This window comes from Amycolatopsis japonica (assembly GCF_000732925.1).
GTDB classification, from domain to species: Bacteria; Actinomycetota; Actinomycetes; order Mycobacteriales; family Pseudonocardiaceae; genus Amycolatopsis; species Amycolatopsis japonica.
This window is the reverse complement of the sequence record NZ_CP008953.1, coordinates 8425264-8480754: the sequence shown is the minus strand read 5'-3', so window position 1 is coordinate 8480754 and position 55491 is coordinate 8425264. Positions and strand designations below refer to the sequence as shown.

Here is a 55491-nt window from a genome sequence, read left to right as displayed (position 1 = left end):
AGATGTGGACGATCGCGCGCGGCGCGCCTTCGAGCGCCTTGAAGGTGCGCTCGATCAGCTCCGGGCGGCACTGGGTCAGCACCTGGATGCTGACGTCGTCCGGGATGGCGCCCTCGTCGATGATCTCGCGGACGAAGTCGAAGTCCGTCTGCGACGCCGCCGGGAAGCCGACCTCGATCTCCTTGTAGCCCATGCGGACCAGCAGGTCGAAGAACTTGCGCTTGCGCGCGGGCGACATCGGGTCGATCAGGGCCTGGTTGCCGTCACGCAGGTCGACGGCGCACCACAGCGGCGCGCGCTCGATGCGCTTGTCCGGCCAGGTGCGGTCGGGCAGCGAGATGTCCTCGACCAGGTCGTACCAGGGGCGATAGCGGTGTACGGGCATCGAAGTGCCGCGCTGGGTGTTCCACGAAGCCTGCTCGGAAGGCGCAGGACGGGTGGGCTTGCGAATGCTCATGAGGGGACGGTTCTCCTGAAGAATCGGGTGCGACGACCGGCACCACGAAGCCCCGCGACGGGGAGCCGGTCCGATCAGGCCCCGTCGCGGCAGCGAAGCAGGAGAGCTCGAGCCACGACGCCACCTTAACCGCGCGATCTCCCGAAGGGAAACCCGGGCCGCGATCGAACCGTGACCACAGTGGCGCCCATTCGGGTTACTCGCGGGTAGCAATCGGACCAGGCGGCGTGCCACACTGCCCGGCATGGGCGAGCACGCTGAAGAGAAGGAAACCGCTGATCAGGCGACCAGGCGCAAGGTCGACTGGCGAGCGGGCGGCAGCCGCGCGGCCGGGATTCTGGCGAGCGTGGTCCGCTGGGTCGGCTTGATCTTCGCGGCCATCCTGGTGCTGCACGTCGTCTTCGTGATCGGCGAGGCGAACCCGGACAACGGCATCGTGTCCTTCGTCCGCGGCTGGGCCGACGGGTTGCTGCTGGGCTTCAAGGATCTCTTCATGCCCGAAGACGCCAAGCTGCGCGTACTGGTCAACTACGGCATCGCCGCGATCTTCTGGATGGTCGTCACCGGGATCCTCGCGAAGATCATCCGGCGTGTGGGCGGTTCCGCTTAGTCTCGGAGCATTACGCTCGGAAGATGTTCGCGCGGGCGGTGCCCTACGAGATCGTCGCGATCGGGGCTTCGGCGGGCGGAGTCAAGGCACTCCTCACGGTGCTCAAGGCCTTGCCCGTGGACTTCCCGGTGCCCGTGGTCATCGTCCAGCACCTCGATCCCCACCACGACACGGTGCTCGCCGAGCTTCTCGACCGGCGGTCGCTGTTGCGGGTCAAGCTGGCCGAGGACGGCGACGTGGCCGAGCCCGGTACCGCCTACATCGCCCCGCCGGACCGCCATCTCCTGGTCGGGTCCGGCGGGGCACTCCGGCTGTCGACGCGGGACAAGGTGAGATTCGTCCGCCCGTCGGCCGATCTGCTCTTCGAATCCGTCGCGGTGGCCTGCGGTGCCGCGGCACTGGTCTGCGTGCTCACCGGGACCGGTTCCGACGGCTCGGCGGGCGCGAGGGCGGTCTCGTCGCGTGGCGGTACCGTGGTCGCCGAAGATCCGAGTACCGCGGAATTCAAAGGCATGCCACAGGCCGTGCTGAACGCCGTGGCGGTCGATCTGACGCTGCCGCTGGAGGGGATCGCGGCCGCGCTGGTGGCCCTGATCGAAGGAACGAGATCGCTGTGATCGTGCATGCCGGTGGGTCCGACGACGAGCAAGAGCTGGAATCGCTGCTGACGTTCATCAACGATTCCCGCGGATTCGATTTCACCGGGTACAAGCGGACGTCGCTCGGCCGCCGGATCCGTAAGCGGATGCAGACGGTGAACTTCGAGAAGTACGCGGATTACCGGGATTTCCTGGAAAGCAACGCCGACGAGTTCCAGGAACTCTTCAACACGATTCTGATCAACGTCACCGGTTTCTTCCGCGACCCGGCGGCGTGGGAGTACCTGCGGACGGCCGTCGTCCCCGGCTTGATCGCCAAGGCCGACCCGGACCAGGACATCCGGATCTGGAGCGCCGGGTGTTCGAGCGGCGAGGAGGCCTACACCCTCGCGATCATCTTCGCCGAACACCTCGGGATCGAGGCCTGCACCAAACGGGTCAAGATCTACGGCACCGACGTCGACGAGGAAGCCCTGCGCGAGGCCAGGGCCGGCGTGTACTCCCTCAAAGCGCTGGAAAAACTTCCCGACGAGGTGAAGTCGAAGTACTTCGAACCGAACGGCGCCTTGTTCGCCTTCCGCCGCGACCTCCGTCGCCGGGTGATCTTCGGCAGGCACGACATCACCCGTGACGCCCCGATCTCGCGGGTCGATCTGCTCGTCTGCCGCAACACCCTGATGTATTTCAACGTCGAAGCGCAGACGAAAATCATCGAGCGGTTCCATTTCGCGCTCAACGAAGGCGGTCACCTTTTCCTCGGCAAGGCCGAGATGCTGCTCGCCGACGGTTCCCGGTTCGAGGTCACCGACATGCGCAACCGGGTGTTCCGGATCCAGAACGGGGTGGGGTCGGCGAAGTCGGCGCGATTCGACCTCTTGCCCGCTTCCGAGGCGGGAAGATTCAATCGGCGTCAGGTGGTCGAACTGGCCTTGGCGTCCTCACCCGATTCGGTGCTGGTCATCGACCGTGACGGCACGGTCGCGTTGATCAACGGCGCGGCGAGGCTGCAGTTCGGGCTTTCCCCGGACAAGGTGGGCACGTTGTTCGGGGAGCTGGAGATCTCCTCTCGGCCGATCGACCTCGGGTCCATGGTCGACAGAGCCCACAGCGAGCGACGGAGTGTCCGGGTCAACGCCGTGCGATGGGACAAGAACGACGGTGAGGCACGGTATTTCGACGTCATCGTGAAGCCACTGCTCACCAGTGACGGCGAGGACCTCGGCGTCGCGATCACCCTCATCGACACCACCGAGGCCACCCGGCTCCAGCAGGAGGTCAAACGGGTGCAAGAGGACCTCGCCACGGCCTACGCGGAACTCCAATCGACCAACGCGGAATTGGAGACCGTGAACGAGGAACTCCAGTCGAGCATCGAGGAACTCGAGACGACGAACGAGGAACTCCAGTCCACCAACGAGGAACTCGAGACCACCAACGAGGAACTCCAGTCGGGCAACGAGGAACTCGAGACGATGAACGAGGAGCTGCGGATCCGCACCGCCGAGCTGGACGAGGCACGCACCTTCCTCGAAGGGGTGCTGTCCAGTGTCGCCGCCGGAGTGGTCGTGCTCGACAGCGATCTTCTGGTGCGCAGCTGGAACCGCGGCGCCGAGGACCTGTGGGGGATGCGCGCCGACGAGGTCTACCGGGCGGATTTCTTCACGCTCGACTTCGGCCTGCCGACGGACGGGCTCCGCGACATGGTCGAGATCTGCAACGAGACCGGCCACCGCGCGCTCCCGGTCGAGACCGACGCGGTCGACCGGAAGGGCAGGCCCTTCGCCGCCTCCGTCAGTTGTTCGCCGCTGGGCGGGCCCGGAAGTGGCGTCGTGCTGCTGATGGAGAAGCGGCGGGAGTGAGGTCGTCGCCATGGGGGACCAGGTCGGCGACCGTCAGGCGGCGGCTCATCAGCCGTTCGGACAGGTCGCCGATCCGCATGTTGTGACTGCGGGCGTACCGCCGCAGCACCCGGAACGCGCCCTCCGCGCTGACTTCCAGCCGGGCGGACAGCAATCCCTTGGCCTGTTCGATGATCACCCGGCTCGACAGCGCGCCCTGCAGTTGCCGTGAGGTCGTGGTCAGCCCGTCGATCGTCCGGTGGTTGAGCATGGCGATCGTCGCGACGTCGGCGAGCGCGCTCGCGATGCTCAGCTCGGTCGGCGGCAGCGGCGTCGTCTCCGTGGTCAGGATCGTCACCGAGCCGAGCGCGTCTTCGCGGCGGCTGAAGGGGAACGCGTGCACCGACCGATAGCCGAGGGAAAGCGCGGCGGGGGCGAATCTGCTCCAGCGTGACGTCGCGTCGTCGAGGAGCACGTTGACGACCGGCTTCCCGCTCGCCTCGCTCTCGACGCCCGGCCCTTCTTCGGCGAACAGATCGCCGAGCGGTGGTGCCTCGAGTCTTTCGTCGGTGTCCACCACGACGTGGCGGTCGCCGGAGGCGGTCAGATGCACCGACGACGAAGCGATCAGCTGGGTGTATCGATCCGCCACGCAGAGCCAGTAATTCGCCGGATCCAACGCGGGGACGAGAGTGTCCGCCAGCTCCACCAACGTGTCGGCGACCCATTTTTCGCGATTCCGCATCAAAAATCGGCCTTCCTTGGGGGCAGCCAACGCTAGTCCTCTCGCCGCGGTCACGGAAGCCGCCCCACTCAGCCATCCGGGTCACATCCGCGGGGCGGTCGCGGGCGTACTCTCGCCTCATGTGGGACGGCACCGGTGGCCGGTACGACCAGTCGGCCCTGCGGGAACTGGTCGAGGCCGAACGAGGGCGTGCGGATCGCGCCGCGGGGGTGGCCTTACGGCACGAAATCCTCATGGAAACGGCCGTCGAACCCATGCGACCGTTCCACCGGAGGATGGCGGAACTCCATCGCGCCACCGAGGGCAGGCACCGGGCGGCGGCCGATCTGCACGCCGGTTATGTCGCCGCGGTGAAGGACTGGGCCGCCGGGCGGGCGGACGTCCCGCCGGCGTTCCTGGCCGCGGTCGCCGAGAACGCCGGCGTCCGGAGCCTCGCGGTGACCTTGTTCAGCGGCCCCGGGACCGCGGCCGTCGTCGTGTCCGATCCCGTCGCCGCCAGGGCGAACGACCTGGAGTGCGTCTTCGGCGAAGGGCCCTCCCGGGAAATGCCCGGCGTTTGCGCCGAGCGGGAACTGTCGAGCCGGTGGCCCCGGTTCGGGCCCGCCGCGAAGGAACTCGGGGTCCGGGCGGTGGTGTCGGCCCGGCTCGGGCTGCGGGAAGCGCCGCTGGGCACCCTCACCGCGTATCGGCCCGAACCCGAACCGGACGCCGAAATCGCCCGTTCGACGGAACTGGTGGCCGACGCGCTCACCGCCACCGCGTTGCATCCGGACACCCGGCTCGACGCGGAAGACGGGCTCCCCGTCCATCCGTTGTTCGGTGACCTGGACCTCGAGATCGTGGTGCACCATGCCACGGGGATGGTCATGGCCACGCAGGATTGCACCGCTTCGGACGCGCTCGCCCTCATTCACGCGCGTGCCTACGCCCTGGACGAAAGCGTCATCGAAGTCGCCAGGACGATCGTGAACCGGACGTCGACGCTCAGCTGACACCGAGCCTTTCGTACGCCTCGACGGCGGCTTTCGGGTCGTCCGCCTGGAATTTCACGACGCGGACGGTCTCGGTCGCCCCGAGCGGCCGGGTCACGGTGATCGGCTCACGCAATTCGGCGACCAGGTTCGTCTCGTAGAAGTTGTCGTGACGTAGCCAGGTTTCGTCGCGAAACGCCTTCGCCTTGGCGGGATCGTGGCTTTCCTTCAGGTGCCGCAGGGCGACGATGTTCTCCCTCTGGATCCGCACGTCGTAGAACGAGCTGTAGCGCACTCGCAGTTCGCGCGACGAGATCACGTGCGGCCGGACGACGGTGCCGGCGTAGACCCCGAACACCAGCAGTGCCGAGTACACGCCGAGGACGAGCAGCAGGATGTCGACGACGAGACCGAAGTCGATCAGCCAGAAGAGGCCGGCTTCGAACGCGCTCACCACGGCCAAGACGATGAAGATCGGCTTGCCGCCCGAGCCGTACGGCACCGCGACGGCGTCCCCGTCGATGCCGTCCTTCCGGCGGCCGAGATACAGCCAGAGTCCGGCCATCGTGCGTGACTCGTTGCGGATCAACGCGCGAACTGCCCCCATAACCCCAGGTTAGCGATCGAACCGGGTCAAGATCTTCACCGCGTCGGCTGATGCCGGGTCCTTCGGGGTGTAGATCTCCAGCCGGTGGTCGGGGCTGTCGGGCTGGAGCCACACCTGATAGTCGACGCCGAGCGCGCCGACCGTCGGATGCCGCAACCACATGGCGCCGACCGTGCAGTCGGCGACGTCGCCGGTCGCCCAGAGCGTCGCGAACTCGTCGCTGCGCATGGTCAGCTCGCCGATGAGCGCGGCCAGCCGGGCGTCGGTCGGATGGCGACCGGCGGTCAACCGCAGATAGGCGACGTGGACGCGGGCGAGTTCGGCCCAGTTGTCGAACAGGTCCCTGGTGAGCGGGTCGAGGAAGAACATCCGCGGCACGGACGGCCGCCGCGCGGGATCCGACGGCGAGCCGAAGTCGAGGTGTTCGGCGGTGAGCACGTGGCCTGCCCGGTTCCACGCGAGGACGTCGCCGCGCCTGCCCAGCACGACGGCGGGCACGGTCTCGCCGAGATTCTCCAGCAGCGCGAGCACCCGGGGATGCGGTTCTTCCGGGCCGGGGTCGGACAGCTTCGGGAGCGAGGACCTCCGCGCGAGGTTGTGCAGGTGCGCGGTCTCGACGTCGTCGAGCCGCAGCGCGCGGGCGAGCGCGTCGAGCACCTGCTGTGAAGCGGTCTCGGCAAGTCCTTGTTCCAGCCGCGTGTAGTACCCGGCGCTCACTCCGGCGAGCTGGGCGAGTTCCTCGCGGCGCAGTCCGGGCACGCGGCGCGACGTGCCGTAGGTGCGCAGGCCGATGTCGGCGGGGGTCACCCGGTCACGACGGCTTTTGAGGTACACGCCGAGGCTTTCCATGACTCCGAGCCTAAGTACTTCGCCCGCCGCGTGGGTGTACCCGCGAGGTGTACCCATGGCACGGGGATGGCTGCGGTTTCGAAGCCGGTACAGCGTCAAGGGCATGACACGACAGCACACCCGCGCCTGGTTCGGCCTGCTGGTGATCCTCTGCCCGGTGTTCCTGGTCTCGATGGACGGCTCGATCCTGTTCCTCGCGATGCCCAGGATCGGCCAGGCCCTCACGCCCACGGCCGATCAGGCGCTGTGGATCCTCGACGTCTACGGGTTCGCGGTCGGCTCGCTGCTGATCGCGTTCGGCGCCATCGGCGACCGGTACGGACGGCTGAAACTGCTGATGATCGGCGCCGCCGTGTTCGGCATCGGCTCGGCGGGCGCGGCCTTCGCCCCGAATCCGGAAACGCTCGTCGCCTTCCGCGCGCTGATGGGGCTCGCGGGCGCGACGCTGCTGCCGTCCGCGCTGGCCGTGCTGAGCGAACTCTTCCCCGATCCGCGACGACGGGCACGCGCCATCGGGATCTTCGCGGCCGCGTTCGCCGCCGGATTCGCGATCGGCCCGGTCGTCGGCGGGATCCTGCTGGAACGCTTCCCGTGGGGCTCGGTCTTCCTGGTCAACCTGCCGGTGATCGCGGTGTTCCTGGCGCTCGCGCCGGTGCTGTTGCGCGAGGTGCGGACCGCCGGGACGGGCCGGGTCGACGTGCTGAGCGTGGTGCTCTCCGCCACCGGTCTCCTGCTCGCGATCTACGGGATCAAGCACGCGGCCGCCGACGGTCTCTCCGTCTTTTCGGTCGCCTCTGCGGTCGCCGGCGCCGTGCTGCTGACGTGGTTCGTCCGGCGGCAGCGCGGTCTGGAGCATCCGCTGATCGAGTTCTCCCTGTTCCGCGACCGCGTCTTCACGATCGCGATCGTCACCGGGTTGGTGCCGTTGGCCGCGTGGTCGGCGGCCGCGTACCTGTCGGGGATCCACCTGCAGTCCGTGCTCGGCCTACCCGTCCTGCACGCGGCGCTGCTGGCGCTGCCCGGTGCGGCCGTCCTCACGATCATGTGCGTCGTCACGCCCGCGCTGGTCGACCGCGTCGGTAAGCGAACCGCGCTGGTCGCCTGCCATTTCTCCATCGCCGCCGGGCTGGCGCTGCTGCTCATGACCGGGGTCACGGGCGGGGCGGGCTGGTACGTCGCGTCGACGGTGGTCGCCGGGATCGGCTACGGCATCTCGTTCAGCGTGGTGGCCGACACGGCCGTCGCCGCGGTGCCCGCCGAACGGGCCGGAGCCGCGGGCGCGATCGCCGAGACCAGCAACGAGATCGGCAACGCGCTGGGTATCGCGCTCATGGGCTCGCTCGCCGCGTTGGTGTTCCGCCTGACGGGACCGGATCTCGCGCCCACCCTCGGGGAAACCCTCGAAATCGCGCCTGCGGCCGCTCTTGACGCGAAGGAGGCCTTCGTCGCCGGCCTGCACACCGCCGTGGCGGTGCTCAGCCTGCTGCACGCCGGGCTAGGGGTTCTCGCTCTGCGATGGCTCCCTCACCCGGAGAAGGCACTCGTGCCCCAGGCGTCGGCGTAGGCGAACTCGGCCAGGGGAATCCGCTCGCGCGGCGCCTTCTCGCGCTCGATCCGCCAGTCCTCTTCGAGCACCGACGGGTCCGCGGGGTGGCCGACCGCGATGGCGACCTTGGGGACGACGTCGTCAGGGAGGCCGAAGAAGTCCTTCGCCGCTTCGGCGGAGAAGCCCGCCATCTGGTGTGCGATCAGGCCGAGGTCGACGGCCTGGAGCACGAGGTTCTCGCTCGCCAGGCCCAGCCCGTACTCGGCGTACGGGACGTCGCCCTTCTCGTTCGTGGTCACCATCACGCCGATCAGCAGCAGCCCGGCGCGATGGGCCCACGCGCGGTTGCCCGAGTTCAGCGTCGAGAGGATGCGGTCGAACGACGGCGTGCCCCGCAGGCCGACCAGGTAGCGGGCGGGCTGGGTGTTGCCGAACGACGGCGCCCAGCGAGCCGCTTCGAGCAGCGCGCGGAGCTGGTCTTCGGACACCGTGGCGGCCTCGTCGTAGGCGCGCGGGCTCCACCTGGCGGCCAGGATCGACGCGATCGGGGTACTTGTCTCGGCGGGTTTGTGCACCGACGGACGATAACAAGGGGTGCTCTCCGTCACTAAAGTGAAAGCCCTCCGACTATTTCGTTGGTGTTAAGGAAGATTTACTTCGGGAAGTCCTCTATGTGGTGGTCAGGACCACTTACGAGGGTGGCGGGCGTGCGTGACCCCGGTAGGCTTTCGCCCAAATAAGGGACGCGGGGGCTCCTCGGTGCCCACGAGGAGCACGCCCGGCCCGTCGAGGAGGTTCGGGCGTGGCCCTCGTGGTCCAGAAGTACGGCGGTTCGTCGCTGGAAAGTGCCGACCGGATCAAACGCGTCGCGGAACGCATCGTCGCCACCAAGAAGGCGGGCAACGACGTGGTCGTCGTCTGCTCCGCCATGGGCGACACCACCGACGAGCTGCTCGACCTGGCTCAGCAGGTCAACCCGGCTCCGCCGGAGCGTGAGATGGACATGCTGCTCACCGCGGGTGAGCGCATCTCCAACTCGCTGGTGGCGATGGCGATTTCGGCCCACGGCGCGGAGGCCTGGTCGTTCACCGGCTCGCAGGCCGGCGTGGTGACGACGTCGGTGCACGGCAACGCGCGGATCATCGACGTCAGCCCCAGCCGCGTGACGGAGGCCCTCGACCAGGGCTACATCGCGCTGGTGGCCGGTTTCCAGGGCGTGTCGCAGGACACCAAGGACATCACCACCCTCGGCCGCGGCGGTTCGGACACCACCGCCGTCGCGCTGGCCGCGGCGCTGAACGCCGACGTCTGCGAGATCTATTCCGATGTGGACGGTGTGTACACCGCCGATCCCCGGGTCGTGTCCGACGCACGCAAGCTCGACACCATCGCCTACGAGGAGATGCTGGAGCTCGCCGCGAGCGGATCGAAGATCCTGCACCTGCGCTCGGTGGAGTACGCGCGCCGCTACGGCGTCCCGATCCGAGTCCGTTCTTCCTACAGTGACAAGCCGGGCACCACGGTGACCGGTTCTATCGAGGAGATCCCCGTGGAACAAGCGTTGATCACCGGTGTGGCGCACGACCGCTCCGAAGCCAAGATCACGGTGACCGGCGTACCCGACACCACCGGTGCCGCCGCCCGGATCTTCCGCGTGATCGCCGACAACGAGATCGACATCGACATGGTGCTGCAGAACGTGTCCAGCACGTCGTCGGGCCGCACCGACATCACCTTCACCCTGTCGAAGGCCAACGGGGCCAAGGCCGTGCAGTCGCTGGAGAAGATCAAGGACGAGATCGGCTTCGAGTCGGTCCTCTACGACGACCATGTCGGCAAGGTGTCGCTCGTCGGCGCGGGGATGCGTTCGCACCCCGGTGTCACGGCGACGTTCTGCGAGGCGCTCGCGCAGTCGGGCGTCAACATCGAAATCATCAACACCTCGGAGATCCGGATCTCGGTGCTCATCCGGGACGCGCAGCTCGACGACGCGGTGCGCGCGATCCACGAGGCGTTCGAACTCGGCGGCGACGAAGAAGCCGTCGTCTACGCGGGGAGTGGTCGCTGATGTCGGAAGGTTTGCGGGTAGGCGTGGTCGGGGCGACCGGTCAGGTCGGCGGCGTCATGCGCCGTCTGCTGGCCGAACGGGGTTTCCCGGTCGCCGAAATGCGGTACTTCGCTTCGGCGCGGTCCGCCGGTTCGAAGCTTCCTTGGCGTGACGGGGAAATCGTCATCGAGGACGCGACGACCGCGGATCCGTCCGGTTTGGACATCGCGCTGTTCTCGGCGGGCGGCTCGACCTCCAAGGCCCAGGCGGAACGGTTCGCCGCCGCCGGTGCCACGGTGATCGACAACTCGTCGGCGTGGCGGATGGACCCGGACGTCCCGCTGGTCGTCAGCGAGGTCAACCCGGAGGCGGTCAAGGAAGCGCGCAAGGGGATCATCGCGAACCCCAACTGCACCACCATGGCCGCGATGCCGGTGCTCAAGCCGCTGCACGCCGAAGCGGGCCTGGTGCGGCTGGTGGCCAGCACCTACCAGGCGGTCTCCGGCAGCGGGCTCGCCGGCGTCGAGGAGCTGGAAGGCCAGCTCGCGGCGGCCGCGGCGAACGCGGGCGCCCTGACCCACGACGGCGCGGCGGTGACCTTCCCCGAGCCGAAGAAGTACGCGCGGCCCATCGCGCACAACGTCCTCCCGCTGGCCGGGTCCATTGTGGACGATGGCGAGTTCGAGACGGACGAGGAGAAGAAGTTCCGCAACGAGAGCCGGAAGATCCTGAGCATCCCGGAGCTGCGGGTCTCGTGCACCTGCGTGCGGGTGCCGGTGTTCTCGGGGCACTCGATCTCGATCAACGCCGAGTTCGCGCAGCCGCTTTCCGTCGCCCGCGCGACCGAACTGCTGACCGGCGCGCCCGGCGTCGAGCTGTCGGACATCCCGACCCCGCTGCAGGCCGCCGGCCAGGACCCGTCCTACGTCGGGCGGCTGCGGACGGACCCGGGCGTCGACGGCGGTCGCGGCCTGGTGCTGTTCCTGTCGAACGACAACCTGCGGAAGGGCGCGGCGCTCAACGCCGTGCAGATCGCGGAACTGGTCGCCGCGAACTCCTGACCCGTGCCATGAACGGTCCTTTCCTTGCAAAATTTGCGAGGAAAGGACCGTTCCTTGCATCCGTACGGACGGGCGGTTAACGCATTCAGAGGACTAAACGCGCGCAGCACCCGCGCAGGCCGCATACCGCGTAGCGAGGAACTCACCCCGAGGATCCCCGCTGTAGGACCAAACCCCGCCGTCCGCCCGCGTGCCCAAGTGCCGGAACTGCTCGACGGCCTCGTCGAACCGCCCGTTCTCCACCAGCGCCTTCGCCAGGTACGCCCGGTCTCCCCGCTTCTCCGGGTAATCTTCGCCGTCGAGCAACGCCAGGATGCCGTCGAGCGCGCCGGACACCCGCGGGGAACGCCACGCGGGAACGTCCTGGAATTCGGCTTCGTGCGCCGCGACCAGCAGCAGCGGCGCCAGGTTCGGCGACTCCGCGGCCGCGGTCTCGGCGAACTCCCACATCAGCTCGTTCGAGCCGAACCACTTCGCGCACCAGTACTGCAACGCCCGTGAGTGCGCGCCGCGGTGCCGCGGGTCGCGGGCGACGAGTTCCGCCCAGACCTTCCGGTACTCGTCGTTCTCGTATTGCCGACCCATCGCGATCGTGAGCGCGGTCACCCACGGCGTCGGGTCTTCGGGAGCGAGCCCGGCCGCCTCGTGCACGGCCTCCTCGGCCCGCTCCAGCACCCGGAAGAACGCGGCGAACTGCTCCTGCGTGACATGCTTCGCCTGCAGCGAGCTGCGCACTTCCCAAGCCACGTCCACCAGGGACGCCGCGTTGACGAGCGCCGCGCCCGGGTCGCCGGGGCGGGCCTTCCGCCACGCGCGCAGCCACTCGTCGTCCTTAGCGGCGGCCTCGCCGAGGGCGCCGGTCACCTGATCGCGGCGAGCCCAGTTCCCCCGGGTCGACGCCAGCAGCGCGGCGGCGCCTTCCCAATCGCCGCGGGAGGTCGACTCCTGCACGGCGAGGATCTCCCCGTCGGTCCAGTATTCCTTCGCCGACACCTCGCCGTCGGCTGGGAGACCCCAGCGGGTGACGTCCGGGATCCTGCCCTTGAACTTGGGCTTCTCCGGCGGCAGCAGCGCGACGAACTCTTCGGGCGTCAGCACGTTCTTGAGTTCGTCGATTTCGACGCCACGTCGTTTCGCCTCTTTCATCATGGCGAAGACGGCCTTGCGCTCACGGGATTTGAGCAGCCAAAGCATGGAAACTCCTTAAGAGCGAACAAGTGTGAGAGTCGGCCGGTAGCCGGCGGGCACCCCGGCGGCCGTCAGCAGCGCACGCAGCGGGGCGGTGTCGGATTCGGCCGCGGTGGCCTGGTCGAGCGCGGGCTCCAGCCGGTCGTCCAGCGGCTCGTCCACGGTGAACGGCGCCGGTCCGGACCACGAAAGCGACCATCGCCCCGCGCCGACGTCGGTGAGCGCCGCGTGGACGACGACCGCCAGCCGTCGGCGGACCGAGACGACGGCGAACTCCCGGCGAGCGCGCGGGCCTGCACCGGCGGGCGGCGCCGCGTCCGGATCGGCGAGCTCCTCGTGCCTGCCCGCGTCGAGGAGGTCCAGCGCCATGTCGAGGGTGCGTTCGCCGAGGACCTCGGCGGCCGCTTCGGCGGCGGCGTGACGATGGCCGATGGCGACCAGCGACTGCCAGTCCGTCCGCCGTTTCGTGTGCGCCTCGTCGGAGAAGACGGTGAACAGCGCCTCGTCGAGCATCTTCTCGGCGCCGGTCAGCAGTTCGGTCGCCGGACGTTCGCCGCCGGGGCGGACCGGGATCCGGGTTCCCGCTTCGAGCGTCGCGACCCGCTCCCGGGTGGCCGGATGCGTGTCCCATCGCGAGGTCTCGTCCTCCGACGGGTTCCGGCGCATCTCGTCCATCTGCTCCGCCCTAATCGGGTCGGTGAGCAGTGCGCGGTAGCCCTCGCCGAACCGGTCCGGGAGATACCCCGCGTCCCAGCCGATCGCTGCGTAGTTGTTCATGAAGAACCGCCAGGTGACGGCCAGCGCTTCGATCTCGCGCAGGGCCGAGGTCGCCGCGTCGGTACCCGCGAGCCGTGCCGAGACGGCGTCGGCCGCGAGCTCCTGAGCCCGGCAGACACTCATCGAGACGACGAAGTACAGCTTCGCGTACTGCTTGAAGAGCCAGCCGACGAAGCGTTCGAAGTAGCCGTCGCGGTCGAGGCCGTTGACGACCCGCGCGATCGACTTGCGCCCGCGATAGGTCAGCGCGGCGAAGCGGGTGTCCTTGTTGCTGTAGTGCCCCAGTTCGTGCGCGAGCACGGCGCGGAACTGGTCCTGGCGCAGGCCCATGATCAGCGGGACCCCGATGATCATGCGGCGGCGCAGCACCCGCAGCCCGAGCCACGAGGTGCGCTCGGTGACCGCGGCGTTGACGTCCGGATCGAGGTAGATCTCGTCCGGCGGCCGGGTGCCCGCCTCGGCCGCCAGTTCCCGGACCAGCGCCCAGAGGGCGGGTTGGGACTCCGGCGTCACCTGGACGCCGGGTACGTCGTCGTCGGTCACCCGCTCGACGGTGAGCAGGGTCTTCAGCAGGATCCAGCCGACCGGAACGGTGATGATGCCGAGCTTCACCGCCGCGATGACGTTGTGCTGCAAGGCCAGTACTTCGAGTGTCACGATCCCGCCCACGAAGGCGAGCACGAGCAGCGGGAACCCCGCCAGCAGGACGGCAGCGAGCAGCCCACGAAAAGACTTCACTGTGAAACGGACCTTCCCCAGAGTTGGTGTACCCCCGACACCGAGCGCTCATTGTGCCCGAAGCGCCTCGCGCGGCCGATCACTTTTCGAATACGATCGAAGACTTCGGGATGAACATCACCCCGGCGCGCGTCGTCGCATGTGGACTGTCCATTGTGGAGCGGATAATTGCCTTGTCCGGTTCGCCCGATCGGTGCATTCTCGACGACGACAAAACGTTTTCCACGAAAGGAAAGTCATGTACACGGCGGTCGAAGGCTCGCGGGTTCCGATCCGGATGTGGGCGGACCCCGCATCGGTCGAGGACCAGGCCATGCGACAGCTGCACAACGTCGCCAACCTGCCGTGGGTGCACGGCGTCGCGGTCATGCCCGACGTCCACTACGGCAAGGGCGCGACCGTCGGCAGCGTGATCGCGATGCGCGACGCGGTGTCCCCGGCCGCCGTCGGCGTGGACATCGGCTGCGGGATGAGCGCGGTGCGGACCTCGCTCACCGCCGCCGACCTGCCCGACGACCTGCTGAAGCTCCGCCGCCGGATCGAATCGGCCGTCCCGGTCGGGTTCGGCCTGCACAAGACCCCGGTGAACCCGGCGAAGGTGCACGGTGTCGGTGGCTGGGACGCCTTCTGGAAGTCCTTCGGCGACCTGCATCCCGGCGTCCAGGAACTGCACGACCGCGCGTCGCGCCAGATCGGGAGCCTCGGCGGCGGCAACCACTTCATCGAGGTCTGCCTCGAACAGGGCGGCGAGGACGAAGGCCGCGTGTGGCTGATGCTGCACTCCGGTTCGCGCAACATCGGCAAGGAACTCGCGGAACGGCACATGGCCGTCGCGCGGAAGCTGCCGCACAACGCGGATCTGCCGGATCCGGACCTCGCGGTGTTCGTCGCGGGCACGCCGGAGATGCAGGCGTACCGGCGCGACCTGTTCTGGGCGCAGGACTACGCGGCGCGCAACCGCGCCACCATGGTCGCGCTCGTGAAGCAGGCGCTGAAGGACGTCGTGCCGCAGACGACGTTCGACGACGCGATCAGCTGCCACCACAATTACGTCGCCGAGGAGACCTACGACGGTGTCGACCTCCTGGTGACCCGCAAGGGCGCGATCCGCGCGGGTTCGGGTGACCTCGGGATCATCCCGGGCAGCATGGGCACCGGTTCGTACATCGTGCGCGGCCTCGGGAACGCGTCGTCCTTCCAGTCCGCGTCGCACGGCGCGGGCCGCCGGATGTCGCGGAACAAGGCCAAGAAGCTGTACACCGCCGAGGACCTCGCCGCGCAGACCGCCGGCGTGGAATGCCGCAAGGACTCCGGCGTGGTGGACGAGATCCCGGCCGCGTACAAGGACATCGAAACGGTGATCAAGGCGCAGACGGACCTCGTCGAGGTGGTCGCGCACCTCAAGCAGGTCGTCTGCGTGAAGGGCTGAAACGTGGGTGGTGTGGCGGGGAACCCGACATACCACCCACGTTCCTCGCTACTGTGGTCTTCATGAAGAGGTTGGGAATCGCGGCGCTACTGGCGGCCGCCGGACTCGCGCTGGCGGGCTGCAGCGAGGTCACGAACGCCGTCGATCAGACGAACAAGGCCGCGACGAAGGTCGGTGCCTGCGCCGAGGCGCTCAGCCTCGCCGACCTCAATCCGGACCCGGCGACGATCAAGGAACGTGCCGCGGACAAGGAGAAGCGGCTGCGTGAGCTGGCGAACAGCGTCGGCGAGCAGAACGTCGCGAGCGCGCTCACCGGCATGGCCGACTCGTACCTGCAGGTGCAGAAGGAGAACATCCAGGACGCGGGCAAGATCGCGGACTGGACCAAGCGCAACCTCGACCGGCTCGACGCCCTCCGCAAGGTCTGCGCCTAGCCCCCTCTCGCATTTCGTCCTCTGAATGCGGTAGTTGGTATCGCCAACGACCGCGTTCAGAGGACGAAACGCGTCAGGAGGAGGTGAGCGCGGGCACCCGGGCGGGTGTCCGGGACCGGCGCCAGAACAGGCCGACCGAAGCGATCGCCAGCGCGCCCAAGGCCGAGGCCGTGAACCCCCAACCGGGGCTCGAATGGTCGATCACGAACCCGATGATCGGGCTCCCGATCGCCAATCCGATCCGGCTCGCCGCGTCCAGCAGGCCCATCGCCTCGCCGCGCACCCGCGGCGGCGCCGCCGCGCTGACCGTCTCGGTGCTCGCCGCGAGCGTCGGCGCGCACAGCACGTTGCTCGGGAAGAGCACGATCGCCAGCAGCCACCACGGGTGGTCGATCAGGCCGACCGGCAGCGTCAGCACCGCGAGGAGCACCATCAGCGTGCCCTGCGAAAGCGACCGCCGGACCGCGCCGTGGATCGCCCCGCCGAGCACGGACGCGACGCACATGAACGTGATCAGCAGTCCGGACCAGGCGATGTCCCCGCTCGCGCGCAGCGTCGCCAAGGCGGCGAGCTCCATGCCGACCAGGCAGAACAACGCGCCCGCGGCGATGAACATCGCCATCACGAGCCGTCCGGTGAGCCAGCTCCGCACGGGCGGCCGCTCCCCGCTGAACACCTCGGCGTCGGCTTCGGCGCGGATCGGCGGGTTCTGCCGGTAGATCAACGTCGCCGAAAGCGCGAAGCAGACCCCGATACCGGTGAGCGCGTAGACCGCGGGGAGTTGCGTGATCGCCATGATCCCGGCCGACGGCCCGATCATGAACGACGCCTCCACCAGGATCGTGTCCAGCGAGTAGGCCGCTCGCCGCTGCTCCAGCGGCACGAGCGCGGTGAGCACCAGCCGCGCGAGCGTTCCCGCGGGCACCGACAGCACGCCCGCGGGGAGCGCGACCGCGAGCAGCACCTGATACGGCAGATGCGGCGCGCTGATCCAGAACGTCGACGAGGCCACCCCGCAGATCGCGACCACCGGGCGCAGCCCGTAGCGGTCGACGTACCGGCCGACGAGCGGTGCCCCGATCGCGCTGCCGAGGGTGGTGGCGGCGCCGATCAGCCCGGCCGCGCCGTAACCGCGGCCGAGGTCGTTGACCACGTACAGCGTCATCGTCACGCCCATGGCCGTCATCGGGAGCCGGGCCAGGAACATCAGCAGCATCGAGCTGGGAACTCCGGGCACGGCTAACACGCGACGATACGGAGCGAGGGCCATGGAACCGATGAGAACGTAACTTGGTACGCGCGTGCAAGTTTTTTTCGCGAGGTACGGGTCACCCGGTCCGGGGGGTTTTCTTGACTGATTCCAGAATAGGCGAGAGGGTGGGTGGTGACTGACCGCTCACCACCACGAACCAGGAGGCACCGGCGTGACCCTGCCGACCACGAACAACGTGGGCATCCCCGTCGCGAGCGACAACGACTCCCTGACGGTAGGCGCCAACGGCCCGATCCTGCTCCAGGACCACTACCTGATCGAGAAGAACGCCCAGTTCAACCGTGAACGCGTGCCGGAGCGCGTCGTCCACGCCAAGGGCGGCGGTGCGCACGGCTTCCTCGAGGTCACCGAGGACGTCAGTCAGTTCACGAAGGCCGCGCTGTTCCAGCCCGGCGTGCGCACTGAGAGCCTGGCCCGCTTCTCGTCGGTCGCCGGCGAGAACGGCTCGCCCGACACGTGGCGCGACCCGCGCGGCTTCGCGGTGAAGTTCTACACCTCCGAGGGCAACTACGACCTCGTCGGCAACAACACCCCGGTGTTCTTCATCCGCGACCCGATCAAGTTCCCCGACTTCATCCACTCGCAGAAGCGCCGCGCCGACAACCACCTGCGCGACCACGACATCCAGTGGGACTTCTGGACGCTGCGGCCCGAGTCCGCGCACCAGGTCACCTGGCTGATGGGCGACCGCGGCATCCCGTCGAACTGGCGGGAGATGGACGGCTTCGGCTCGCACACCTACCTGTGGGAGAACGCCGGCGGCGAGAAGTTCTGGGTCAAGTACCACTTCAAGACCGACCAGGGCATCGGCTACCTGCCGCAGGCCGACGCGGACCGCATCGCGGGCGAGGACTCCGACTACTACATCCGCGACCTGTTCAAGAACATCAAGCAGGGCAACCACCCGAGCTGGACGCTGTACGTCCAGGTGATGCCGTACGCCGAGGCCGCGGACTACCGCTTCAACCCGTTCGACCTGACCAAGGTGTGGCCGAAGGGCGACTACCCGCTGATCAAGGTCGGCCGCTGGGTGCTCGACCGCAACCCGGCGAACTACTTCGCGGAGATCGAGCAGGCCGCGTTCGAGCCGTCCAACCTGGTGCCGGGCATCGGCCCGTCGCCGGACAAGATGCTGCAGGGCCGCCTGTTCGCGTACCCGGACGCGCACCGCTACCGGATCGGCGCGAACTACACGCAGCTGCCGGTCAACGCGCCGAAGTCCCCGGTGAACAGCTACTCGCGCGACGGTGCGATGCGCTACAACAATCCGGGCGACCCGGTGTACGCGCCGAACTCCTACGGCGGCCCGCACGCGAGCGCGGAGATCGCCTCCGAGACCGCTTCGGGCTACGGCGTCGAGGACGAGGTCATCCGGTCGGCGTACAAGCTCCACGCCGAGGACGACGACTTCGGCCAGCCGGGCACGCTCGTCCGCGACGTGATGGACGACGCGCAGCGCGAGCGGCTCGCGAACAACATCATCGGCCACGCTTCGAACGACGTCTCCCGGCCGGTGCTGGAACGCGTCTTCGAGTACTGGCGGAACGTCGACAAGGACCTCGGCGACAAGGTCGCGGACGCCTTCCGCGAGTAGAAGGACCTCTTTCGAGAGGCTGCTCCCACCACGGAACGCCCCCGGTGCCCGCACCGGGGGCGTTCTCATGTCCCCACTCGCATGTGAAGCCAGAAGGTGGCGTGGCGTGCGTGGGGGACACCCCGAGTGGAGCAGTGCGACACGCCTGTCCGACGGAGTGATGAAGCCAAACGATCACCGTTTACACCGCTGTGGGTGAACGAGCCGCTCCACGGTGGAGATCGGTCACAGGTGGTCATAAATCGGCGGGAAAAGGATGATCTTCAGGGGGAAGCACAAGATTTCGACGTTAATCAATTGCGGGGGTCTTCCCCGGGAATGAATCCGGCACGTAAGGGTTAGAAAAGTGTTCCAACCGGTGATCGGGTGGTGTTCGGCCGATACGGCGGGTATCGATTTACCTCGTCAGGTCCCAGAGGCCAGGAGGTAAGGAATGAAAGGCAACATTGCCCGGATGATTGCCGTGGTCGCCACCGGCAGTCTGTTGGCGGTGGCCTCGGCCGGCGCCGCGACGGCTGGTACCGATGGTGGAAAGGGTTCGTCGAACACGCAGGCGCTCGCCGCGCAGGTGCTGCAGATGCGGGACGGCCTCACCAAGGTGGCCTACACCGGTGACGTCGCCAAGACGCGGGCGGACTTGGACAAGCTGAGCCCCGTCCTCGGTGACATCGCCGCGGGCAAGCGCTACCAGATCCAGACCGAAACGCAGAAGCTCGGCGACCTGGCCCAGGGCCGCTCCGTCGAGTCCAGCAGGCTGCTGGCCGACCCGACCGCCAAGGCGCGTCAGCTGCCGCCACTGCCGGTGCCGATCCCGTCGCTCCCGGACCTTCCCGGACCGCTGAAGATCGTCAGCGACCTGGTGAAAGCCCTGCTCACGGCGGTAACCGGCATTCTCAGCGGGCTGCTCGGCGGACTCCCTGTCCCGCCGCTTCCGGTACCGCCGGTACCACTTCCCACGCCCTAGGAGACCGAGGGAGTCGTCCGGTTCCGCCGTGCAGGGCGGCGGGCCACGAAATGGGGGCCGGGGCCCGGGTGGGGACATTTCTCCCCATCCGGGCTCTGGCCGTCACCGGGGCGCGAGGCCCACTCGCAGGGCTCCCGCCGCCTCGGCCGTCGCCTCCCGGAACCGCCGTCCGACGCCGAGGAAGTTGAGGTACCCGTGGATCAGGTCCGGCTGGCGGCTGAGCGCCACCGGCACCCCGGCCTTCCGCAATTTCTCCGCGTACGCCTCGCCCTCGTCGCGCAACGGATCGAATCCGGCCGTCGCGATATACGCGGGCGGTAATCCGGAAACGTCGCCGTGCAACGGGGAGAGTTTCGGGTTGTACAGATCGGTGCCCTTCGGCACGTAATGTCCTTCGAACCAGGTCATATCCGAATCGGTGAGGAACAGGTCCTCCGCGAACAATTCCCGGGAGCGGCGGCGCACGGTGAAATCGGTCGCCGGATAGAACAGCAGCTGGAACGCCGGGATCCCGCCGCCGCGTTTCACGGCCTGCTGCGCCGTCACCGCGGCGAGGTTCCCGCCCGCGCTGTCGCCGCCGACGGCGATACGCGCCGGATCGGCCCCGAGGTCCCTCGCCTTCGCGTAGGCGTACTCGAACGCCGCGATCGCGTCTTCGGTGGCGCCGGGGAACCGCGTCTCCGGCGCGAGCCGGTACTCCACCGAAAGAACCCGCACGCCCGCCTGTTTCGCCAGGTAGCGGACGCTGTTGTCGTGGGAGGCCCGGCTGCCGACCACCCAGCCCCCGCCGTGGAAGAACACCAGCAGCCCGGACGGATCCGGCAACCCGGCCGGGGTGTAAAGCGTGGCCGGCACGTCGCCGTCACCCGTGGGGATGAGCAGTTCCCTGGTGGCGACCGGCTCGATCGTCGGCCCGCTCACCAGATGCCTGCTGGCCAGGAGCATGCTGCGCGACTCTTCGACGCTTCCCCGCACCAGCGACGCCTTCGCCAGCTTCTGCAGGCGGAGTAGGAGCTGGGCGTCCAACGCCAGCTCCTGACCGTCCAGGCGGAGCGGCGGCCCGGCGATGGCCCGTCTGACCGGCTTCGGGAGCCAGAACGCCAGCTGTGAAAACGCGGCCTCGGCACGGATCTGGAGCGGTATCGCCATGCTTCCTCCTGGGGGCTTCCGGTCAGGTTACTTTCGAGTAGGTATGCCGTCCAGCGGGACCGGGCCCGTTGCGGCGAACGGGTGTGACGCAGGCCTCCGTTCCAGATCCTGGTCCTCCACTTAAGTAGAGGGGTTAGCCTCGAAAGCGTGACTTCGACGAATTCGGTGCATGTCCTCGGTATCGGCGGCTCTCTGCGGGAGGGCTCGCAATCCGAGCGCGCGCTGCGGATCGCCCTCGGCGCGGCGGCCGAGGCCGGAGTCACCACTGAGCTGATCTCCGGGCCCGAACTGGTGTTGCCGTTCTACGACACCGCGTTGGACGAGAGGCACGAGCGCGCCACCCGGCTGGTCGAAGCGATCCGTCGTGCCGACGGGATCGTCGTCGTCTCGCCCGGTTACCACGGGGCGCTGTCCGGCCTGGTCAAGAACGCCCTGGACTACGTCGAAGACCTGCGCGACGACGCCCGCCCGTATCTCGACGGCCGGGCGGTCGGTCTCGCCGCCGTCGCCTACGGCTGGCAGGCCGCGGTCACCACGCTGGAGCAGCTGCGCACGATCACGCACGCGCTGCGCGGTTGGGCCACCCCTTTGGGTGGTTCGATCAACACCGCGGAGACCAAATTCGACGAAGCCGGCGGCGCCTCGGACGAGAAGAGCGTCCGCACGCTCCGCCTGATCGGAAGCCAGGTCGCCGAGTTCGCGCTGAGTCGCGCCGGTCACTAGTCGTTTGCTCCGGTCGTCGTCCGGGTAATTCCCGGACGTGATGCCTGCCATGGGGTGGCAAGGTTTCGCGGTTGCGGGACGTTGACACCGAAGAGACGCTCAACGGGGCGTGTCTTGAGACCAGAAGGTAGGCGAAGAATGGCTGAGGCTCTGTACACCGCTGTGGCCACCGCTCGCGGCGACGGCCGCAACGGTGAGGTCACGTCTTCGGACGGCGTCATCGACGAGTCGCTGGCGATCCCGAAGGAGATGGGCGGCCCCGGCGGGGACAAGACGAACCCCGAGCAGCTCTTCGCCGCCGGTTACTCCGCCTGTTTCCACTCCGCGCTGCAACTCGTCGCGCGCCAGGCGAAGGTGACGCTGGACGGCTCCACCGTGACCGCCGAGGTCAGCGTGCTCAAGCAGGGCGCGGGCTTCGGTCTCGGCGTGGCACTCAAGGTTTCGCTGCCCGGCCTGGAGCAGGCGCAGGCCGATCAGCTCGTCGAGCAGGCGCACCAGGTGTGCCCCTACTCGAACGCGACCCGCGGCAACATCGAGGTCGCCCTGTCCGCGACGGTCTGATCCCGTCCGCGGCAGGTCCATTCCCGAACCGACTGATTTCTGAAAGGAAGACCGAAAAATGGGCAAGTCTCCGATCCAGAGTCCGTTGAGCGAAGCCGACAAGGAGATCACCGGTAACGCCTTGCAGGCCACGCTGGTCGATCTGGTGGACCTGTCGCTGATCGCGAAGCAGGCCCACTGGAACGTCGTCGGCGCGAACTTCCGCAGCGTGCACCTCCAGCTCGACGAGCTGGTCGACACCGCGCGCCAGTACGTCGACGAGGTCGCCGAGCGCGCCAACGCCATCGGTGTCTCGCCGAACGGCCAGGCGAAGGCCGTCGTGGAGAGCTCCGGCCTGCCGGACTACCCCGACAACTGGCAGTCCGTCGAGTCCACGGTCGCCGCGATCGTCGGCATCCTCGCGGCGCTGATCGAGCGGTTGCGCAAGCGCATCGACGAGACCGACAAGAGCGACCTGGTCACCCAGGACCTCATCATCGCGATCACCCAGGAGCTCGAAAAGGCGCACTGGATGTGGCAGGCGCAGCAGGCCTGACCCCCTCCGGTCCCGAATGCAATGAAAGGTCCTTTCCTCGCAAAATTTGCGAGGAAAGGACCTTTCATTGCACGCCCCGGGCGATCGAGGTGCCACCGGCCGTGCGCCGGGCTACGTTCGACTCATGGTGCTGCACAAGGGGACCGCGTCCGATCCGGACCGCAAGACCGGGGCCAACCCGCTGTACGCCGGCGCGTATCCCGCGCTCGCCGCGAACATCCGTCTCCCGCACGACAGCCTCGCCGAAGACCCGCTCCCGCCCGACACCGCGCTCCAGCTGGTGCGCGACGAGCTGATGCTCGACGGCAACGCCCGGCTCAATCTCGCCACGTTCGTCACCACGTGGATGGAGCCGCAGGCCCGCGAGCTGATGGCCGAATGCGTCGACAAGAACATGATCGACAAGGACGAGTACCCGCAGACCGCGGAACTCGAGCGGCGCTGCGTGAACATCCTCGCCGATCTGTGGCACGCGCCCGATCCCACCGCGATCATGGGCTGCTCCACCACCGGCTCGTCGGAAGCCTGCATGCTCGCCGGCATGGCGTTGAAACGCCGCTGGTCGAAGCTGGGCCGCACCGGGAAGCCGAATCTGGTGATGGGCGCGAACGTCCAGGTCTGCTGGGAGAAGTTCTGCGAGTACTGGGAGGTCGAGCCGCGGCTGGTGCCGATGGACGGCGACCGCTTCCACCTCACCGCCGACGAGGCGATCGCCCGCTGCGACGAGAACACGATCGGCGTCGTCGCGATCCTCGGGTCCACTTTCGACGGCAGCTACGAGCCGGTCGCCGAGATCGCCGCCGCGCTCGACGGCCTGGCGGAACGCTCCGGCTGGGACATCCCCGTGCACGTCGACGGCGCTTCGGGCGCGATGATCGCGCCCTTCCTCGATCCTGAGCTGAGCTGGGACTTCCGCCTGCCGAGGGTCGCGTCGATCAACACCTCCGGGCACAAGTACGGGCTCGTCTACCCCGGCGTCGGCTGGGTGCTGTGGCGTGACAAGGACGCGTTGCCGGAGGAGCTCGTCTTCAACGTCAACTACCTCGGTGGCGACATGCCGACTTTCGCGCTGAACTTCTCCCGTCCCGGCGCCGAGGTGGCCGCGCAGTACTACACGTTCGTCCGGCTCGGCCGCGAAGGTTTCCGTGCGGTGCAACAGGCTTCGCGTGACGTCGCGACCCAGCTGGCGGACGGGATCGCCGAGCTGGGCCCGTTCCGGCTGCTGACCCGCGGCGATCAGCTGCCCGTGTTCGCCTTCACGACGAAGCCGGACGTCGAGGGTTTCGACGTCTTCGACGTGTCACGGCGGCTTCGCGAGCGTGGCTGGCTCGTCCCGGCGTACACGTTCCCGGAGAACCGGACCGACCTCGCGGTGCTGAGGATCGTGGTGCGCAACGGTTTCACCCACGACCTCGCCGAGCTGCTGCTCGCCGATCTCCGCCGTCTGCTGCCCGAGCTCGATCACGGCCCGCGACGGCGGACCGCGTTCCATCACTGAGCCGGGTGCCCTGCGTCACGCCGGATTTCCCCGGGCCCTACCGGCGCGTAACGTCGGGGTATGGGAGTCGCCGGAGACGAACGTCGTGCGTTGAGCGAGCTTTTCGAAGAGGTCGGCCCGGACGCGCCGACCCTGTGCACGGGCTGGAAGACGCGGGATCTCGCGGCGCATCTGCTGGTCCGCGAGCGGCGGCCCGACGCGGCGCCCGGCATCCTGGTGCCCGCGCTCGCTTCGTACACGCAGCGAGTGCAGGACTCCTACGCCGCCCGGCCGTGGTCCGAGGTCGTCGGCAAGGTCCGGTCCGGTCCCGCCTGGTACTGGCCGACGTCGATCGGCGCGCTCGACGAGCTGACGAACAGCGCGGAGTTCCTGATCCACCACGAGGACGTCCGCCGGGGACAGCCCGGCTGGGAACCGCGTCCCGCGGACTCCGCGCGGGACGCGGCGGCCTGGAAGTCCGCGAAGCAGGCCTCGAAGCTGAACCTGCGGAAATCACCGGTCGGCGTGATCCTGAAGACCCCCGAAGGCCGCGAAGCGCGGGTGAAGGAAGGCCCGGACACGGTGACCGTGATCGGCGCGCCGATCGAACTGCTGCTGTTCGTCTTCGGCCGCGACGCCGCCCGGATCACCTTCGAAGGCGACGCCTACGCCGTCGACCGTCTGCGGAAACACGACCGCGGGCTTTAAGTGTCCAGCGCAGGGAATCCGGCACGCATCTCGGCGGCCCAGCTTCCCGTCGGCCGCGTCGCCGGTCCGTCCGAGTACAACCCGGTACGAGGACGAACCGGCGCCTTGCCGACGGAAACCTGGATCCACCGAGATACGCACCGTATTCCCGACGCAGAACACTAGAGTTCCGGCCATGCCGATGATCAGTGTTTCGATGTTCCCCGGCCGCACGGCCGAGCAGAAGCAGGCCCTCGTGCGCGAGGTGACCGACGCCTTCGTCCGCACCTGCGGCGGAAACCCCGAAGGTGTGTGGGTGACCATCAACGAGATTCCCGCCGAACACTGGGCGTCCGGCGGGACTCTCTTCTCCGAGCGCTGACCGTTGGCCGGGGTCAGCGAAGCCCGACCGCCCGCAGCGCGAAGAACACCTCGATCGCGGTCTGCTTGATCGTCTCGGCGATCACCAGCGAACCGTGGCCCGCGTCGAACCGGTAGAACTCGAACGGGATCTCGCGCTTCGCGAGCCTGTCGAGGTAGTTCTCGACCTGCCTGATCGGGCAGCGCGGGTCGTTGTCCCCGGCGAGCACCAGCACCGGCGCCGTCACGGCCTCGACGTAGGTGATCGGCGAGCATTCCCGGTACACCGCCGGCACCGTCTCCGGCGAACCGCCGAACAACGCCCGGTCGAACGACCGGAGCTGCTCCATCTCGTCCTCGTACGCGGCGACGTAATCCGCCACCGGCACCCCGGCGATCCCCGCCGCCCAGCGCGCGGGCTGGGTGCCCAGCGCCAGCAGGCTCAGGTAGCCACCCCACGAAGCGCCGTTCACCACGCACTTCGCGGGGTCTGAGAGTCCACTTTGGACTGCCCAGTCGTGCACGGCGGCGACGTCTTCGAGTTCGGTCAGGCCAGGGCGGCCTTCGATGGCGTCGCGCCAGGCCGAGCCGTACCCGGTCGAGCCGCGGTAGTTGACCTCGACGACGGCGAAACCGGCGTCGAGCCAGACGGCGCGGTACGCGGAGAAGCGGTCCTCGTCGGCCGAATGCGGCCCACCGTGCAACGAGAAGACCGTCGGGAGCGGGCCTTCCGGCGCGTCGGCCGGCCGCGAGACCAGTGCGTGGATCTGCCCGCCGATCCCGTCGACGAACGCGTCGGTGACCGGGGCGGACTCCGGGGCACGCTCACCCGGCGGTTCGAGGAGCACCGAGTCTTCCCCGCCCGCCGTCCGCGCGCGCACCGCCGTCGGCTGCGCGGCACTGGACCACGAGTACTCGACCGTTCCGTCGGGCCGCACGCCCGCGCCGCCGATGCGGCCGGGCGGCGTGTCCAAAGAGGACAGTTCGCCGGTCGCGAGGTCGTACCGGTGCAGGGAACTGCGGCCCTGGTGGAAGTGGACGACGAGCAGCGCCCGCGCGTCGGGGTACCAGCCCGCGACCACCTCGCCGGGCAGATCCAGCTCGATCTCCTGCTCGGTGTCCGCGGCGGTGTCCCAGATCAGGAGCTCTTCGCGGCCGCGCCGCTCGTGCAGCACCAGCAACCGCTGATCGCCGGCGACCGGCGAGTACTCGAGCGCGCCGAGGCCTTTGCCCTCGCCGTCCCATTTGTCGGCGATCGTCGTGAAGCCGTCGGTCGACAGGACACGCAGCGCGGGGTGGCGCGAATCACCGTGTTCGGAGTGGGAGATCGCGAGCAGCGACTCGTCGCGGGACAGCGAGGCGATCCCGGCGTCGTCCTCGTGCTTGTAGAAGGAGGTGGTTTCGCCGTCGATATGGGCGAAGAGTTCGCTGCCGTCGTCGGTCGAGACGCCGACGGCGATCACCCGTGTGCCGATCTCGAGCCCGGCGGGGTAGCCGTCGTGGACGTCCGGCACCGCGCGCTCGGCGGCGGCACCCGGTGCGAACGGTTCGCGGACCCAGGAACCGAATTCGTCGCCGTCGGTGTCGTTGAACCACCAGATCCAGCGGCCGTCGGGGGACGGGGTGGCGTGCATGGTGCCGTTCGGCCGGTCGGTGACGCGGCGGTGCTCGCCGGTCGACCGGTCCCAGGAATAGACCTCCCAGACGCCGCTGGCGTTGGAGACGTAGACGTTCGCGTCCGGGGCGTCGATGGCCCACTCGGGGACCGAGATCCGCGGCGCGTGGAAGCGGGCCCGCCACCTCGTCTCGGCTTCGGCGTCGTCGAACAGGCGGTCCGGGACCGCCGCGGACGGATATTCAATGCCTGACTGCGTGCTCACCCCTCGATCCTGCCACCCCGGAGCCGTACTGTGTGCGGGGTGCTGGAGGGAAACGCGCCACGCGCGCGGTCCGCGCGTCAGGCGGTCGAACGGGCCGTGTTCGCGCAACCGCTGTTCGGGCCGGGGATGGGGTGCGTCGACGTCGGCTGCGGGCCGGGTTCGATCACCCTCGGTATCGGCAACGGGCACAGAAAGTCCACAGTGGACTTCTTGGTGGCGGAGGCGTGCGCGTTGCCGTTCGCCGAGGATTCGGTGGACGTGCTCTTCGCGCACGCCGTCTTCGAATACCTGAGGGAGCCGGGTGCCGCGCTCGCGGAGTTCCGTCGCGTCCTCAAACCGGGCGGCACCCTCGCACTGTCCACATCGGACTGGAGCCGGGCGCGGTTGCGACCGAAGACGGCGAATGTCGACGCCGCCCTCCGCGGCCACTATCTGCTGTGGCGCCGCGCGGGCGGTGACCCGTTCGCCGGACGTTCGCTTCCCTCGGCGGTCGCAGCCGCCGGTTTCACCGACGTACGAACGAAAACCCGCTACCGCACGGACACGACTTACCGCGCCCTGGCGACGTCCGTGGAGGCGCGGCTGGTGACGGCGCTGGAAACCGCGACGACCCCGGACCGCGACCAGCTCGCCTCGGCCGCCCGCTCGGCCTGGTCGTGGGCGCGCTCGGGGGACGGGGATTTCGCGCAGTGCTGGACCGAGTTGCTGGCGACCCGCTGAGCACTCTCTCGGCTCTGGCGACCAATGGCTCATTGGAGACACTCAGCGTCTCCAATGAGCCATTGGGAACCCCTCGGCCTTCGGCGGCCCCTCAGTTGTCCACAGCCACCCGCCGTTGTGGACTACTGACCCCGCCGGCCCCGTTTTCGCCCGGTCCCGCCGCCCCTCGGCGATACGCTGGAGCCGGGGTCGCCCCCCTGGGAGTGGCGGGGGCTGCCCGGGGCGTCGCGTGTTGCGAGCGAGTCACGTTTGCGCAGGTAGCAGGTGAGGTGTCGACCCCCGCGATCGAACAGCCGAAGTGCGTGAAGGCCCCCTTCATTGCGTCGAGCGCTAGCCCCCGGCAAAGTCGCCTATTCGCTGGTCAAGTGGGCAACGGAGGCACTCGTCACGGTGGCCTGACTCCTTCTCGACTGGCCGCAGGGGCCCCTCCAGGGTGAGCGTGCCCGATTTGAGCGTTTCGCAACGGGGTCGTGAGTGGCGATTCGGGTTAGAACGACCTTTACCACTCACGACCCCTCGGTGTAATCGCCCATCTCGCCATGAATAGGACATTCGGTCGCCGAGAAGTGACCACAGTGGACGGTTGGAGCCCGTTCGACTCCCGTCGACCAGGGCTATCAAGCGCTTGACCTGCGTTTATGCGACTTCGCCGAGACCCCTGGCGTCTAGCGCAGTGAAGGGAGCCTTCGCGTACTCCTGAGCAGCGTCAAACGGTCGGCAATCGGACAATTCCACCGAGCAACTGTCCTCCGCAGATACTTAAGCAATATCGCTTAAGTAAGTGGCATTGCCCCTGGGAGTGGAGGGGGCTGCCCGGGGGCGCGTGACTTGGGCCTCCGGCTCCGGCCGCGTGTTAAGGGGCTGCAACGCGAAAGAGCCTTGCTCGCCAAAGCGAGCAAGGCTCTTTCGATCCAACGTCGGGGTGGCGGGATTCGAACCCACGACCTCCTCGACCCGAACGAGGCACGCTACCAAGCTGCGCCACACCCCGGATACTTCTTAGCGGGTCGAGGAGAAGTTTAGCGGACGGTGTTTCGGGCTTTGCGGGGGGCTGCTTTCCGATGGTTCTCGCTGGTCGTGCCCCGTGGGACGAGGGTCAGCAGGCTCGCCTCGGGCGGGCACGCGAACCGGGCCGGAGCGTACGGCGAGGTGCCCAGTCCGGCGGAGACGTGCAGCCACATCTGGGCGCCCCAGCGGGACGCGCCACGGGCGCGGGTGCGGTCCAGTTCGCAGTTGGTGACGAGCGCGCCGTAGCCGGGGACGCGGAGCTGCCCGCCGTGCGTGTGGCCCGCGAGGACGAGGTCGTAACCGTCGCCGGCGAACTCGTCGAGCACGCGGGGCTCCGGCGAGTGTGTGACGCCGATGCGGACGGCGGCCGCGGTGTCCACGGGGCCCGCGATGTCGGCGTAGCGGTCGCGGTGAAGGTGCGCGTCGTCGACGCCCGCGGTGAACACGTACTGGTCGGCGACCTCGATGGTGCGCCGGACGTGGGTGAGGTCGTTCCATCCGTGCTCGACGAACGCCGCGCGGAGGTCGCGCCACGGCAGGTGCTCGCCGTGGATCCGCTTCTTCTTGCCCTTCGGCATGAGGTAGCGGGCGGGGTTCTTCGGTTTCGGCGCGTAGTAGTCGTTGCTGCCGAAGATGAACACGCCGGGCCGGTCGAGCAAGGGGCCGAGCGCGCGCAGCACGGACGGGACGGCCTGATGATGTGACAGGTTGTCACCGGTGTTGACGACGAGGTCCGGTTCGAGTTCGTCGAGCGCCGCTACCCAGCGTTGTTTGCTCACGTGACCGGGCAGCATGTGCAGATCCGAGATGTGGAGGATCGTAAAGGGCTTCGCCCCTGCCGCGAGGACCGGGAGCTCCGCGGTGCGAAGCGTCCACCGGCGCCTTTCGATACCGACCGCGTAACCGAGGGTCGCGGCTCCCAGGGCGACGGTTCCCACGGCCAAGCGCCGCACCGTCGCCCCCGAAGTACTTTTGTTACTGAGCGTGCTCACAATGTCCAGTTTACGTGCTCTCCGGTGGTGATCGTTCGCCCCCATTCCGGCGATCTCGGTAAATCGCTGGAATGGCCTCTTTTCTTCACCTTCCGTGGTCGGCGCGGAGTGTCGCGATCAACCGACATGGTCTCGTCGACCGCTGTTCCCCGTTAGGCCGCCAGGCGGTCACTCAAAGTTAGAGTGACGTGACACATCGTGATTTGCGCTGGTGAATGCCGCCCTTGTCGGTCAGCGTCCGCCGCCCATGTACTTGGGGTCCGGAGCCGGCAACGGCAGCGGTTCCTGGCCGGCGAGGATCTTCGACATCGCCCCGAACCACGTCTGCGCCGGCGTCTTGCCGCCCCACATGTTTTCGCAGCGGGTGGTCACATTACCCGGGCCGAGGTAGCAGAGGCCGCCGTTTCCACCCTTCGGACGGAACACCATCGCCGCGCCCGCGAGCTGCGGGGTGGCGCCGAGGTAAGTCCCCGAGCCGTTGCTCTGCGTCGTCCCGGTCTTGCCCATCACCGGCCGGTTCCAGCCGACACCGTTCGCGGCGCCGAACGACGTCCCACCGGGCTGGCTGTCCCTGCTCATGCCGACCGCGAGGGTGTTGGCGAGACCTTCGGGCACCACCTGCTCGCAGGCGGCTTCCTTGACGGGCACCGGCTTTCCGTCCCGGTCGGTGACGCCGGACAGCGGGGTCGGCGGGCACCAGACGCCGCCGCTCATGATCGTGGCGCCGACGTTCGCCAGTTCCAGTCCGCTCAGCGGAGCCGGGCCGAGGGTGAACGAGGCGTTTCCGGCCCAGCCGGGCCGCGGGCCGAAGGCCTGAAGCTGACTGGCGTTGGCACCGGGGTTGTCGGACTTCGGATCCACGGCGCCACCGCCGAGGTTGCTCGCCATGGTGTCCCGCATGCCGAGTTTGCGGGCCATCTCCACGATCGGCCCCGTGTTCCCGATCCTGTCCTCGAGGGCCACGAACGCCGTGTTCGGGGAGGTTGCCAGCGCCTGCTGCAGCGACATGGCCCCACCGGCCGGGTTGTAGTCGCCCGCATTGCCGACGCAGTACCAGTTGCCTCCTGGGCCCGCGGGGGGCCGGGGGGCCACGGGACACCGCTTCGGGCCACCGGCGAACACGTGTGAGGTGTAGAGATCGGGCACCGGGAGTGAGCTGTTGATCCCGGCCACACCGGCTTCCAAAGCCGCGGCCGCGGTGAAGGTCTTGTACGCGGACCCCGCGCCACCGGTGTTGTAGACGCCGGAAGGCAACGCGAACGTCGTCTGTCCCTGGTCTTCGTGCAATCCGTAGTCACGGTTCGCCGCCAGCGCGACGACCTCGTGTCGCTGTTTGCCCGGTTTCACCAGGGAAAGCGTGTTCGCGACGTTGTCCTGCGTCTTCTTGACCTGGGCCTCGGCCGACATCTTGGCCTCGTGGTTCGCCCGTTCGTCCAAAGTGGTCTGGATCCGGTAGCCGCCGGTGTAGAGATCGTCCTTCGTCATCCCGGATTTGAGGAGATAGTCCTCGACGTACTGGCAGAAGAAACCGTTCTCCGTACCGGCGCCGACGCAGTTCGACGCGGGCTTCTGCGGGCCGCCTTCGACCACGCCGAGCGGCTCGGCCTTGAACCGTTCCGCGTCCACCTTCGCGAGCTTCTGGTTGTCGACCATGCGGTCCAGCACCAGGTTGCGCCGCTCGGTCGCCTTCGCCGGGCTCTTCCACGGGTCGTTGACGGCCGGGTTGTTCACCAGCCCGGCCAGCAAGGCCGCCTGCGGCACCGTGAGCTTCTCGACGGGCGTGTTGAAGTACGCGTTCGCGGCCGCGCCGACGCCGTAGATCTCACGCGAGAACTCGACGACGTTCAGGTAGCCGGTCAGGATCTGCATCTTGTTCAGCTTGGTTTCCAGCTGGATCGCGATCCGGGCTTCCTTCAGTTTCCGGGCGACCGACTGCTCCTGTGCGCGCTTCTGGCCCGGCTTGTCGTCCCGGTAGACGACGTTGATCAAGTAGTTCTTGACGTACTGCTGGGTCAGCGTCGACGCGCCCTGCGTGTCCCCGCCGGTGCTGTTGCTGACCGCCGCGCGCAGCGTGCCCTTCCAGTCCACGCCGTTGTGCTCGTAGAAGCGCTTGTCCTCGACGGAGATCAGCGCCCATTTCATGGCGTCGTTGATCTGGGTCTCGGTGGTCGGGATGCGGTACTGCTTGTACAGCGTCGCGATCTGCTTGCCGGTGTTGTCCGTGATCGTCGTCACCAACGGCGGCGGGATGTCCGCTAGGTCCGAAGATGTCTTGTCGACGGTCTCGCTCGCCTGGTTCGACAGCACCCCCGCGGCACCCGCCACCGGGAACAACATCCCCGCGACCAGCACCCCCGCGAGCACACAAAGGCCAATGAGCTTCAGCAGACCGTCCGTTTTGCGCACGCGGACCAGGGTACGCGGATGCCGTTAGCCCACCGTGACGTCACCTAGCTGAAAGTGTGGATTCGGTTACGAAATCGACCCCATGAGGTGACGGCCGGTAGTCGGAGGCATTCTAGGGCTTGGCGGAGGGAACCGAGGGCCCTTACAGTCCGTCAACGTCTCACGTATGAAAAAGCCGACAGACGGGTGAGTGCGAGCGGCAGTCGCATTCGGCCGAACGGAGGCACCGGCACCGGGGAGGTGTCGGCTCAACCGACGTGAGCACACAGGGAGACACGCTCATGGGGGCAGGAGCGCAGGCTTTTCGTCCCCCCGTGGTGTGTCGAACACCAGGGTAGGGAGCTGGGGGTATGGAAACCAACCAGTCGAGCTGGCGAGTCAATGCGTCGTGCCGCGACACCGATCCGGACGGGTTGTTCGTCCGGGGGGCGGAACAGAACCGGGCCAAGGCGGTCTGCCTCGGTTGCCCGGTCAGGACGGAATGCCTCGCCGAAGCGCTCGATGGCCGGATCAACTTCGGCATCTGGGGAGGTATGACCGAACGGGAACGGCGGGCGCTGCTGCGGCGGCGGCCGGACGTTTCCAGCTGGGCGGACCTGCTTGAAGCGGCGAAGCGCAGTTTCACCGGGATCGACGAAGAGGAAGACGTGCGCGTCCGAGTCTCGTGATCAAGGTTGGCGTGAAAGGCCCCTTCCCTGAGTCCAAGGTAGGGAAGGGGTCCTTCACGGAGACTCAGGACTGGGTGGCGAGCCTGGTTCCGATGTCGCGCAGGCCTTCGAGATCGTGCACGTCACTGGGGAGCGCGGGCACCCGCACCAGCGGGACCTCGGGATGCGCCCGCGTGAACCTGGCGAGCAGCCGCGTCTCCCGATCGGCCAGCGCGACCCGGTCCGCGTGCAGGCGAAGGACGGCTTCGGCCAGCGGAGCGCTGGTTTCGCCCTTCGCAAGCTGCTCGGCGGCCGCGACCGCTTCGGCACTGGAGAGCGGGGCGAGCACCGGATGCGTCCGGTTCGCGACCAGCCCCGCGAGCGGCATGCTCTCCTCCGAGAGCCGCTCCACGAAATAGGACGCTTCGCGCAGCGCGTCTGGCTCAGGCGCGGCCACCACCAGGAACGAAGTGCCGCCGGACCGCAGCAGCTCGGAAGTCTTGCGCGCGCGTTCGCGGAAACCGCCGAACATGCTGTCGAAGGCCTGCATGAACGCCGAAGCGTCCGTCAGCAGCTGGCCGCCGATGATCGTCGAGACGGCCTTCGCGAACATCGAGAACCCGGCGTTGACGACCTTGCGCAGGCCCCAGCCGCCCGCCTTGGCCGGTCCGGTGAGCAGCCGGATCATCCGGCCGTCGAGCGCGCTCGAAAGCCGCGTCGGCGCGTCGAGGAAGTCCAGCGCGGACCGGCTCGGCGGCGTGTCGACGATGATCAGATCCCACTCGTCGGTGGCCGCGAGCTGCCCCAGCTTCTCCATCGCCATGTACTCCTGCGTGCCGGAGAACGACGTGGAAATGGTCTGGTAGAAGGGGTTCTGCAGCAGTTGCTCGGCGCGTTCGGGGCCGGCGTGGACGCGCACCATGTCGTCGAACGTGCGGCGCATGTCGAGCATCATCGCCCACAGCTCGCCCTTGGGCTCGAAGCCTTCGACCTGCACCTGCTTCGGGTGATTGCCCAGCTCACGCAGGCCGAGCGCCTGCGCCAGCCGCCGGGCCGGGTCGATGGTGAGCACCACCGTCTGCCGTCCCCGTTCGGCCGCGCGCAACGCGAGCGCCGCCGCGGTGGTCGTCTTGCCGACCCCGCCGGAACCGCAGCACACGATGACCCGGCTCTCCGGATCGTCGATCAGCTTGTCGACCTCCAAGACGTCCGACATCAGCGCACCCCCTGCTCGGTCAGCGCTTCGGCGAGGTCGTAGAGCGCCGCGACGTCGACGCCGTCGGTCAGATCCGGCAGCTCGAGGCCCGGCAAGTCCGCTTCGGAGAGCTGTTCGCGGGCGCGCTGCTCGGCCGCGACCCGCACGGCGTGCTCGACGGTTTCCTCGACGAGCGCGTCGAGGGTGCTTTCGGGCAGGTCGAGACCGGCCGACGCGAGCCCGGCGCGGACGCGGGAGGCGTCGACACGGCCGTCGGCCGCGGCGGTCACCGAGCGGGCGGGCAGCCGCGGCGGGCGCACCCGGTTCACCAGCACGGCACCGGGACGCAGGTCGGCGCCGTCGAGTTCGGCGACCGCTTCGACGGTCTCCCGTACCGGCATCTCTTCCAGCAGCGTGACCAGGTGGACCGCGGTCTCACCGGAGTGCAGCAGCCGCACGACGCCGTCGGCCTGGCCGCGGATCGGGCCGGTCTTGGCGAGATCGGTCAGGGCCTTGGTGACGTCGAGGAACTTCACGACCCGGCCGGTGGGCGGCGAGTCGACGACGACGGCGTCGTAGGTGTGGCGGCCGTCCGATTCGGTGCGGCCGACGCATTCCTTGATCTTGCCGGTGAGCAGCACGTCGCGAAGGCCGGGCGCCAGCGTGGTCGCGAACTCGATCGCGCCCATCCGCCGCAGCGTCCGCCCCGCGAAGCCGAGGTTGTAGAACATCTCGAAGTATTCGAGCAGCGCGGCCTCGACGTCGATGTGCAGGGCGCGCAGTTCGCCGCCGCCGGGGACGGCCGCGATGCGCTGCTCGGCGTACGGGAGCGGCTCGGTGTCGAAGAGCTGGGCGATGCCCTGGCGGCCTTCGACCTCGATCAGCAGCACTCGGCGCCCGCCCTTGGCGAGCGCGAGGCCCAGCGAGGCGGCGAGCGTGGTCTTGCCCGTCCCGCCCTTACCGGTGACGAAATGCAGCCTGGCTCTCGCGAGTTCGTCGGTCCAGCCGGCAAGGGGTGTGCTCACCGGTCCCACCCTAATTGAGCGATCAGCTCGCCAGCATCATGACGCCGAGCGCGGCCACGACCAGTCCTGCGACGCACCAGGTCAGGACGCCGGGCAGCACCGTGAGCATCACCACACCAAGCAGCAGGAGGGTCACGAGTGCGACCGCGCCGGTGACCGCGACCGTCGCCGAGCGGCCCGTGCGGTCCCGCGCCTTGGCCATCAGGACCAGCACCAGCGGCAGCCCGGCCGCGGCGAGCAGGACGGTCGCGACCACGCGCCAGGTCTCCACGGGCCCACCGTAGCGGTGCCGAACGCGCTTCCGTCAGCTCCCGATGGGGGTCGCGGGCACGCAGGGGACCGGCTTCGCGTGCGCCGGGTCCAGCGCGTTGAGGACGTGCCCGGCGGCGTTGCGATCGGCGGCGACCCCGGCGTGCTCGGCCAGGTCGAGCAGGCAGCTGTCCTGCAGCACGATGTTCTTCACGTTCGAGCCGGTGCCCATCCCGCTCGTGTACGGGACGACGGCCTCGTCGTAGCGGGTCATGATGTTCGTGTAGGTCACGCCCGGCTGGAAGACGCCGTTGCCCGACCGCAGGTTCGTCAGGAACTCCGAGCCGCGCAGGAACTGGCGGCACGAACCGCAGAGCGGGTCGAGGATGCCGTTGAAGCCGGGCGCGAGCCCCAGCGCGCCCGCGAGCGCGTACAGATGCGAGGCACCGAACAGCGTCGTGCCGTTCCAGAGCGGGGTCAGGCTGACGTACTTGTCCACTTTGGACGCTCCGCCGAGGAACTTCACATAATAAGAAGGCATCAGCGTGCCTTCGGAATGCCCGAGGATGTCCACCTTGGACGCGCCGGTCGCGCCGCGCACCCTGTCGATGAACGCCGAAAGCTCCTTCGCGCTCTGCTCCATCGGCAGCAGCCCGCCGGGCTGGTAGATCGGCAGCGGTTCGCCGGGAACGCCGTAGGTGAGAGAGAAGACGCAGTACCCCTGGTTCTTGAGAAGCGGGCCGAACGTCTGCCAGTTCACCGTCTGGTTGGCGCCGAGCCCGTGGGTGAGCACCACCGGATTCGGATGGGCCGCGCTCGGGCGGCAGTCGAAGTCGTTCGCGCCGGGTGGCGGGCCGCCGGGGTTCGCCGCTTGCGCGGGCAGTGCCGCGGCCAGCGTCCACGGGACGGGGAGTTCCTCGTCGGCGGTCGCGGGGGAAGCGCAGATCAGGGCAAGGGCCGCGGCCAGGAAGGTGGCGGCGAGGGACTTCGTCGTCCGCATGTCGGCGTCCTATCTACTCCCGAGTAGGTGTGAAGTGAACCACATCGACGGGAAATCGGCGAACCGTCCGCGAGAGGGTTTTCCGCATGTGTGTCGGGCGCCCTTGCCGGTTTGGCTACGCTCCCGGGCATGAGCGCCACCAAGTGGGAGTACGCGACCGTCCCCCTGTTGATCCACGCCACCAAGCAGATCCTCGACCAGTGGGGCGAGGACGGCTGGGAGCTCGTCACCGTGCTCCCGAACCCGACCGGCGAGCAGCACGTCGCCTACCTCAAACGAGCGAAGAACTGAGGGATTGAAGCCATGACCTGGAGCGATCGACTCGCCGAGCTCGGCATCGAACTGCCGGCCGTCGCCGCCCCGCTGGCGGCCTACGTGCCCGCGGTCCGCACCGGTTCGCACGTCTACACGGCCGGGCAGCTGCCCTTCGTGAAGGGTGAGCTCGAAGCGACCGGCAAAGTCGGCGCCGAGGTCAGCCCCGAAGAGGCGAAGCAGTACGCGCGGACGTCGATCCTCAACGCCCTCGCCGCGGTCGACTCGGTCGCCGGCATCGACAACGTCGTGCGGGTGGTCAAGGTCGTCGGGTTCGTGGCGTCCGCGGAGGGCTTCACCGGCCAGCCCGCGGTGATCAACGGGGCGTCCGAGCTGCTGGGCGAGATCTTCGGCGAGGCGGGCATCCACGCCCGGTCGGCCGTCGGGGTCGCCGAGCTGCCGATCGGGGCGCCGGTCGAGATCGAACTGATCGTGGAGGTGAAGTGATGGACCCGGACATCGAACGGTCCTCGCACGAGCTCCTGCTCCGGCTGGCCGGACGGCTGCCGGACCAGCTCTTGTGGCGGTTCCGTGACTGGCTGGGCGAAGGTGCGATGGGCACGCTCGCGCGGACCCTGCCCAGGTCTTTGCTTAAGCACAGGATCGACCTGGACCAAACCGAGTATCGCCTGCTAGTCGCCGGGCTCATCCCCCACGGAGCCGACTGGCATCAGGTGAGTTCCACCCTGGGGGTAGACGACGTCACCGAGACCAGGTACACATTCACGCAGAGTGCGCCCGAATGGGTGAACTCCGTCGACTCTGTGTCCGTATTGATCCACGCAACGTTGCGGGGACGGCCGGATGTGGGTGAAGTGCGGCAAAGCTGGCGACACCTCGGTGTGGTCGGCGAGGGTGGGGCGAAACGAGTCCTCCTGGTCACGGCGACGAACGGGCTGCCGAGGCTGACCGGTGAACTGCAGCGCGTCCTGCGCGTGCTGGGTGACGAGGAGCCCGGCGTCGAGGTTCTCCCGCCGAGCATCGACCTCACCGGCTATCACCGCACCGCGCTCACCAACTCCGAGCTGGTCTGTGTGGGCGCGGTGGACACCGGAAGTCGGCTGGTCGCCGCTTAACGCTCGCTCCACCAGGCGAGCCGGGAGGGAGCAGAGCAATGGTGGAGGTCCACGACGGCCCGCCCATGGACGGGTTCTCGGTGCCCCTGCGCCTGCACAACCTGTTACTGGCCCTGGCGGGTCGTATCGACGACAGTGCTTTGACCGAAGCGCGTGAGCTGATCGCGCGTGCGCACATCGACGAAGCGGTGGAGCTCACCACCGGCACCCTGATCGCGGGGAAGATCCCGGTGAGCTCCTCCGAACAGCGTGAACTCGCGCTCGTCCTCGAGATGAGCCGGTCCGACGCCACCCTGGCGAACGATCTGCTGGTCGTCGAAGAGGACGAGCCGGTGCTCACCCACCGGTTCACCGGGGAGAACCAGCCCGAATTCGGCCTCGCCGAGGCGCTCGACCGCACCCTGCAGGTGCTGCCGGACGTCCGGTCGGTGCACGCGGTGTGGCGGAACACGCCGGCGGGTAGCGTGCCCGGCGCGCTGCCGCAGCGGGTGGTCCTGGTCGAGATCGGGCCCGAGGGCAATCCGCCCGCGGTCGCGTTCCGCGTGGACACCGCGCTTCGCCGCGCGGGCATCCGTTCGGTCGTCGAGGTCGCGGGCCCCGGCGTCGCGCGGTCCGCGTACCACCAGGCCGCGTCTTCGGCCGCGAGTCCTGTCTGGGTCACCGGGAGTACCCACTCCAGTGACTTTCGGTCCGAACCGGTGACTCCGCCGCCCGCTCCCGCCCCGGCTCCCGAGCCGGTCAAGGAGCAGCCGAGCAGGCACGGGCTGCGTCCGGTGAGCAGCGGAAGCCACGAACCGGCCGAGCCGATCGCGCCGGTGGTGCCGATCGTGCAGCAGGCGCCCGCGGCGACGACGTCTTCCTCGTCCTCGACGGAGTCCGCGCCGCCGCGCAAGTCGCGGGCGGAGACCCGTGCCGAGCGCACGGCCGACCTGACCCCGGCCGAGGTGGCGCAGCTTCGTCAGGCGCTCAAGGAGGACCCCGAAAAGGGCCGCGAGATCGCCACGGGGAAGCCGAGCATGCACGAGGTCGTCGAGCTGCCCGCTCTCGACCTCGACGACCCCAGCCTGAGCGAGCGCGACCGCGCGCTCCTGCGCGAGCTGCACGCCGAGCTCGCCGAACGGGAGCGCGCCGAAGCGGCGAAGATCCGGCTGAACGGCGCTTCGCGCAGCAGCGGCTCTAGCTGGTCCTGACCGAACGGCACGCGTTTCGTCCTCTGAATGCGGTAGTTGCACGCGCAACGATCGCAACCAGAGGACGAAACGCGATGTTAGGTTGCGGGTGTGGCTGAAGAACTGACATTCGACATCCCGGTGGGGGCCGGGGTGGGCACCCGCGCCAACGCCGATGGCGAGCCCGTGACGCCCAAGGACGCGGCGACCGTGATCCTCCTCCGCGACGGAACCGAAGGCGTCGAGGTCTTCCTGCAGCACCGGGTGAAGGGCATGCCCTTCGCGGGCGGCATGACGGTCTTCCCCGGCGGTGGCGTGGATTCCCGCGATGTCGACACCTCCGTGAGCTGGGCCGGCCCCGAGCCCGCCTGGTGGGCGGAACGCTTCGGTTGCGACGAGTCGCTGGCCCGCGCCCTGGTGTGCGCGGCCGTGCGGGAGACGTTCGAGGAGTCTGGCGTACTGCTCGCGAGCACCGGCGACACGGTCGTCACCGACACGACGCCGTATCACGACGCCCGCGAAAAACTGGTCTCCCGCGAACTCTCGCTCGCCGCCTTCCTCGAAGCGAACGGCCTGACGCTGCGCGCGGATCTCTTGCGCCCGTGGGCGAACTGGGTGACCCCGCCGCAGGAACCGCGCCGCTACGACACCTGCTTCTTCGTCGCCGTGCTGCCCGAAGGACAGCAGGCGGACGGCGCCACCTCCGAGGCCGTCAGCTCCGGCTGGCAGCGGCCCGAAGAGGCCATCGCCGATGCCAAGGAAGGCCGCCGCATGCTCATGCCACCGACGTGGCTCACGCTCGCGGAACTCGGCGAGTTCGAGTCGTCGGCCGCGGCTCAGGCCGCCGAACGCGAGATCTCGAAGATCATGCCGACGCTGGTGCGCGACGGCGACAAGGTCCGCGTCATCCTGGACCCGGCATGAGCGCCCCCGAATACGGCGTGCTGCGCCGGATCACGCCGACGACTTCCGTGCTGCTGGAGAACAATCCTTCGTCGATGACGTTGGAGGGCACCAACTCCTGGGTGCTGCGCGGCCCCGGCGCGGCCGGTTCCGTGGTCGTCGACCCCGGTCACGAGGACATCGAGCATCTGACGCGGCTGGCGGAGACCGGCGCCGTCGAGCTGATCGTGCTCACCCACCATCACCCCGACCACGCCGAGGGCGCGCCCTGGTTCGCCGAGCGCGTCGGCGCCCCCGTGCGGGCCTTCGACGAAAAGCTCTGCATCGGCGGGAAGTCCCTTGTGGACGGTGAGGTGATCGAGGCGGGCGGTGTCCGGCTGTCGGTGCTGCACACGCCGGGCCACACCGGCGACTCGATCTGCCTGGTGTCCGACGGCCAGATCCTGACCGGCGACACGATCCTCGGCCGCGGCACCACCGTGCTGCACGACCTCGGCGACTACCTGCGCTCGCTGCGGAAACTCATCGGGCTGCCCGACGGCACCGTCGGCCTGCCGGGACACGGCCCCGAACTGCCCGACCTGGCCGCGACCGCGCGCGAATACCTGGCACACCGGGAAGAACGGCTCGACCAGGTGCGTTCGGCACTGGAGACGCTCGGCGCGGACGCCACCCCGCGCCAGGTGGTCGAGGTCGTCTACGCCGACGTCGACAAGGCTTTGTGGGCGCCCGCCGAATGGAGCGTGCGGGCGCAGTTGGACTACCTGAGGTCGGAGGACGGCGAATGAGTGACGTCGAGGTCGAGTTCTACTGGCGCCCCGGATGCGGGTTCTGCGCCGCGCTGGAGCGGCCGCTGTCGAAGAGCGGCTTCAAGGTGAAGCGGGTCAACATCTGGGAGGACCCGGACGCCGCCGCCCGCGTGCGTTCGGTGGCGAACGGGAACGAGGTCGTGCCGACGGTCTTCGTGGGCTCGAAGGCGATGGTGAACCCTTCGTTCGGGGAGATCGAGGCCGCTGTGAAGGCCGCCTCAGCCTGACCCCTCAGCGTGCTATGAAAGGTCCTTTCCTTGCAAAATTTGCAAGGAAAGGACCTTTCATAGCGTTCGGGTGCGGGCGGGTGGCGGTTGACCTGTCGAGCTTCGGTGTTGCGAAAGCCACTTTCGCAACCCTCAACGTTGCGAAAGTGGCTTTCGCAACACGCCGCCGAGTCGCCCCCGCCACGTACGAAGGCGGGTGTCAGCGCGGCAGCATCGGCATGACGTAGTACGTCAGCTCCACCTCGCCCGGCTCCACCGCGCGGATGACGCAGGCGCGCATCCCGGGCTGGATGTCCAGCCGCACCCGTTCCCCGGCGAAACCCTGCAGCGCGTCCAGCAGGTAGCGCGCCTGGAACGAGGGCGACGTCCGGCCGCCGGACACCTCCGCTTTCAGCGTTTCCTCCGCCTCACCGGTGTTCTGCTTGGCACTGGCCAGCCGCAGATGCGCGTCGCCGACCTCCAACGTCAGCACCCGGCGATCGTCCGCGTAGACGCCCACGCGGCGCACGGCGGCGGCCAGCGCGTCGGCGGCGACCTCGACCGTTGTGTCCACAGTGGACGATTCGATCAGCTTCTCCGACAGGAAACCCGCGTCGAGCACGGCGGTCGTGACGGCGACTCCGGCCCAGCTCAGCCCGAACCGGGTGCCGTCGCCGTGCAGGCCGACGGTGCCGCGCGCCTGCTTCGCCGTCTCGGCGAGCAGGCCCGCCGGGACCAGTGCGTCGATCGGCTCGCCCGCGGAGCGCAGCGGCAGGGTGGCCACGGCCATCCGGTAGCGGTCGGACGCCGTCAGCCGCAGCTCACGGCTGAAGCTCTGCACGCGGACACCGGTGAACATCGGCAGCGCGTCGTCCTTCGCCGCCGTGCCCGCGACGGTGCGCAACGCGGTCACGAGGGCGTGACCGTCCACTTCGGACACCTTCGGCGGCATGTCCGGGAGGTTCAGCTCACGGCTCAGCAACGGCAGCGCGTAACGCCCGCCCTCCACCCGCACGGCCAGCCGCGAACCCTCGACGACCAAACGCACCAGGTCGTCGTCGAGCATGCGCAGCGTCTCCGCCAGTGGCCCGGCGGGGACGAGGACCTCGCCATCGGTGTGGACCATGGCCTCGGCGGTCAGGCGGACGGCTCGTTCGCTGTCGTTGCCGCCGACGGTCAGCCCGTCCTTTCCAGCACGCAGCAGCAGGCCGGAACGGGCCGACAGCAGCCGGGCGGCGGCGGAGACGGCGGACGAAAGGGGGCGGGTGGCGGCGGTCAGGTCCATGCCCGCAAGCTAGCGGGCGGCACCGACAAGTTCGGGCGCTTCGGCGGCGGCCGCGGCCGGCTGAGGGCGGAAGGTGCCGCGCAGCAGCCACACCACCGCGGCGAGCGCGAACCCGACCACGCCGGCGGCGAGGAACGCCGCCTCGTGTCCGGCGTGCTCGACGAGGTAGCCGCTGATGGACTGCCCGAACGCGAGGCCGAGGGTCACCGCGGTGAGCACCCAGCCGAACGCCTCGGCCGCCGTGCCCTTCGGCGCGGCGATCTCGATGGCCGCCGAATGCGTCGTCGACTGCGGTGTGATGAGCGCGCCCGCGGCGAGCATGGCGAGCGCGAGGCCCCAGAGCGAACCCGGCAGCGCGAGCAGCGCCACCAGCGCGCCGAACCCGGCCAGCAGCACCGGCAGCCGCAGGCCCATCTGACGTGGCCACGGGCGCAGGCTGTACGTCACCCCGAACGCGACCGAGCTGACAGACCACGCCGAAAGCAGCAGGCCGCCGATGGAGGTGTTCCCCGCCTCGGTCGCGGCCGCCGGGACGGCGACCTCGACGAATCCGATCACGGCGCCGAAGCCCAGCGCGGCGATCGCGAGCGTGCGCATCCCGGGGCTGGCCAGCGCGCCGAGCAGTTTGCCGCCCGTCGACGGCGACGGACCCCATGCGCGCACGGTCGGGCTCAGCGCGAACAGGACCGCGCCCGCGATCATGGTCAGCGAGCCGGTCACGATGCCGGTGCCCGCCCACGGCGCGGCGATCAGCAGTCCCGCGAACCCGGGGCCGAGGATGAAGAAGACCTCCATGCTGATCGCCTCGTAGGAGAACGCGGCGTTCCGCGTCGGCCCGGCGGGCAGCAGCCGTGTCCACAGTGCCCGCGAGGCCGAGCCGACCATCGGTTCCGTGATCCCGGTGCCGAAGGCCAGCGGGACCAGCACGAGCGTCGGGGCGTGCGCCTCGATCGCGAACACCAGCCCGGTCATCGCCAGCGCGAAGAGCACCGTGGTGGTCAGCAGCGGCCGGGTCGGCCCGAACCGGTCGATGAGCCTTCCCTGCACGACCGCGCCCACGGAGACGCCCACCAGCGACCCGGCCGACACCAGCCCGGCCGCGGCGAAGGAGCCCGTCTCACGCTGGACGTAGAGCAGCGCGGAGATACCGATCATCGCGATCGGCAGGCGGGCGAGCAGCGACGCGATCACCGCCCCGCGGGATCCGGGCGCGGTCAGCGCGGCCCGGTAGTCGGCGAGGGAGGTGCGGTGGCTCTCGGCGGAAGCGGACACAGACTGGGACACGCGTACCAGTATGAACACTTTGGTACGCGAGTACCAGATCTGCGGCGGTAAGTTTGGTCACCACCGGATCCGGGTACTACGGACCACGAATCCGCCAGGTTCGTCACGATCAGGTAACAGTCGGTCGATTCTGGGTCATTCGGGGCAACAAATCGACGCAGATGGCGTCCTTGAGAGTGAAAGAACTTGAGTTCACGGCCGATGGCCGTGGATGGTTGTACGACAAACACACAGCTTCCAGCTCCCTCCGGCGTACGGGTCGGGGCCTTGTTCCGGAGGGCGGGGAGCGCGGATCGTCGGGGGATGGTCCGCGCACAGCGAAGAGCCGGTGCGCCACGTCGGGGGTGGCGCCCGGCTCTTCGTTGTGTTTCAGCACGAGTACATGAAGGCCCCCTTCACTGCGCTAGACGCAATGAAGGGGGCCTTCATGTACTTGAAATCAACGGGCGCGGCGGGCCAGGCGCTCCGGGTCCAGGATCAGCACGCTCTTGCCTTCGAGCCGCAGCCAGCCGCGGTGCGCGAAGTCGGCGAGAGCCTTGTTGACGGTCTCGCGCGAGGCGCCGACGTACTGGGCGATCTCTTCCTGAGTCAGGTCGTGGGTGACCCGCAGCAGGCCGGCCTCCTGGCTGCCGAAGCGCTGCGCGAGCTGCAGCAGCGCCCGCGCCACGCGGCCAGGGACGTCGGTGAAGATCAGCTCGGCGACCATGTTGTTCGTCCGGCGCAGCCTGCGGGCGACCACACGGAGCAGCTGCTCGGCGATCTCCGGGCGGGTGGAGATCCACTGCCGCAGCGCCGGGCGGTCCATCGTCACCGCGCGGACCTCGGTCACCGTCGTCGCGCTGGACGTCCGGGGGCCGGGGTCGAAAATGGACAGCTCGCCGAACATGTCGGACGGGCCGAAGATGCCCAGCAGGTTCTCGCGGCCGTCGGGTGACTTGCGGCCGATCTTCACCTTGCCGGACTGGATGATGTAAAGCTTGTCGCCGGGTTCACCCTCGTTGAAGATGACATGCCCGCGAGGGAACTCCACGGATTCCAAGGTCTGTGCCAGCGCCTCGGCGGCTGCCGGCTCAACACCCTGGAAAATGCCCGCTCGGGCCAGGGTTTCGTCCACCTCGGGTGCCTCCTCATCGAGATACGACGTCGATCCTCGTCGGGCGGGGACCGTGTCGTCGATCACTTTTCGCGTCAGTCTAGGTCGTGCGCGCGAGATCGCTCGTCGGCACGCCGAACGCGCGCGCGGGCCGGGAACGATCTCGCTCGAACGTGGAGCCTAACTCCGCACGCGTCGCGCGCGAAGCCTGGCCGCCTTCCCGCCCAGCCTGCGCAGCCGGAAAAGCTCGAGGGCGCGCCCGATGCCGTGCCCGTAAAGGGCCCTGACCTCGTTGGGCTGAGCCTGCTCGAGGAACTCCTCGACCTCGTTCTCCTGCACCGCGACGTGCTTGAGCCTGGTCTCCACGCGTTCCATGAACAGCGCGAAGAACATGATCACCAGGGGCACGAGGATGACGAACCAGACGGTCATGAGCCCTGCCCAGGGAATTCCGAAAAGTTGTGCATTACTCCAGATCCTCGCTCATGGCGTCCTCGATCGAAGCGCCGAGGTGGTGCTCTGGCGTGTCGGCCGTCGACCGGCGGGATGCTCCCACTGGCTCGTCCGATGGCGCCCGTAGGCTATCGGGGTGCCTCCTGCCCTCACCAATGCCCCCCGCGCGGGGGGCAAGGGTGAAAGCCGGCTCGCGTTGGTGAGACGCGCCAGGCGGATGAAGCGTTGCCTCGACGACGAGTTCCCCGACGCGCACTGTGAGCTCGACTTCACCACTCCGCTCGAACTGCTGGTCGCGGTCGTGCTTTCGGCACAGACCACCGACGTCCGCGTGAATCAGGTCACGCCCGCGCTCTTCGCGCGCTACCGGACCGCCGCGGACTACGCCGGCGCCGACCGCGCCGAACTCGAGGAGTACCTCCGCCCGACGGGTTTCTTCCGCGCCAAGGCGAATTCGGTGCTGGGGCTGGGCGCCGCGCTGGTGGAGCGCTACGACGGCGAAGTACCCGGCAAGCTGAAGGACCTCGTCACGCTGCCGGGGGTCGGTCGCAAGACGGCCAACGTCGTGCTCGGCGACGCCTTCGGGGTCCCCGGGATCACCGTCGACACGCATTTCGGCCGCCTGGTCCGCCGCTGGGGCTGGACCGAGGAGGAGGACCCGGTCAAGGTCGAGCACGCGGTCGGCGAGCTGATCCCGCGCAAGGAGTGGACGCTCCTCTCGCATCGGACGATCTTCCACGGCCGCCGCGTCTGCCACGCCCGCAAACCGGCCTGTGGCGCCTGCCCGCTGGCCAAGATGTGCCCCTCGTACGGAACCGGCCCGACGGAATTCGAAGAGGCCGCGAAGCTGGTCAAGGGCGAAGAACGCGACCACATCCTGGATCTGGCGGCCCGCCGGTGACCAGGGTCACCAAACTGGCCCTCGGTGCCGCCGTGCTGGTGGTGGCCCTGATCGTCGCGTTGCTCACGACGCGGGACGGCCAGGCGCCCGCGAAGACGTCGGGGGATCTCACGGCCGCGCGGACGAAGGCCGCGCTCGCCCCTTGCCCACCGCCTGGGCCCGGTGAGGTGGCGAAGCTGCGCGGTGTCGATGTCGAGTGTCTCGGCGACGGCTCCAGGGTCGACCTCGCCAAGGTGGTCTCGGGCGGTCCCATGCTGGTCAACCTGTGGGCGTCGTGGTGCGAGCCGTGCCGTGCCGAGCTTCCGCTGCTCCAGCGGTACGCCACGTCGCCCGGAGCCGCGCGTGTGCTCCTCGTCCAGGTCGCGAGCTCCGGCGCCGATGGGCTGGCGATGCTGGCCGAACTGGGTGTCCGGCTGCCGTCCGTGTTCGACGGTGACGGACAGTCGGGGCCGGTGCGGACGGCACTGAAGGTCCCTTCCTCCCTGCCCGCGACGTACCTGGTCACGGCGGGCGGCGACGTCCGGCTCATCGAGAACCCACGCGTCTTCCTGAACACTGACCAGGTGCGCGCCGCTGTGGAAGGGACACCATGACCGGCCCCCTCGTGGACACCGACGCCGTGCCCGCCTGGCTGCAGCCGCTGGTCAAGATCAGCGGCGAAGTGGACGCGGCCACCTTCAGCCGGTTCAGCGTGCCACCGGACGCGAGCTACCGGTCCGCGTCCGTCCTGATGCTCTTCGGCGAAGGTCCGCAGGGGCCGGACGTCCTGCTCCAACGCCGCGCGGACACCCTCGGCTCGCACGCGGGTCAGGTCAGCTTCCCCGGCGGGGGCGCCGAGCCGGAGGACGGCGGACCGGTCGGCACCGCGTTGCGCGAGGCGGAGGAGGAGACCGGCGTCGAGCCGGCGGGGGTGCTGCCGGTGGCGGTCTTCCCGGAGCTGTTCGTCCCGGTGTCCAGCTTCGCCGTGACGCCGGTGCTCGCCTACTGGCGGACGCCGTCGCCGGTGCACGCCGTCGACCCCGGCGAGACGGCGGCCGTGGCCAGGGTGCCGGTCGCGGAGCTCACCGATCCGGCCAACCGGTTCCAGGTCATGCGCAAGGGCTACGACTGGAAGGGCCCCGCGTTCGACGTCGGCGGGATGTTCGTCTGGGGTTTCACGGGCGGCCTGCTGGCGATGACGCTGGCGCTCGGCGGCTGGGAACGGGACTGGGACCACGGCGACGTCCGTGACCTTGACGTAGCGTTGGCCGAACATCAGGCGCGGGTCGACGGGCGGCAAGTGCCGGAGAAGGAGTAGGCGCCGGTGAACTGGGTCGACGTACTGGTGATCCTGCTCGCACTGCTGGCGGGCGTGTCCGGCGCGTTCCAGGGGGTGATCATCGCCCTCCCCTCGCTGGTCGGGGTGGTGCTCGGCGCGCTCGCGGGGATCAAGATCGCGCCGCTGGTCGTGGAACTCTTCCAGCATCCGGCGGCGAAGGTCGCCTTCGCGGTGGCGACCGTGGTGTTCCTGGTCGCGCTCGGCGAGACCCTCGGGGTCTGGGCGGGCCGGAAGCTGCGGCAGAAGATCAACCCGGACAAGCTTTCCGGCGTCGACAAGACGCTGGGCGCGGTGGTGCAGGCCGCCGTGGTGTTCGTGGTCGCGTGGCTGATCGCGACCCCGCTCACCGCCGTCTCCGGTGTGCCGGGGCTGGCGAAGTCGATCAACAGCTCGGTCGTGCTCGGCGGCGTCAACGACGTCATGCCCGAAGCGGCGCAAGGCTTCCCGAGCGAACTGCGCAAACTGCTGGACGCCTCGGGCTTCCCGTCCATTGTGGACCCGTTCCAGAAGCCGAACGTCGAGGACACCAGCCCGCCGGACACCGCGCTCCAGGCGAGCGCGATCGTCAAACAGGTGCACCGCAGTGTGGTGAAGATCCGCGGCAACGCGACCTCGTGCTCGCGGGCGCTGGAGGGCAGCGGTTTCGTCGTCGCGCCGCAGCGGGTGATGACGAACGCGCACGTGGTCGCGGGCACCGACGAGGTCGCCATCGAGTCGACCTCGGGCAAGTTCCCGGCCAGGGTCGTCTACTTCGATCCCGAGGCCGACGTGGCCGTGCTCGCGGTGCCGAGGCTGCAGGCCCCGGTGCTCCCGTTCACGCCGCGGGTGGCGCGGGCGGGCGACAACGCGATCGTGCTCGGCTACCCGCTCGACGGTCCGTACACCGCGACGCCGGCCAGAGTGCGCGGCCGGATCAACCTGCGCGGACCGGACATCTACGAGTCCAACACCGTGCAGCGCGACGTGTTCACCGTGCGCGGGCAGGTCCGCAGCGGGAACTCGGGCGGGCCGATGATCAACCCCGATGGCGAGGTCATCGGGGTCGTGTTCGGTGCGGCCGTCGAGGATCCGGAGACCGGCTTCACGCTGACCTCGGAGCAGGTGCGGCCGGTGGTCGAGACGGCTCCGGCGCTGAGCGCGAACACCTCGACCGGGCCTTGCGCTAACTAGCGGCTTCGCGCCAGGAGGTCACGACCTCTTCCACGTCCAGCGGCCGTGCCCGCAGCACCGGACCGCCTGCCGGACGCCGGTGCTCGGCGCGGATCCGTTCGTTCAGGTCCTCGACGATCTCCCGCACCCGCGCCTCACGACGTACACGAGCCAAGGTGTCCGGCAGATCGTCGAGCTCCTTCGCGATCGCCAACGAAGGCGGCAGCAGCGCCGAAACGTCGTGCCCCTCGGCGCGGACCTTGTTCACCACCCACGCCAGCGCGGTGTCCTTGCCGTCCGTCTTCGGCAGCGGTTTCCCCGCGCCGGGAAGGTCGTCGAACTCGCCCTTCGCGGCGGCCGCGCTGACCTGCCTGTCCACCCAGGACTCGAACGACACGCCCGTCGGTTTGCGCTCGGTCATGCTTCCAGGATACGGAAAAAGTCCAGCAAGGCGGCCGACGTGCGGTCCGGGGCCTCCAGATGCGGGAAGTGCCCGATGCCCGGCCAGCGCTCGAGACGGGCGTCCGGGGCCCAGCGACGGGACGCCGCCGCGGTGTCGGGCAGGACGCACCGGTCCTCCTCGCCGTGCAGTTGCAGCACGCGGGGAGCGAAGCGGCCTCGCAGCGCTTCGCTGAACCGGCGTCCTTCGCCGCGGAACTGCGCGCGGAAGGCCCATCGGTAGTACTCGAGCGCGCTGTGCGGCACTCCCGGCACGAGCATCGCCTGCCGGAACGCCCGCACGGCCTCGGCGAACTCCGCCGTGTCCGTCCACTGTGGACCAGACCAGGCGCGGAACAGCTCCTCGACGGCGAGCGCGTCGTCCTTGACCAGCCATTTCTCCGGTGCCATCGGCACCTGGAAGCGGAACAGATGTCCCGAAGCGCGCAGCTGCCCCGGCCGCCGGACGGCCCGGCGCAACGCCAGCGGATGCGCGCCGCCCAGCACACTGACCGACGAGACCAGCCGCGGGTGCAGCGCGCCGACCGTCCACGCGAGCATGCCGCCCCAGGCATGCCCGACGAGATGGGCCTTGCGCGCGCCGAGCGACTTGATCAGCCCGCCGACGTCGCCCGCGAGGGTCCAGGCGTCGTAGCCGCGCGGGGGTTTGTCGGAGTCGCCGTAGCCGCGCAGATCCACCGCGACCGCGCGGAAACCGGCGTCGGCGAGCGCGGTCAGCTGGTGGTGCCAGGTCCACCAGAACTCGGCGAACCCGTGCAGCAGCACGACCAGCGGCCCGTCGCCGAGTTCGGCGACGTGCAGCCGGATGCCGTTCGCCGAGACGTCACGATGGGTCCACGGACCGTCGATCCGGACGATCGACGGATCCGGTGTCGCCTGCACCGACTCGAAGACTTCTCAGTCGCGGTCCGCGGGCGCGTCGTCATGACGCGGCTTGAACGCGGCGGCGGTGTCCTTGAAGCTGTTGATCGTGCGCTCGGGCGCCTTGATCTTCTTCACCTTGCGGTAGCCCAGGAACCCCGCGACCGCCGTCGTGGCGAGCATCAGCCCGAACACGATCGCGAACGCCGCCCAGCGCATCAGCCACTCCGACAGCAGCTCGCCGAGGAAGAAAAAGAAGAAGAACGAGCTGTACAGCCCGACGACCAGCGCGACCAGGAAGAAGATGGCGCCCTTGAGGCCCTTCTTCGCCTCCGCGACGACCTCGGATTTGGCCAGCTCGACCTCGGCGCGGATCAGCGTCGAGACGTGCTGTGTGGCATCGCCGACGAGTTTCCCGAGGGACTGCTCGCTCGCTACCACGTCGTCATCGCTCGACAGGGGGAGGTAGGGCACGGCCCCCACGCCGTCGGGGCCGGTACGTTCGTGCTTGGGGCTGCTCACACCGGTCATCGTGCCACGTGCCCCGATCACGGGCGCGGCGGACCGGCGAGTGTCGCATTCTCAATCTTCGCGCGCGTGCACGCGGCTGCGGTGCAGCAGCATCGCGGCGGCCGAAAGCGAGGCGATGGCCGAGGCGATCAGTACCGCCGCCTTCGCCAGCTCGACGGCCTCCCCGTCGAGCGCGAGATCGGCGATCAGCAGGCTCACGGTGAACCCGACGCCGCCCAGCATCGACAGCGCCCCGATGTCCCGCCAGCCCATCCCCCTGGGTTTCTCCGCGAGCTTGAACTTCACGGCGAGCAGGCTGGCGCCGAAGATCCCGATGAGCTTCCCGCCGACGAGCCCGACGAGCACGGCCAGCGGCAACGCGGTGGTGAACACCGCGCTGAGCGATTCACTGTCCACCTTGATGCCGGCCGCGAACAGCGCGAACAGCGGTACCGCGACCGCGGCCGACCACGGCTGCAACCGGTGTTCGAGCCGGATCGCGGGCGCGTGCTCCTCGCCCTCGTCGGCGCGGACGCGGGTGAGCAGGCCGAGCGCGACGCCCGCGATGGTGGCGTGGATGCCGGCCGAATGCACCGCGACCCAGGTGATCAAGGCCAGCGGCACGTAGATCCAGGCGCTGCGGACGCGACGGTGCTGCAGGTACGCGTACAGCGCGAGGGCGACGACGGCGACACCCGCGGCGACGAGGTCGAACTTCGCGGTGAAGAGGATCGCGATGAGCAGGATCGCGCCGAGGTCGTCGACCACCGCGAGCGAGAGCAGGAAGACCCTGGCGCTGCTCGGCAGGTTCGACGCGGTCAGGGCGAGCACGCCCAGGGCGAACGCGATGTCGGTGGCGACCGGGATGGCCCACGCGCGTTCGATGCCCGGGGTTCCCCAGCCCACGGAAAGGGCGACCAGCGCCGGCACGATCATGCCGCCGACCGCGGCGACCACCGGCAGGATCGCCTGTTTGAACCGGGAGAGTTCACCGACCACGAGTTCGCGTTTGAGTTCGAGCCCCGCGACGAAGAAGAACAACGCGAGCAGGCCGTCTTTCGCCCAGTCGCCGATCGTCAGGTTCAGATGCAGGAATTCGGGACCGAGCCGGAAATCGCGGATGGCGCGGTAACTGTCGTCAATGGGCGAATTCGCCCACAACAGGGCGATCGCGGTGGCGCCGAGCAGGATCATTCCGCCGGTGGTCTCCGTGCGGAGATAACGGGCGAACTCGGCGACGACGACTTTCGCGGGACGGTTCGGGCCGGACAAGGCGACCTCCGGTTTTCGGCAACGACGAATACTGTTGCCGACCAGACTTCCCGGCGCACCTTGAGACTATTTTAACGCCTGGAGCTGCGGAAATCTCGCGTTCATGACGGCGACCACAAGATCCATGCGGACGTCGGTGTCCCGTCCACATGGTGGGCTTCTAGCATGTCAACTGAAAACCGACAACGATGTCTTCGATAAGGACGGCATGGTGAGTACCTCTACCGAGGTCCAGCAAGACACGAGGTTCTTCGGGCACCCACGAGGGCTGGCGAACCTCTTCGGCGTCGAGATGTGGGAGCGTTTCTCGTACTACGGGATGCTCGGCATCCTCCCCATCTACCTCTACTACGAAGTCAGTCAGGGCGGCCTCGCGCTGCCGAAGGCCTCCGCGCTCGGCATCGTCGGCGCGTACGGCGGCATGGTCTACCTGTCGGCGGTGATCGGCGCCTGGGTCGCGGACCGCGTGCTCGGCTCCGAACGGACGCTGTTCTACAGCGCGATCCTGATCATGATCGGGCACATCAGCCTCGCCGTGCTGCCGGGGCTGGCGGGCATCGGCGTCGGCCTCGTCTGCGTGGCCGTCGGCAGTGGCGGGCTGAAATCCAACGCCACGGCCATCGTCGGGACGCTGTACGCCGCCGGTGACGAGCGCCGCGACGGCGGTTTCACCATCTTCTACATGGGCGTGAACATCGGCGGTTTCGTCGGGCCGCTGCTGACCGGCCTCGCGCAGAGCGAGATCGGCTTCCACGTCGGTTTCGGGCTCGCCGCGTTCGGGATGGCGCTCGGCCTGACCCAGTACACGATCGGCCGCAAGAACCTCGGCGACAAGGCGAGCGAGATCCCCAACCCGCTGCCCGCGTCGCAGCGGCCGCTGGTCTTCGGCGGCACCGCGGTGGGTGTCGCGGCGATCGTGCTGCTCGTGGTGTTCGGCGTGATCAACCCCGGCAACCTCGTCGATGTCGTCGTCTGGGCCGTCGCGGTCATCTCGGTGATCTACTTCGTGGTGATCATCAGCAGCAAGAAGATCACCTCCGACGAACGCAGCCGGGTGTACTCGTTCATCCCGATGTTCATCGCGAGCGCCGCGTTCTTCTCGCTGTACCAGCAGCAGTTCACCGTGGTCGCGGCCTACACCGACGAGCGGCTGAACCGGACGATCTTCGGCTGGGAGATGCCGGTCGCGTGGGTCAACTCGATCAACCCCGTGTTCATCATCCTGTTCGCGCCGGTGATCGCGGCGATCTGGACGAAACTCGGTTCGCGGCAGCCGTCCTCGCCGATCAAGTTCGTGCTCGGCACGGTCACCATGGGCGTGGCGTTCCTGCTGTTCCTCCCGATGGTCGGCAGCGGCAAGAACGCGAGCCCGCTGCTCGCGCTGGCCGGCATCCTGTTCGTGTTCACCATGGCGGAGCTGATGCTTTCGCCGGTCGGGCTCTCGCTGTCGACCAAACTCGCGCCGGAGGCGTTCCGCACGCAGATGGTGGCGCTGAACTTCCTGTCGATCTCGCTCGGCACGGCGATGTCCGGGAAGCTCGCCGAGTACTACACGGTCGACGACGAAGCGCCGTACTTCAGCATCGTCGGCGGCGTGGCCATCGTGGTCGGTGTGGCGCTCCTGGTGGCGACGCCGATGATCCGCAAGCTCATGAAGGGCGTTCACTGACGCACTTCTTCCCGCGCTGACGAGCGACCCTCGGAGGTGCTGAAAGGGCCCTTCACCGCATAGGACGCGGTGAAGGGCCCTTTCGCTACCTGCGAGATCGCCGTCAGCCGACGGTGGTACCGAACAGCACGCCGACGTAGTACGTCACCAGCATCGTCAGCGCGCCCACGCCGACGTTCCGCGCGATCGCGCGGCCGGCCCGGGCGTCGCCGAGTTTCGCGCTGATGAACCCGGTCAGCGCCAGCCCGACCACGACGGCCGCCGCGCACGCCCAGACCCGTGCCGAGGTCGACGTCCACACGATCGCCAGCAACGGCAGCAGCGCGCCGACGGTGAACGCCACCAGCGAGGCCCACGCCGCCTGCCACGGGCTGGTCAGATTGTCCGGATCGATGCCGAGTTCGGCCTCGGCGTGCGCCTGCAGCGCGTCCTTTTCGGTCAGTTCGCGGGCGACCTCGGCGGCCAGTTCCGGGGAAAGGCCCTTGCCTTCGTAGATTTGCGCGAGTTCCCGTTCTTCGGCTTCCGGCATCTCTTTCAGTTCACGCTTTTCCAGCCGCAACTGTGCGCGTTCGGTGTCGCGCTGAGTGCTCACGGAGACGTATTCGCCGCCAGCCATCGAAAGCGCGCCCGCGACGAGCCCCGCGATTCCCGCGGTGGCGATCGTGGTGGAGTCCGTGGTCGCGCCCGCGACGCCGACCACGATGCCCGCCACCGACACGATCCCGTCGTTCGCGCCGAGTACCCCGGCGCGCAACCAGTTCAGTTTGCCGCCCAGATCCGCGTGCGGTTCGTGGGGATGTTCGGTCGATACCGTCTCGGTCACCGTTTCAGTGAAACACGGAAAACGGCGCGAGGCGAGTGGAAAGTGATTCGGTCAATTGAGGCAATCCTTATTCATTATTGCCTTACCTAAGTCGTGGGATACATTGCGGACATGGCGGAGGTGGTGATCCTGATCGGGTTGCAGGCGTCCGGGAAGTCGACGTTCTTCCGGCGGGTGTTCGCGGACACGCACGTCCACCTCAGCAAGGACCACTTCCCGAACGCCAAGCAACGGCAGCGGCGCCAGCTGCGGATGCTGGCCGAGGCGCTCGAAGAAGGCCGTTCGGTGGTCGTGGACAACACCAACCCTTCGCCGGAGGAGTGGACGCCGCTGATCGAGGTCGCGCGACGGCACGGCGCGCGCGTCTCCGGGTACTGGTTCCCGCCGGATCTCGAAGGGTCCCAAGAGCGCAACGCGCGGCGGAGCGTCAAAACCCGGGTGCCCGACGTCGGTCTGTATGCGACTCTCAAGCGGCTGCGGCGCCCGAGCGCCGAAGACGGTTTCGACGAGCTGTACACCGTCGGTTTCGACGGTGAAGGCGGTTTCGTCGTGGAGCGGGGGTGAACCATGGACGCCGGTGATTTCGAGGCACGGCAACGGGAACGCGAGTGGTTCCACGGGCTGACCGTACCGCCGGGAGCGTGGACGGTACTCCGTGTCGACGGCCGGGGCTTCTCCAAGTTCACCGAAGCGCGGTTCGGGAAACCGTTCGATCCCCGGTTCGCCGACTGCATGGCCGAGGCGGCGAGCGCGTTGATGGCGGAGTTCGCTTCGCCTTACGTGTACACGGAAAGCGACGAGATCTCCCTCGTGCTGCCGCCCGCCGCCGGCCTGTTCGGCCGGGGCGTGGAGAAGCTCGTGTCGATCTCCGCCGGGGTCGCGTCGGCCGCGTTCACCCACGCGGCCGGGGTGCCCGCGCACTTCGACGGCAGGGTCTGGCTCGGCACGACGACGGACGACGTCGTCGACTACTTCTCCTGGCGTCAGGCGGACGCGGCCCGCTGCGCGCTCAACGGCTGGTGCTACTGGATCCTGCGCAAGGCGGGGAAGTCGGCGAGTGAGGCCGGAGCGGCTCTCGAAGGCACCGGTGTCTCCGAGAAGAACGAACTGCTCTTCGCGCACGGCGTCAATTTCGCCGAAGTCCCCGCCTGGCAGCGCCGCGGCGTCGGGCTGTACTGGGAGTCCTACGAGCGCACCGGTTTCGATCCGGTGCGAGAGGTCGAGGTCTCCGCGACCCGCCGCCGCGTCCGCGTCGACCGCGAGTTGCCGATGAAGGGCGAATATCGCGCCTTCCTGGGCGAGTTGCTTCAGCCGATCGGTTCGGGCAGCCGCCGCACCGAGTAGGCGAGCTCGATCGTCTCGCCGGTCGCGGGGTCGCCCAGTTCGACGCGCCAGGAGTCGGCGAACTGGTCGACGCCGTGCACCATCGGGATGGTCCCGGAGATCAGCACGGTGCCGGGGGCGTACAGATCGCGTTCGCGCAACACGTCCAGCCAGTACGACGGCGGCAGCAGTTCCGCGAGTTTCCCTTGCTGGATCAGGGTTTCCCCGGCCCACGCGGACAGCGTGAGGTCGTCGAGCCGGTCCTGGACGTCGAC

At 68.7% G+C, this 55491-nt stretch carries 59 protein-coding genes and 1 tRNA gene (2 of these 60 cut by a window edge); 33 read left to right on the top strand and 27 right to left on the bottom strand.

Features of this window, described 5'->3' with window-relative positions; genetic code table 11:
- Positions 1-457, bottom strand: partial view of a 2-isopropylmalate synthase gene (leuA, locus tag AJAP_RS39410; protein ID WP_038521149.1) — the 5' end (the start) only. It extends 1301 nt beyond the left edge of the window; 457 of the gene's 1758 nt are visible here — the first part of the coding sequence; it begins with the start codon at positions 455-457; its stop codon lies off the left edge, out of view.
- A gap of 244 nt (positions 458-701) precedes the next feature.
- Here leuA and AJAP_RS39405 point away from each other — a divergent pair, with 244 nt between their 5' ends.
- The 3 genes from AJAP_RS39405 to AJAP_RS39395 are packed head-to-tail and all read left to right on the top strand — an operon-like array spanning position 702 to position 3525.
- Entirely contained in the window at positions 702-1067 is a 366-nt protein-coding gene (locus AJAP_RS39405; RefSeq protein ID WP_038521146.1) for a hypothetical protein, read from the top strand.
- Positions 1068-1090: 23 nt separating this feature from the next.
- On the top strand, positions 1091-1684 hold the full coding sequence (locus AJAP_RS39400; protein WP_038521143.1) for a chemotaxis protein CheB: 594 nt from the start codon (positions 1091-1093) through the stop codon (positions 1682-1684).
- Positions 1681-3525, top strand: coding sequence for a CheR family methyltransferase (locus tag AJAP_RS39395; protein ID WP_084098498.1), 1845 nt, complete (start codon positions 1681-1683; stop codon positions 3523-3525). The genes AJAP_RS39400 and AJAP_RS39395 overlap by 4 nt, the downstream gene beginning before the upstream one ends.
- Here the strand turns inward: AJAP_RS39395 and AJAP_RS39390 are convergent.
- On the bottom strand, positions 3458-4249 hold the full coding sequence (locus AJAP_RS39390; RefSeq protein ID WP_051972739.1) for an ANTAR domain-containing protein: 792 nt from the start codon (positions 4247-4249) through the stop codon (positions 3458-3460). The two genes, AJAP_RS39395 and AJAP_RS39390, sit on opposite strands and share 68 nt — an antisense overlap.
- Positions 4250-4368: 119 nt before the next feature.
- Here AJAP_RS39390 and AJAP_RS39385 point away from each other — a divergent pair, with 119 nt between their 5' ends.
- A complete protein-coding gene (locus AJAP_RS39385) occupies positions 4369-5241 on the top strand; it encodes an ANTAR domain-containing protein (protein ID WP_038521140.1) in 873 nt (290 codons plus the stop codon).
- Here AJAP_RS39385 and AJAP_RS39380 read toward each other — a convergent pair.
- Positions 5234-5827 (bottom strand): hypothetical protein, encoded by a 594-nt coding sequence (locus AJAP_RS39380; protein ID WP_228694805.1) that lies wholly within the window; start codon positions 5825-5827, stop codon positions 5234-5236. The two genes, AJAP_RS39385 and AJAP_RS39380, sit on opposite strands and share 8 nt — an antisense overlap.
- Positions 5828-5836: 9 nt before the next feature.
- Complete coding sequence (locus AJAP_RS39375; RefSeq protein WP_038521135.1) at positions 5837-6676, bottom strand: helix-turn-helix transcriptional regulator; 840 nt, start codon at positions 6674-6676, stop codon at positions 5837-5839.
- Positions 6677-6779: 103 nt separating this feature from the next.
- Between AJAP_RS39375 and AJAP_RS39370 the strand changes: the two genes are divergently transcribed.
- Positions 6780-8240, top strand: a complete 1461-nt coding sequence (locus tag AJAP_RS39370; protein ID WP_038521132.1) for an MFS transporter — start codon at positions 6780-6782, stop codon at positions 8238-8240.
- Here AJAP_RS39370 and AJAP_RS39365 read toward each other — a convergent pair.
- On the bottom strand, positions 8201-8797 hold the full coding sequence (locus AJAP_RS39365; protein WP_038521129.1) for a nitroreductase family protein: 597 nt from the start codon (positions 8795-8797) through the stop codon (positions 8201-8203). The genes AJAP_RS39370 and AJAP_RS39365 overlap by 40 nt on opposite strands.
- A gap of 227 nt (positions 8798-9024) precedes the next feature.
- On the opposite strand from AJAP_RS39365, the gene AJAP_RS39360 reads away from it, so the two are divergent.
- Together AJAP_RS39360 and AJAP_RS39355 are read left to right on the top strand one after the other, a co-directional pair.
- Entirely contained in the window at positions 9025-10290 is a 1266-nt protein-coding gene (locus tag AJAP_RS39360) for an aspartate kinase (protein WP_037334984.1), read from the top strand.
- Positions 10290-11330 (top strand): aspartate-semialdehyde dehydrogenase, encoded by a 1041-nt coding sequence (locus tag AJAP_RS39355; protein WP_038521126.1) that lies wholly within the window; start codon positions 10290-10292, stop codon positions 11328-11330. Before AJAP_RS39360 ends, AJAP_RS39355 begins: the two co-directional genes overlap by 1 nt.
- Before the next feature lie 93 nt (positions 11331-11423).
- On the opposite strand, the gene AJAP_RS39350 is transcribed toward AJAP_RS39355, so the two are convergent.
- Together AJAP_RS39350 and AJAP_RS39345 are read right to left on the bottom strand one after the other, a co-directional pair.
- Complete coding sequence (locus AJAP_RS39350; protein ID WP_038521123.1) at positions 11424-12524, bottom strand: DUF4034 domain-containing protein; 1101 nt, start codon at positions 12522-12524, stop codon at positions 11424-11426.
- Between the two features lie 9 nt (positions 12525-12533).
- Positions 12534-14033, bottom strand: coding sequence for a M48 family metallopeptidase (locus AJAP_RS39345; protein ID WP_038521120.1), 1500 nt, complete (start codon positions 14031-14033; stop codon positions 12534-12536).
- 238 nt (positions 14034-14271) lie between these two features.
- Here AJAP_RS39345 and AJAP_RS39340 point away from each other — a divergent pair, with 238 nt between their 5' ends.
- Positions 14272-15462, top strand: coding sequence for an RtcB family protein (locus tag AJAP_RS39340; protein WP_038521118.1), 1191 nt, complete (start codon positions 14272-14274; stop codon positions 15460-15462).
- A gap of 62 nt (positions 15463-15524) precedes the next feature.
- On the top strand, positions 15525-15896 hold the full coding sequence (locus tag AJAP_RS39335; protein ID WP_037336230.1) for a hypothetical protein: 372 nt from the start codon (positions 15525-15527) through the stop codon (positions 15894-15896).
- A 73-nt stretch (positions 15897-15969) separates the two neighbouring features.
- On the opposite strand, the gene AJAP_RS39330 is transcribed toward AJAP_RS39335, so the two are convergent.
- Entirely contained in the window at positions 15970-17112 is a 1143-nt protein-coding gene (locus tag AJAP_RS39330) for an MFS transporter (RefSeq protein ID WP_038521115.1), read from the bottom strand.
- Between the two features lie 208 nt (positions 17113-17320).
- Between AJAP_RS39330 and AJAP_RS39325 the strand changes: the two genes are divergently transcribed.
- Together AJAP_RS39325 and AJAP_RS39320 are read left to right on the top strand one after the other, a co-directional pair.
- A complete protein-coding gene (locus tag AJAP_RS39325; protein ID WP_038521112.1) occupies positions 17321-18763 on the top strand; it encodes a catalase in 1443 nt (480 codons plus the stop codon).
- A gap of 433 nt (positions 18764-19196) precedes the next feature.
- Positions 19197-19727, top strand: a complete 531-nt coding sequence (locus AJAP_RS39320) for a hypothetical protein (RefSeq protein ID WP_038521109.1) — start codon at positions 19197-19199, stop codon at positions 19725-19727.
- A 102-nt stretch (positions 19728-19829) separates the two neighbouring features.
- Here the strand turns inward: AJAP_RS39320 and AJAP_RS39315 are convergent, their stop codons facing one another.
- Positions 19830-20876: an alpha/beta hydrolase gene (locus AJAP_RS39315; protein ID WP_038521106.1), complete on the bottom strand. Its 1047-nt coding sequence runs from the start codon at positions 20874-20876 to the stop codon at positions 19830-19832.
- Between the two features lie 147 nt (positions 20877-21023).
- Between AJAP_RS39315 and AJAP_RS39310 the strand changes: the two genes are divergently transcribed.
- The 6 genes from AJAP_RS39310 to AJAP_RS39285 all read left to right on the top strand — a co-directional run bounded on the left by AJAP_RS39310 (position 21024) and on the right by AJAP_RS39285 (position 25241).
- Positions 21024-21599, top strand: a complete 576-nt coding sequence (locus AJAP_RS39310) for an NADPH-dependent FMN reductase (protein ID WP_038521104.1) — start codon at positions 21024-21026, stop codon at positions 21597-21599.
- 138 nt (positions 21600-21737) lie between these two features.
- Entirely contained in the window at positions 21738-22160 is a 423-nt protein-coding gene (locus AJAP_RS39305; protein ID WP_016337902.1) for an organic hydroperoxide resistance protein, read from the top strand.
- 58 nt (positions 22161-22218) lie between these two features.
- The gene (locus AJAP_RS39300) at positions 22219-22695 is read left to right on the top strand and encodes a Dps family protein (protein ID WP_038521101.1); all 477 of its coding nucleotides are present in this window, start codon (positions 22219-22221) and stop codon (positions 22693-22695) included.
- A gap of 124 nt (positions 22696-22819) precedes the next feature.
- Positions 22820-24193, top strand: coding sequence for a glutamate decarboxylase (locus tag AJAP_RS39295; RefSeq protein ID WP_038521098.1), 1374 nt, complete (start codon positions 22820-22822; stop codon positions 24191-24193).
- A gap of 60 nt (positions 24194-24253) precedes the next feature.
- Positions 24254-24880, top strand: coding sequence for a TIGR03085 family metal-binding protein (locus tag AJAP_RS39290; protein ID WP_038521096.1), 627 nt, complete (start codon positions 24254-24256; stop codon positions 24878-24880).
- Between the two features lie 133 nt (positions 24881-25013).
- Entirely contained in the window at positions 25014-25241 is a 228-nt protein-coding gene (locus AJAP_RS39285; protein WP_228695035.1) for a 2-hydroxymuconate tautomerase, read from the top strand.
- A 13-nt stretch (positions 25242-25254) separates the two neighbouring features.
- On the opposite strand, the gene AJAP_RS39280 is transcribed toward AJAP_RS39285, so the two are convergent.
- Positions 25255-27099 (bottom strand): prolyl oligopeptidase family serine peptidase, encoded by a 1845-nt coding sequence (locus AJAP_RS39280; protein ID WP_038521093.1) that lies wholly within the window; start codon positions 27097-27099, stop codon positions 25255-25257.
- Positions 27100-27138: 39 nt separating this feature from the next.
- On the opposite strand from AJAP_RS39280, the gene AJAP_RS39275 reads away from it, so the two are divergent.
- On the top strand, positions 27139-27819 hold the full coding sequence (locus AJAP_RS39275) for a methyltransferase domain-containing protein (protein ID WP_038521090.1): 681 nt from the start codon (positions 27139-27141) through the stop codon (positions 27817-27819).
- Between the two features lie 917 nt (positions 27820-28736).
- Here the strand turns inward: AJAP_RS39275 and AJAP_RS39270 are convergent.
- The 3 genes from AJAP_RS39270 to AJAP_RS39260 form a co-directional block, all read right to left on the bottom strand.
- Positions 28737-28810: transfer RNA gene (locus AJAP_RS39270), tRNA-Pro, on the bottom strand.
- A 28-nt stretch (positions 28811-28838) separates the two neighbouring features.
- Positions 28839-29780 carry a metallophosphoesterase gene (locus AJAP_RS39265; protein ID WP_038521088.1) on the bottom strand — a complete coding sequence of 314 codons (942 nt, stop codon included), beginning with the start codon at positions 29778-29780 and terminating at the stop codon, positions 28839-28841.
- Between the two features lie 270 nt (positions 29781-30050).
- Positions 30051-32225 carry a transglycosylase domain-containing protein gene (locus AJAP_RS39260; RefSeq protein WP_148311640.1) on the bottom strand — a complete coding sequence of 725 codons (2175 nt, stop codon included), beginning with the start codon at positions 32223-32225 and terminating at the stop codon, positions 30051-30053.
- Between the two features lie 350 nt (positions 32226-32575).
- Here AJAP_RS39260 and AJAP_RS39255 point away from each other — a divergent pair, with 350 nt between their 5' ends.
- The gene (locus AJAP_RS39255; RefSeq protein WP_005166974.1) at positions 32576-32893 is read left to right on the top strand and encodes a WhiB family transcriptional regulator; all 318 of its coding nucleotides are present in this window, start codon (positions 32576-32578) and stop codon (positions 32891-32893) included.
- A gap of 64 nt (positions 32894-32957) precedes the next feature.
- Here the strand turns inward: AJAP_RS39255 and AJAP_RS39250 are convergent, their stop codons facing one another.
- The 4 genes from AJAP_RS39250 to AJAP_RS39235 are packed head-to-tail and all read right to left on the bottom strand — an operon-like array spanning position 32958 to position 36341.
- The gene (locus tag AJAP_RS39250) at positions 32958-34088 is read right to left on the bottom strand and encodes an ArsA family ATPase (protein WP_038521085.1); all 1131 of its coding nucleotides are present in this window, start codon (positions 34086-34088) and stop codon (positions 32958-32960) included.
- Positions 34088-35092: an ArsA-related P-loop ATPase gene (locus tag AJAP_RS39245; RefSeq protein ID WP_016337892.1), complete on the bottom strand. Its 1005-nt coding sequence runs from the start codon at positions 35090-35092 to the stop codon at positions 34088-34090. The genes AJAP_RS39250 and AJAP_RS39245 overlap by 1 nt, the downstream gene beginning before the upstream one ends.
- A gap of 22 nt (positions 35093-35114) precedes the next feature.
- Entirely contained in the window at positions 35115-35363 is a 249-nt protein-coding gene (locus tag AJAP_RS39240) for a hypothetical protein (protein WP_038521082.1), read from the bottom strand.
- A 33-nt stretch (positions 35364-35396) separates the two neighbouring features.
- Positions 35397-36341 carry an esterase/lipase family protein gene (locus tag AJAP_RS39235; protein WP_038521080.1) on the bottom strand — a complete coding sequence of 315 codons (945 nt, stop codon included), beginning with the start codon at positions 36339-36341 and terminating at the stop codon, positions 35397-35399.
- 129 nt (positions 36342-36470) lie between these two features.
- Here AJAP_RS39235 and AJAP_RS43920 point away from each other — a divergent pair, with 129 nt between their 5' ends.
- The 7 genes from AJAP_RS43920 (at position 36471) to AJAP_RS39205 (ending at position 40837) form a co-directional block, all read left to right on the top strand.
- Positions 36471-36632 (top strand): DUF4177 domain-containing protein, encoded by a 162-nt coding sequence (locus tag AJAP_RS43920; RefSeq protein WP_005166970.1) that lies wholly within the window; start codon positions 36471-36473, stop codon positions 36630-36632.
- Between the two features lie 12 nt (positions 36633-36644).
- On the top strand, positions 36645-37100 hold the full coding sequence (locus AJAP_RS39230; protein WP_016337888.1) for a RidA family protein: 456 nt from the start codon (positions 36645-36647) through the stop codon (positions 37098-37100).
- On the top strand, positions 37100-37729 hold the full coding sequence (locus tag AJAP_RS39225; protein WP_038521077.1) for a hypothetical protein: 630 nt from the start codon (positions 37100-37102) through the stop codon (positions 37727-37729). The genes AJAP_RS39230 and AJAP_RS39225 overlap by 1 nt, the downstream gene beginning before the upstream one ends.
- Positions 37730-37767: 38 nt before the next feature.
- Positions 37768-38919 carry a hypothetical protein gene (locus AJAP_RS39220; protein ID WP_038521074.1) on the top strand — a complete coding sequence of 384 codons (1152 nt, stop codon included), beginning with the start codon at positions 37768-37770 and terminating at the stop codon, positions 38917-38919.
- Positions 38920-39009: 90 nt separating this feature from the next.
- Complete coding sequence (locus tag AJAP_RS39215) at positions 39010-39822, top strand: NUDIX hydrolase (protein ID WP_038521071.1); 813 nt, start codon at positions 39010-39012, stop codon at positions 39820-39822.
- The gene (locus AJAP_RS39210; protein ID WP_038521069.1) at positions 39819-40589 is read left to right on the top strand and encodes an MBL fold metallo-hydrolase; all 771 of its coding nucleotides are present in this window, start codon (positions 39819-39821) and stop codon (positions 40587-40589) included. The genes AJAP_RS39215 and AJAP_RS39210 overlap by 4 nt, the downstream gene beginning before the upstream one ends.
- Positions 40586-40837 carry a glutaredoxin family protein gene (locus AJAP_RS39205; RefSeq protein ID WP_034314716.1) on the top strand — a complete coding sequence of 84 codons (252 nt, stop codon included), beginning with the start codon at positions 40586-40588 and terminating at the stop codon, positions 40835-40837. Before AJAP_RS39210 ends, AJAP_RS39205 begins: the two co-directional genes overlap by 4 nt.
- Positions 40838-41036: 199 nt before the next feature.
- Here the strand turns inward: AJAP_RS39205 and dnaN are convergent, their stop codons facing one another.
- From dnaN to AJAP_RS39185, 4 genes are all read right to left on the bottom strand, one after another.
- A complete protein-coding gene (gene dnaN / locus AJAP_RS39200) occupies positions 41037-42101 on the bottom strand; it encodes a DNA polymerase III subunit beta (protein WP_038521062.1) in 1065 nt (354 codons plus the stop codon).
- A 9-nt stretch (positions 42102-42110) separates the two neighbouring features.
- On the bottom strand, positions 42111-43373 hold the full coding sequence (locus AJAP_RS39195) for an MFS transporter (protein WP_174492118.1): 1263 nt from the start codon (positions 43371-43373) through the stop codon (positions 42111-42113).
- A 451-nt stretch (positions 43374-43824) separates the two neighbouring features.
- Positions 43825-44499 (bottom strand): Crp/Fnr family transcriptional regulator, encoded by a 675-nt coding sequence (locus AJAP_RS39190; protein ID WP_003081747.1) that lies wholly within the window; start codon positions 44497-44499, stop codon positions 43825-43827.
- Between the two features lie 159 nt (positions 44500-44658).
- Positions 44659-44910 carry a hypothetical protein gene (locus AJAP_RS39185; protein WP_005166943.1) on the bottom strand — a complete coding sequence of 84 codons (252 nt, stop codon included), beginning with the start codon at positions 44908-44910 and terminating at the stop codon, positions 44659-44661.
- A gap of 238 nt (positions 44911-45148) precedes the next feature.
- On the opposite strand from AJAP_RS39185, the gene nth reads away from it, so the two are divergent.
- Genes nth through AJAP_RS39165 form a run of 4 tightly spaced genes read left to right on the top strand, consistent with a single transcriptional unit; the run spans position 45149 to position 48320 of the window.
- Positions 45149-45832, top strand: a complete 684-nt coding sequence (nth, locus tag AJAP_RS39180; protein WP_038521054.1) for an endonuclease III — start codon at positions 45149-45151, stop codon at positions 45830-45832.
- A complete protein-coding gene (locus tag AJAP_RS39175; RefSeq protein ID WP_038521051.1) occupies positions 45829-46425 on the top strand; it encodes a TlpA family protein disulfide reductase in 597 nt (198 codons plus the stop codon). Before nth ends, AJAP_RS39175 begins: the two co-directional genes overlap by 4 nt.
- Positions 46422-47129, top strand: coding sequence for an NUDIX hydrolase (locus tag AJAP_RS39170; protein ID WP_038521049.1), 708 nt, complete (start codon positions 46422-46424; stop codon positions 47127-47129). Before AJAP_RS39175 ends, AJAP_RS39170 begins: the two co-directional genes overlap by 4 nt.
- 6 nt (positions 47130-47135) lie before the next feature.
- Positions 47136-48320 (top strand): MarP family serine protease, encoded by a 1185-nt coding sequence (locus tag AJAP_RS39165; RefSeq protein ID WP_038521046.1) that lies wholly within the window; start codon positions 47136-47138, stop codon positions 48318-48320.
- Here AJAP_RS39165 and AJAP_RS39160 read toward each other — a convergent pair.
- From AJAP_RS39160 to nhaA, 4 genes are read right to left on the bottom strand one after another with little or no spacing between them, the layout of a single operon-like run.
- Positions 48313-48720 carry a DnaJ family domain-containing protein gene (locus tag AJAP_RS39160; protein WP_038521044.1) on the bottom strand — a complete coding sequence of 136 codons (408 nt, stop codon included), beginning with the start codon at positions 48718-48720 and terminating at the stop codon, positions 48313-48315. The two genes, AJAP_RS39165 and AJAP_RS39160, sit on opposite strands and share 8 nt — an antisense overlap.
- Positions 48717-49640 carry an alpha/beta fold hydrolase gene (locus AJAP_RS39155; protein ID WP_038521041.1) on the bottom strand — a complete coding sequence of 308 codons (924 nt, stop codon included), beginning with the start codon at positions 49638-49640 and terminating at the stop codon, positions 48717-48719. The genes AJAP_RS39160 and AJAP_RS39155 overlap by 4 nt, the downstream gene beginning before the upstream one ends.
- Positions 49641-49655: 15 nt before the next feature.
- Positions 49656-50150: a phage holin family protein gene (locus AJAP_RS39150; RefSeq protein WP_016337874.1), complete on the bottom strand. Its 495-nt coding sequence runs from the start codon at positions 50148-50150 to the stop codon at positions 49656-49658.
- Between the two features lie 51 nt (positions 50151-50201).
- Positions 50202-51401, bottom strand: a complete 1200-nt coding sequence (nhaA, locus tag AJAP_RS39145; RefSeq protein ID WP_038521038.1) for a Na+/H+ antiporter NhaA — start codon at positions 51399-51401, stop codon at positions 50202-50204.
- 208 nt (positions 51402-51609) lie between these two features.
- Between nhaA and AJAP_RS39140 the strand changes: the two genes are divergently transcribed.
- Entirely contained in the window at positions 51610-53070 is a 1461-nt protein-coding gene (locus tag AJAP_RS39140) for a peptide MFS transporter (RefSeq protein ID WP_084098495.1), read from the top strand.
- A 103-nt stretch (positions 53071-53173) separates the two neighbouring features.
- Here AJAP_RS39140 and AJAP_RS39135 read toward each other — a convergent pair whose 3' ends face one another.
- Positions 53174-53893: a VIT1/CCC1 transporter family protein gene (locus AJAP_RS39135; RefSeq protein ID WP_037335059.1), complete on the bottom strand. Its 720-nt coding sequence runs from the start codon at positions 53891-53893 to the stop codon at positions 53174-53176.
- Positions 53894-54004: 111 nt separating this feature from the next.
- Here AJAP_RS39135 and AJAP_RS39130 point away from each other — a divergent pair, with 111 nt between their 5' ends.
- Together AJAP_RS39130 and AJAP_RS39125 are read left to right on the top strand one after the other, a co-directional pair.
- Complete coding sequence (locus AJAP_RS39130) at positions 54005-54457, top strand: ATP-binding protein (RefSeq protein WP_174492082.1); 453 nt, start codon at positions 54005-54007, stop codon at positions 54455-54457.
- A 3-nt stretch (positions 54458-54460) separates the two neighbouring features.
- Complete coding sequence (locus tag AJAP_RS39125) at positions 54461-55237, top strand: tRNA(His) guanylyltransferase Thg1 family protein (protein ID WP_038521034.1); 777 nt, start codon at positions 54461-54463, stop codon at positions 55235-55237.
- Here the strand turns inward: AJAP_RS39125 and AJAP_RS39120 are convergent.
- Positions 55201-55491, bottom strand: the 3' portion of a protein-coding gene (locus AJAP_RS39120) for a DUF2848 domain-containing protein (protein ID WP_038521031.1). The gene runs 390 nt beyond the window's last position; 291 of the gene's 681 nt are visible here — the last part of the coding sequence; the start codon falls outside the window, past its right edge; it ends in the stop codon at positions 55201-55203. The two genes, AJAP_RS39125 and AJAP_RS39120, sit on opposite strands and share 37 nt — an antisense overlap.

Bases quoted from the DNA above. Each gene is read 5' to 3' on its own strand.
- nth (WP_038521054.1), top strand. From the start codon at position 45,149: ATGAAGCGTTGCCTCGACGACGAGTTCCCCGACGCGCACTGTGAGCTC.
- dnaN (WP_038521062.1), bottom strand. From the start codon at position 42,101: ATGGACCTGACCGCCGCCACCCGCCCCCTTTCGTCCGCCGTCTCCGCC.
- AJAP_RS39150 (WP_016337874.1), bottom strand. From the start codon at position 50,150: ATGACCGGTGTGAGCAGCCCCAAGCACGAACGTACCGGCCCCGACGGC.
- AJAP_RS39140 (WP_084098495.1), top strand. From the start codon at position 51,610: ATGGTGAGTACCTCTACCGAGGTCCAGCAAGACACGAGGTTCTTCGGG.
- AJAP_RS39380 (WP_228694805.1), bottom strand. From the start codon at position 5,827: ATGGGGGCAGTTCGCGCGTTGATCCGCAACGAGTCACGCACGATGGCC.
- AJAP_RS39355 (WP_038521126.1), top strand. From the start codon at position 10,290: ATGTCGGAAGGTTTGCGGGTAGGCGTGGTCGGGGCGACCGGTCAGGTC.
- AJAP_RS39170 (WP_038521049.1), top strand. From the start codon at position 46,422: ATGACCGGCCCCCTCGTGGACACCGACGCCGTGCCCGCCTGGCTGCAG.
- AJAP_RS39235 (WP_038521080.1), bottom strand. From the start codon at position 36,341: ATGCGGACGACGAAGTCCCTCGCCGCCACCTTCCTGGCCGCGGCCCTT.
- AJAP_RS39130 (WP_174492082.1), top strand. From the start codon at position 54,005: ATGGCGGAGGTGGTGATCCTGATCGGGTTGCAGGCGTCCGGGAAGTCG.
- AJAP_RS39185 (WP_005166943.1), bottom strand. From the start codon at position 44,910: ATGACCGTCTGGTTCGTCATCCTCGTGCCCCTGGTGATCATGTTCTTC.
- AJAP_RS39290 (WP_038521096.1), top strand. From the start codon at position 24,254: ATGGGAGTCGCCGGAGACGAACGTCGTGCGTTGAGCGAGCTTTTCGAA.
- AJAP_RS39210 (WP_038521069.1), top strand. From the start codon at position 39,819: ATGAGCGCCCCCGAATACGGCGTGCTGCGCCGGATCACGCCGACGACT.
- AJAP_RS39295 (WP_038521098.1), top strand. From the start codon at position 22,820: ATGGTGCTGCACAAGGGGACCGCGTCCGATCCGGACCGCAAGACCGGG.
- AJAP_RS39340 (WP_038521118.1), top strand. From the start codon at position 14,272: ATGTACACGGCGGTCGAAGGCTCGCGGGTTCCGATCCGGATGTGGGCG.
- AJAP_RS39390 (WP_051972739.1), bottom strand. From the start codon at position 4,249: ATGCGGAATCGCGAAAAATGGGTCGCCGACACGTTGGTGGAGCTGGCG.
- AJAP_RS39335 (WP_037336230.1), top strand. From the start codon at position 15,525: ATGAAGAGGTTGGGAATCGCGGCGCTACTGGCGGCCGCCGGACTCGCG.
- AJAP_RS39405 (WP_038521146.1), top strand. From the start codon at position 702: ATGGGCGAGCACGCTGAAGAGAAGGAAACCGCTGATCAGGCGACCAGG.
- AJAP_RS39370 (WP_038521132.1), top strand. From the start codon at position 6,780: ATGACACGACAGCACACCCGCGCCTGGTTCGGCCTGCTGGTGATCCTC.
- AJAP_RS39315 (WP_038521106.1), bottom strand. From the start codon at position 20,876: ATGGCGATACCGCTCCAGATCCGTGCCGAGGCCGCGTTTTCACAGCTG.
- AJAP_RS39225 (WP_038521077.1), top strand. From the start codon at position 37,100: ATGGACCCGGACATCGAACGGTCCTCGCACGAGCTCCTGCTCCGGCTG.
- AJAP_RS39375 (WP_038521135.1), bottom strand. From the start codon at position 6,676: ATGGAAAGCCTCGGCGTGTACCTCAAAAGCCGTCGTGACCGGGTGACC.
- AJAP_RS39400 (WP_038521143.1), top strand. From the start codon at position 1,091: ATGTTCGCGCGGGCGGTGCCCTACGAGATCGTCGCGATCGGGGCTTCG.
- AJAP_RS39255 (WP_005166974.1), top strand. From the start codon at position 32,576: ATGGAAACCAACCAGTCGAGCTGGCGAGTCAATGCGTCGTGCCGCGAC.
- AJAP_RS39160 (WP_038521044.1), bottom strand. From the start codon at position 48,720: ATGACCGAGCGCAAACCGACGGGCGTGTCGTTCGAGTCCTGGGTGGAC.
- AJAP_RS39220 (WP_038521074.1), top strand. From the start codon at position 37,768: ATGGTGGAGGTCCACGACGGCCCGCCCATGGACGGGTTCTCGGTGCCC.
- AJAP_RS39330 (WP_038521115.1), bottom strand. From the start codon at position 17,112: ATGCTGCTGATGTTCCTGGCCCGGCTCCCGATGACGGCCATGGGCGTG.
- AJAP_RS39305 (WP_016337902.1), top strand. From the start codon at position 21,738: ATGGCTGAGGCTCTGTACACCGCTGTGGCCACCGCTCGCGGCGACGGC.
- AJAP_RS39250 (WP_038521085.1), bottom strand. From the start codon at position 34,088: ATGTCGGACGTCTTGGAGGTCGACAAGCTGATCGACGATCCGGAGAGC.
- AJAP_RS39125 (WP_038521034.1), top strand. From the start codon at position 54,461: ATGGACGCCGGTGATTTCGAGGCACGGCAACGGGAACGCGAGTGGTTC.
- AJAP_RS39300 (WP_038521101.1), top strand. From the start codon at position 22,219: ATGGGCAAGTCTCCGATCCAGAGTCCGTTGAGCGAAGCCGACAAGGAG.
- AJAP_RS39230 (WP_016337888.1), top strand. From the start codon at position 36,645: ATGACCTGGAGCGATCGACTCGCCGAGCTCGGCATCGAACTGCCGGCC.
- AJAP_RS39205 (WP_034314716.1), top strand. From the start codon at position 40,586: ATGAGTGACGTCGAGGTCGAGTTCTACTGGCGCCCCGGATGCGGGTTC.
- AJAP_RS43920 (WP_005166970.1), top strand. From the start codon at position 36,471: ATGAGCGCCACCAAGTGGGAGTACGCGACCGTCCCCCTGTTGATCCAC.
- AJAP_RS39350 (WP_038521123.1), bottom strand. From the start codon at position 12,524: ATGCTTTGGCTGCTCAAATCCCGTGAGCGCAAGGCCGTCTTCGCCATG.
- AJAP_RS39385 (WP_038521140.1), top strand. From the start codon at position 4,369: ATGTGGGACGGCACCGGTGGCCGGTACGACCAGTCGGCCCTGCGGGAA.
- AJAP_RS39320 (WP_038521109.1), top strand. From the start codon at position 19,197: ATGAAAGGCAACATTGCCCGGATGATTGCCGTGGTCGCCACCGGCAGT.